The 56,884-nt window shown below is 60.2% G+C and carries 49 protein-coding genes (1 of these 49 cut by a window edge); 18 read left to right on the top strand and 31 right to left on the bottom strand.

Annotated elements, in window-relative coordinates; genetic code table 11:
- The 3 genes in view from ACQ4V8_RS20500 to ACQ4V8_RS20490 are tightly spaced (at most 57 nt apart) and all read right to left on the bottom strand, a layout consistent with a single transcriptional unit that may run on beyond the window.
- Positions 1-454: the 5' portion of a response regulator gene (locus ACQ4V8_RS20500; protein WP_070345810.1), read on the bottom strand. The gene continues 353 nt to the left of window position 1, outside the view; only the first 454 of its 807 coding nucleotides appear in the window; it begins with the start codon at positions 452-454; its stop codon lies off the left edge, out of view.
- A 28-nt stretch (positions 455-482) separates the two neighbouring features.
- Positions 483-2,726, bottom strand: a complete 2,244-nt coding sequence (locus ACQ4V8_RS20495) for a PAS domain S-box protein (RefSeq protein ID WP_010393338.1) — start codon at positions 2,724-2,726, stop codon at positions 483-485.
- A gap of 57 nt (positions 2,727-2,783) precedes the next feature.
- Entirely contained in the window at positions 2,784-3,524 is a 741-nt protein-coding gene (locus ACQ4V8_RS20490) for a Crp/Fnr family transcriptional regulator (RefSeq protein WP_010393337.1), read from the bottom strand.
- 237 nt (positions 3,525-3,761) lie between these two features.
- On the opposite strand from ACQ4V8_RS20490, the gene ACQ4V8_RS20485 reads away from it, so the two are divergent.
- On the top strand, positions 3,762-5,807 hold the full coding sequence (locus ACQ4V8_RS20485; protein WP_070345812.1) for a putative bifunctional diguanylate cyclase/phosphodiesterase: 2,046 nt from the start codon (positions 3,762-3,764) through the stop codon (positions 5,805-5,807).
- Here the strand turns inward: ACQ4V8_RS20485 and ACQ4V8_RS20480 are convergent.
- On the bottom strand, positions 5,804-6,856 hold the full coding sequence (locus ACQ4V8_RS20480; RefSeq protein WP_010393336.1) for a porin: 1,053 nt from the start codon (positions 6,854-6,856) through the stop codon (positions 5,804-5,806). The two genes, ACQ4V8_RS20485 and ACQ4V8_RS20480, sit on opposite strands and share 4 nt — an antisense overlap.
- A 491-nt stretch (positions 6,857-7,347) precedes the next feature.
- Between ACQ4V8_RS20480 and ACQ4V8_RS20475 the strand changes: the two genes are divergently transcribed.
- Together ACQ4V8_RS20475 and ACQ4V8_RS20470 are read left to right on the top strand one after the other, a co-directional pair.
- Positions 7,348-10,155: a valine--tRNA ligase gene (locus ACQ4V8_RS20475; RefSeq protein WP_010393334.1), complete on the top strand. Its 2,808-nt coding sequence runs from the start codon at positions 7,348-7,350 to the stop codon at positions 10,153-10,155.
- A gap of 113 nt (positions 10,156-10,268) precedes the next feature.
- Positions 10,269-10,736: a DUF2147 domain-containing protein gene (locus ACQ4V8_RS20470; RefSeq protein WP_010393332.1), complete on the top strand. Its 468-nt coding sequence runs from the start codon at positions 10,269-10,271 to the stop codon at positions 10,734-10,736.
- A 46-nt stretch (positions 10,737-10,782) separates the two neighbouring features.
- Here ACQ4V8_RS20470 and ACQ4V8_RS20465 read toward each other — a convergent pair whose 3' ends face one another.
- The 11 genes from ACQ4V8_RS20465 to tyrS all read right to left on the bottom strand — a co-directional run bounded on the left by ACQ4V8_RS20465 (position 10,783) and on the right by tyrS (position 19,973).
- On the bottom strand, positions 10,783-11,259 hold the full coding sequence (locus ACQ4V8_RS20465; RefSeq protein ID WP_043460334.1) for a YaiI/YqxD family protein: 477 nt from the start codon (positions 11,257-11,259) through the stop codon (positions 10,783-10,785).
- A gap of 41 nt (positions 11,260-11,300) precedes the next feature.
- Entirely contained in the window at positions 11,301-12,356 is a 1,056-nt protein-coding gene (ruvB, locus tag ACQ4V8_RS20460; RefSeq protein WP_436572095.1) for a Holliday junction branch migration DNA helicase RuvB, read from the bottom strand.
- Positions 12,357-12,368: 12 nt separating this feature from the next.
- Positions 12,369-12,947, bottom strand: coding sequence for a Holliday junction branch migration protein RuvA (gene ruvA, locus ACQ4V8_RS20455; RefSeq protein WP_010393324.1), 579 nt, complete (start codon positions 12,945-12,947; stop codon positions 12,369-12,371).
- Between the two features lie 42 nt (positions 12,948-12,989).
- A complete protein-coding gene (gene ruvC / locus ACQ4V8_RS20450; protein WP_010393321.1) occupies positions 12,990-13,529 on the bottom strand; it encodes a crossover junction endodeoxyribonuclease RuvC in 540 nt (179 codons plus the stop codon).
- Between the two features lie 134 nt (positions 13,530-13,663).
- A complete protein-coding gene (gene purH, locus ACQ4V8_RS20445) occupies positions 13,664-15,250 on the bottom strand; it encodes a bifunctional phosphoribosylaminoimidazolecarboxamide formyltransferase/IMP cyclohydrolase (protein ID WP_070345814.1) in 1,587 nt (528 codons plus the stop codon).
- Positions 15,251-15,352: 102 nt separating this feature from the next.
- Positions 15,353-15,586, bottom strand: a complete 234-nt coding sequence (locus ACQ4V8_RS20440) for a helix-turn-helix domain-containing protein (RefSeq protein WP_008445162.1) — start codon at positions 15,584-15,586, stop codon at positions 15,353-15,355.
- Positions 15,587-15,767: 181 nt separating this feature from the next.
- A complete protein-coding gene (dusB, locus tag ACQ4V8_RS20435) occupies positions 15,768-16,820 on the bottom strand; it encodes a tRNA dihydrouridine synthase DusB (RefSeq protein ID WP_080570545.1) in 1,053 nt (350 codons plus the stop codon).
- A gap of 117 nt (positions 16,821-16,937) precedes the next feature.
- Positions 16,938-17,582 carry a histidine phosphatase family protein gene (locus tag ACQ4V8_RS20430; RefSeq protein WP_010393307.1) on the bottom strand — a complete coding sequence of 215 codons (645 nt, stop codon included), beginning with the start codon at positions 17,580-17,582 and terminating at the stop codon, positions 16,938-16,940.
- A 3-nt stretch (positions 17,583-17,585) separates the two neighbouring features.
- The gene (locus ACQ4V8_RS20425) at positions 17,586-18,236 is read right to left on the bottom strand and encodes a YbhB/YbcL family Raf kinase inhibitor-like protein (RefSeq protein ID WP_436572094.1); all 651 of its coding nucleotides are present in this window, start codon (positions 18,234-18,236) and stop codon (positions 17,586-17,588) included.
- A gap of 25 nt (positions 18,237-18,261) precedes the next feature.
- On the bottom strand, positions 18,262-18,711 hold the full coding sequence (dtd, locus tag ACQ4V8_RS20420) for a D-aminoacyl-tRNA deacylase (protein ID WP_010393303.1): 450 nt from the start codon (positions 18,709-18,711) through the stop codon (positions 18,262-18,264).
- The gene (tyrS, locus tag ACQ4V8_RS20415) at positions 18,708-19,973 is read right to left on the bottom strand and encodes a tyrosine--tRNA ligase (protein ID WP_010393301.1); all 1,266 of its coding nucleotides are present in this window, start codon (positions 19,971-19,973) and stop codon (positions 18,708-18,710) included. The genes dtd and tyrS overlap by 4 nt, the downstream gene beginning before the upstream one ends.
- 154 nt (positions 19,974-20,127) lie before the next feature.
- On the opposite strand from tyrS, the gene ACQ4V8_RS20410 reads away from it, so the two are divergent.
- Together ACQ4V8_RS20410 and ACQ4V8_RS20405 are read left to right on the top strand one after the other, a co-directional pair.
- Positions 20,128-21,495 carry a M23 family metallopeptidase gene (locus tag ACQ4V8_RS20410; RefSeq protein ID WP_010393298.1) on the top strand — a complete coding sequence of 456 codons (1,368 nt, stop codon included), beginning with the start codon at positions 20,128-20,130 and terminating at the stop codon, positions 21,493-21,495.
- Between the two features lie 112 nt (positions 21,496-21,607).
- Entirely contained in the window at positions 21,608-22,726 is a 1,119-nt protein-coding gene (locus tag ACQ4V8_RS20405; RefSeq protein WP_261980778.1) for an anhydro-N-acetylmuramic acid kinase, read from the top strand.
- Between the two features lie 165 nt (positions 22,727-22,891).
- Here ACQ4V8_RS20405 and erpA read toward each other — a convergent pair whose 3' ends face one another.
- The 5 genes from erpA to rplM form a co-directional block, all read right to left on the bottom strand.
- Entirely contained in the window at positions 22,892-23,254 is a 363-nt protein-coding gene (erpA, locus tag ACQ4V8_RS20400) for an iron-sulfur cluster insertion protein ErpA (RefSeq protein WP_029496047.1), read from the bottom strand.
- A 129-nt stretch (positions 23,255-23,383) separates the two neighbouring features.
- Positions 23,384-23,773, bottom strand: a complete 390-nt coding sequence (locus ACQ4V8_RS20395; protein ID WP_010393290.1) for a bactofilin family protein — start codon at positions 23,771-23,773, stop codon at positions 23,384-23,386.
- Between the two features lie 90 nt (positions 23,774-23,863).
- Positions 23,864-24,901 carry an N-acetyl-gamma-glutamyl-phosphate reductase gene (argC, locus tag ACQ4V8_RS20390; protein ID WP_196856072.1) on the bottom strand — a complete coding sequence of 346 codons (1,038 nt, stop codon included), beginning with the start codon at positions 24,899-24,901 and terminating at the stop codon, positions 23,864-23,866.
- Positions 24,902-25,080: 179 nt separating this feature from the next.
- A complete protein-coding gene (rpsI, locus tag ACQ4V8_RS20385) occupies positions 25,081-25,473 on the bottom strand; it encodes a 30S ribosomal protein S9 (protein ID WP_010393285.1) in 393 nt (130 codons plus the stop codon).
- Positions 25,474-25,482: 9 nt separating this feature from the next.
- The gene (gene rplM / locus ACQ4V8_RS20380; protein WP_010393282.1) at positions 25,483-25,911 is read right to left on the bottom strand and encodes a 50S ribosomal protein L13; all 429 of its coding nucleotides are present in this window, start codon (positions 25,909-25,911) and stop codon (positions 25,483-25,485) included.
- 225 nt (positions 25,912-26,136) lie between these two features.
- Here rplM and ACQ4V8_RS20375 point away from each other — a divergent pair, with 225 nt between their 5' ends.
- Complete coding sequence (locus ACQ4V8_RS20375) at positions 26,137-26,559, top strand: OsmC family protein (protein WP_010393280.1); 423 nt, start codon at positions 26,137-26,139, stop codon at positions 26,557-26,559.
- 80 nt (positions 26,560-26,639) lie between these two features.
- Here the strand turns inward: ACQ4V8_RS20375 and coq7 are convergent, their stop codons facing one another.
- Together coq7 and ACQ4V8_RS20365 are read right to left on the bottom strand one after the other, a co-directional pair.
- Positions 26,640-27,287, bottom strand: coding sequence for a 2-polyprenyl-3-methyl-6-methoxy-1,4-benzoquinone monooxygenase (coq7, locus tag ACQ4V8_RS20370; protein WP_436572093.1), 648 nt, complete (start codon positions 27,285-27,287; stop codon positions 26,640-26,642).
- Between the two features lie 81 nt (positions 27,288-27,368).
- Entirely contained in the window at positions 27,369-27,800 is a 432-nt protein-coding gene (locus ACQ4V8_RS20365) for a hypothetical protein (RefSeq protein ID WP_070345818.1), read from the bottom strand.
- A gap of 148 nt (positions 27,801-27,948) precedes the next feature.
- On the opposite strand from ACQ4V8_RS20365, the gene ACQ4V8_RS20360 reads away from it, so the two are divergent.
- The 4 genes from ACQ4V8_RS20360 to ACQ4V8_RS20345 all read left to right on the top strand — a co-directional run bounded on the left by ACQ4V8_RS20360 (position 27,949) and on the right by ACQ4V8_RS20345 (position 34,582).
- Positions 27,949-28,728, top strand: coding sequence for an ABC transporter ATP-binding protein (locus ACQ4V8_RS20360; RefSeq protein WP_029496045.1), 780 nt, complete (start codon positions 27,949-27,951; stop codon positions 28,726-28,728).
- Positions 28,729-28,731: 3 nt separating this feature from the next.
- On the top strand, positions 28,732-29,928 hold the full coding sequence (locus tag ACQ4V8_RS20355; protein WP_010393270.1) for an ABC transporter permease: 1,197 nt from the start codon (positions 28,732-28,734) through the stop codon (positions 29,926-29,928).
- A gap of 171 nt (positions 29,929-30,099) precedes the next feature.
- Positions 30,100-30,993 (top strand): ABC transporter ATP-binding protein, encoded by an 894-nt coding sequence (locus tag ACQ4V8_RS20350; RefSeq protein WP_010393267.1) that lies wholly within the window; start codon positions 30,100-30,102, stop codon positions 30,991-30,993.
- Positions 30,994-31,003: 10 nt separating this feature from the next.
- A complete protein-coding gene (locus tag ACQ4V8_RS20345; RefSeq protein WP_436572092.1) occupies positions 31,004-34,582 on the top strand; it encodes an ABC transporter permease/M1 family aminopeptidase in 3,579 nt (1,192 codons plus the stop codon).
- Between the two features lie 51 nt (positions 34,583-34,633).
- On the opposite strand, the gene ACQ4V8_RS20340 is transcribed toward ACQ4V8_RS20345, so the two are convergent.
- The 3 genes from ACQ4V8_RS20340 to ACQ4V8_RS20330 form a co-directional block, all read right to left on the bottom strand.
- Complete coding sequence (locus ACQ4V8_RS20340) at positions 34,634-35,017, bottom strand: hypothetical protein (RefSeq protein WP_010393262.1); 384 nt, start codon at positions 35,015-35,017, stop codon at positions 34,634-34,636.
- A gap of 246 nt (positions 35,018-35,263) precedes the next feature.
- On the bottom strand, positions 35,264-35,920 hold the full coding sequence (locus tag ACQ4V8_RS20335) for a DsbA family protein (protein WP_436572091.1): 657 nt from the start codon (positions 35,918-35,920) through the stop codon (positions 35,264-35,266).
- A gap of 137 nt (positions 35,921-36,057) precedes the next feature.
- Complete coding sequence (locus ACQ4V8_RS20330; protein ID WP_196856080.1) at positions 36,058-36,927, bottom strand: MBL fold metallo-hydrolase; 870 nt, start codon at positions 36,925-36,927, stop codon at positions 36,058-36,060.
- Positions 36,928-37,282: 355 nt separating this feature from the next.
- Here ACQ4V8_RS20330 and ACQ4V8_RS20325 point away from each other — a divergent pair, with 355 nt between their 5' ends.
- From ACQ4V8_RS20325 to ACQ4V8_RS20315, 3 genes are all read left to right on the top strand, one after another.
- Positions 37,283-38,683, top strand: a complete 1,401-nt coding sequence (locus ACQ4V8_RS20325; protein WP_261980950.1) for an alkaline phosphatase — start codon at positions 37,283-37,285, stop codon at positions 38,681-38,683.
- A 29-nt stretch (positions 38,684-38,712) separates the two neighbouring features.
- Positions 38,713-40,134 carry an alkaline phosphatase gene (locus ACQ4V8_RS20320; protein WP_010393253.1) on the top strand — a complete coding sequence of 474 codons (1,422 nt, stop codon included), beginning with the start codon at positions 38,713-38,715 and terminating at the stop codon, positions 40,132-40,134.
- A 76-nt stretch (positions 40,135-40,210) separates the two neighbouring features.
- Positions 40,211-40,948: a hypothetical protein gene (locus ACQ4V8_RS20315; protein WP_082261021.1), complete on the top strand. Its 738-nt coding sequence runs from the start codon at positions 40,211-40,213 to the stop codon at positions 40,946-40,948.
- 152 nt (positions 40,949-41,100) lie between these two features.
- Here the strand turns inward: ACQ4V8_RS20315 and ACQ4V8_RS20310 are convergent, their stop codons facing one another.
- The 3 genes from ACQ4V8_RS20310 to dprA all read right to left on the bottom strand — a co-directional run bounded on the left by ACQ4V8_RS20310 (position 41,101) and on the right by dprA (position 45,808).
- Positions 41,101-43,779: a DNA topoisomerase III gene (locus tag ACQ4V8_RS20310; RefSeq protein ID WP_010393247.1), complete on the bottom strand. Its 2,679-nt coding sequence runs from the start codon at positions 43,777-43,779 to the stop codon at positions 41,101-41,103.
- Positions 43,780-44,136: 357 nt separating this feature from the next.
- Positions 44,137-44,601 (bottom strand): Smg family protein, encoded by a 465-nt coding sequence (locus ACQ4V8_RS20305; protein ID WP_010393245.1) that lies wholly within the window; start codon positions 44,599-44,601, stop codon positions 44,137-44,139.
- Positions 44,602-44,695: 94 nt separating this feature from the next.
- Entirely contained in the window at positions 44,696-45,808 is a 1,113-nt protein-coding gene (gene dprA / locus ACQ4V8_RS20300; protein ID WP_070345820.1) for a DNA-processing protein DprA, read from the bottom strand.
- 304 nt (positions 45,809-46,112) lie between these two features.
- Between dprA and def the strand changes: the two genes are divergently transcribed.
- From def to ACQ4V8_RS20285, 3 genes are all read left to right on the top strand, one after another.
- Entirely contained in the window at positions 46,113-46,655 is a 543-nt protein-coding gene (gene def, locus ACQ4V8_RS20295; RefSeq protein WP_010393240.1) for a peptide deformylase, read from the top strand.
- Between the two features lie 120 nt (positions 46,656-46,775).
- Positions 46,776-47,732, top strand: coding sequence for a methionyl-tRNA formyltransferase (fmt, locus tag ACQ4V8_RS20290; RefSeq protein ID WP_010393238.1), 957 nt, complete (start codon positions 46,776-46,778; stop codon positions 47,730-47,732).
- 34 nt (positions 47,733-47,766) lie between these two features.
- A complete protein-coding gene (locus ACQ4V8_RS20285; protein ID WP_010393236.1) occupies positions 47,767-48,669 on the top strand; it encodes a LysR family transcriptional regulator in 903 nt (300 codons plus the stop codon).
- Here the strand turns inward: ACQ4V8_RS20285 and ACQ4V8_RS20280 are convergent, their stop codons facing one another.
- The 3 genes from ACQ4V8_RS20280 to ACQ4V8_RS20270 all read right to left on the bottom strand — a co-directional run bounded on the left by ACQ4V8_RS20280 (position 48,670) and on the right by ACQ4V8_RS20270 (position 52,112).
- Positions 48,670-49,077, bottom strand: a complete 408-nt coding sequence (locus tag ACQ4V8_RS20280; RefSeq protein WP_070345821.1) for a tautomerase family protein — start codon at positions 49,075-49,077, stop codon at positions 48,670-48,672.
- A gap of 171 nt (positions 49,078-49,248) precedes the next feature.
- Positions 49,249-51,726: an IPT/TIG domain-containing protein gene (locus tag ACQ4V8_RS20275; protein WP_436572090.1), complete on the bottom strand. Its 2,478-nt coding sequence runs from the start codon at positions 51,724-51,726 to the stop codon at positions 49,249-49,251.
- A gap of 236 nt (positions 51,727-51,962) precedes the next feature.
- A complete protein-coding gene (locus tag ACQ4V8_RS20270; protein ID WP_157998690.1) occupies positions 51,963-52,112 on the bottom strand; it encodes a hypothetical protein in 150 nt (49 codons plus the stop codon).
- A gap of 299 nt (positions 52,113-52,411) precedes the next feature.
- Here ACQ4V8_RS20270 and metH point away from each other — a divergent pair, with 299 nt between their 5' ends.
- Together metH and ACQ4V8_RS20260 are read left to right on the top strand one after the other, a co-directional pair.
- Positions 52,412-56,182, top strand: coding sequence for a methionine synthase (gene metH / locus ACQ4V8_RS20265; RefSeq protein WP_436572096.1), 3,771 nt, complete (start codon positions 52,412-52,414; stop codon positions 56,180-56,182).
- Between the two features lie 123 nt (positions 56,183-56,305).
- Positions 56,306-56,677: an SPW repeat protein gene (locus ACQ4V8_RS20260; protein WP_196856090.1), complete on the top strand. Its 372-nt coding sequence runs from the start codon at positions 56,306-56,308 to the stop codon at positions 56,675-56,677.
- Positions 56,678-56,884 lie beyond the last annotated feature (207 nt).

The raw sequence follows: 56,884 nt of genomic DNA, 5'->3' as shown, positions 1-56,884 counted from the left end.
CGGCCGTGCGTTCTTCCACCAACTGTTCCAGCGACTTGTTGTATTCGGCCAGCTTCTGGTACAGCAAACGCACTTCCAGCATGTTGTGGATGCGCGTCTTCACCTCCACCAGGTCGAAGGGCTTGCTGACGAAGTCCTTGGCGCCGGCCTGTAGCGCGCGCAGCTTATGGCCGGGCTGGGCCGTAATCACCAGCACCGGCAGATAGCTGCCCGCCTCGATGTCGCGCAAGCCATCCATGACTTCGAAGCCATCCATTTCAGGCATCTGCAAGTCGAGCAAGATCAGATCGTAGCGGTGCTGCTGGTGCAGCGCGTGCACCGCTTGCGGGTCCATGGTGGACGTGATGCGCGTATAGCCGGCATTGCGCAACACCTGCTCGAGCAGCATGACGTTGGCCTCCTGGTCATCGACGATGAGGATGCTGGCGTTCAGGATCTCAGTGGCTTGAAGCATGGCGGTATTCCTAAAATGAAATGCAAAATTAGCGTGCTGCGTGCGTGTCGTCGGCCAAGCCGTGTGCGGCTGCATGGTGCAAGGCCACGTCGAGCGCATCCATGAATTCGACGACCTTGATGGGCTTGGTCAAATAGCGGAAGAAGCCCGCTTCCAGGCCTTTCTCGATATCGCGCGGCACGGCGTTGGCCGACAGGGCCATCACGGGGATATGGCTGGTCAGCGGATCGTCATGCAAGATGCGCAGGGCGCCATAGCCGCTGATGCCGGGCAGGTTGATATCCATCAAGATCACGTCCGGCTGATACGTGCGCGCCAGGTCGATGCCCAGGTGCGCATCGATGGCCGTCAGCAGCTTCAAGTCGCTGCGGCGGGCAATTAATTGCTCCACCAGCGCCAGGTTGGCGGGATTGTCTTCCACGTACAGCAAGGTGCGCTGGCTTTCCGGATCTTCCTGTACCGCGGGCAAGGCTACGCCCTCTTCCAGATGCAGCTCAGGCGCGCGCGAGGCCTGGAATTCCACCCAGAAGGTGGTGCCCATGCCCACCGTGCTGTCGACACCGATCTGGCCCCCCATCAGCTCGACCAGTTGCTTGGTGACGACCAGGCCGATACCCGTGCCCTCTTCCGTGCTGCTTTCCTGGCCCAGGCGATTGAAGGGTTGGAACAACTGACTCATTTGTTCGGCGTTCAGGCCAGCGCCGCTGTCCGTGACGCTGGCGCGCACGCGCTCGCCATGATGACGGCACTCGACTTTCACGCTGCCGCCGCTCTGGTTGTACTTGATGGCGTTCGACAGCAGGTTAATCATCACCTGTTTCACGCGCGTGCGGTCGGCATGCACATAGAAGGCCTTGCCGCAACGGGGGAAATGCATGCTGATGCCGCGTTTTTCGGCCTGTGGCGCGATCATCGCCTGGCAATCTTGCAACACGTCGAGCAAGGACATCGCCTCTTCCGACATGGTGACCTTGCCCGACTCGATCATGGCCAGGTCGAGGATTTCATTGATCAAACGCAAGAGATACCAGCCACCCTTGAGGATTTGGTCGATCGAGCGCTGCTGCGGCAAGCTCGGCGCCGGCGTCTCGGACGCCATCAACTGGGCAAAGCCCAGCACGGCGTTCAAGGGCGTGCGCAATTCATGGCTCATGCTCGACAAAAACTCGGACTTCGCCAGGTTCGCCTTTTCCGCCGCCTGGCGGGCTTTTTCCATTTCGATATTCGTGTCTTGCAAGGCCAATTCGAACTGCTTGCGTTCCGTCACGTCGCGCGCGGCGGCAAACACGCCCTGCAGCTTGCGGTTGCGGTCGTGGAAGGTCGAGGCGTTGTAGGAAACAACCGTCTGCTTGCCGTCGCGCGCCAAAGCCGTCAACTCGTAATTGGTCACTTTGCCCTCACGCAACACGCGCACAATGGCTTCCTCAGCGCGTTGCGGTTCTGTAAAGTAATTCTTGCATGGCGCACCGATCAATTCATCGCGCGTGCAGCCCGTCAGTGCTTCCATCTGCTGGTTGACGTCGCTGATAATGCCGCGCGGGTCCGTCATCATGATGGCATCGATATTTGATTCGATCAGCGAGCGCGTGTAGAACTGCTGCTCGCGCAAGCGCTGGTCCAGCAGCGCCTGCTCCGCCTCGACCTGCTTGCGCGCCGTGTTGTCGGTGCCGATCAGCAAGTAACCGATGACCTTGCTCTGTGCATCGCGCAGGGCCGTCACCGATACCATGGCGGGGAAACGGCTGCCATCCTTGCGAATGTAAGTCAGTTCATAAATGTCTTCGATGCCGCGCGAAGCCTTGAACACGAGCGCTTCCACGCCGGGCGTGATGACGGTGTCGAGCTCGGCACTGAGGGCGGCGGCGCGGACGATGATCTCTTGCGCGTCGGAAATACTGGCCGGCGTCAGTTTGTCGACGACGTCGCTCGCTTCATAGCCGAGCATGCGTTCGGCACCCACATTGAAAATCTGGATCACCCCCTGCGCATCGGTGGCGATGCAGGAGAAATTGGCGCTGTTGAAAATCGCATCCTGCAAGGCACCCGCTTTGAGCAACTGGCGTGGCAGACCGGCCGCCACCGTACGCCGGTACAGCGCCACGAGCAACATCAGCAGCAGCACTACCAGCGCGTCAATCACGCACGCCGTCTCGAACGGCGCGCGCCAAGCCAGCACGCCAACGGCAATCAGCCCGACGGCGCTGAACGAAAATGCCAGCGCCATGGGCCAACGCGACGGTGCGCGCGGGGGGGTGTTTTCGACAGATTGCATGATAAGCCTGGGCAATGACAACGATAAGAAACGGGCATGCGGTATTGAATGCTGTGTTCAGGGTGCCTGGCGCTGGCGCACGTCCGACAGCAGGCGCGCGAACTCCTTCTTCACCACGCCATAGCATTCGCACACATGGCCTTCCAGGCCAGCGCGGTCCAGCACCGAAATATGGCCGCGCCGGTAGCTGATGAAACCGCGCGCCTGCAAGCGCCCGGCCGCTTCGGTCACGCCTTCGCGGCGTACGCCCAGCATATTGGCAATGAGTTCCTGCGTCATGGTCAGCTCGCGGTCCGGCAGGCGGTCCATGGTCAGCAGCAGCCAGCGGCATAGCTGCTGCTCTACAGTATGGTGGCGGTTGCAGACGGCCGTCTGTGACATTTGCGTAATCAGCGCTTGGGTGTAGCGCAGCAGCAAGCGCATGACGGCGCCAGCGCGATCGAATTCTTCCATCAGCAAGTGCGCCTTCAGGCGATAGCCGACACCGCCCGTCTGCACCACGGCGCGGCTCGGTGTCGAGTTGCCACCCATAAACAACGACACGCCCACCACGCCTTCATTACCGACGCCGGCGATCTCGGACGAGCCGCCGTTTTCCAGCAGGTAATGAATGGAAACGATGGCCGTGGTGGGGAAATACACATGCTGCAGCTTGTCGCCAGAATCGTAGATCACGTCACCGAGCAACATGGACACTTGCTCCAGATGGGGCGCCAGGCGCGCGAAATCGGCGTCGAGCATGGCGGCGAGCAAATGGTTTTGATTCGGGTTGTGCGGCTGGGCATACGGACTCGACATAGGCAGGTTTCCTGGTTTCCAGTCGTCAGCTAGGGGAGAGATGAAAGACGTCCGAACGAGGGCAGCCATTTGCAGCAGCGTAACACAGCGTTTGCACAATGCGGCGAGTATATGTCTTGCTGACATCACTGTCCGTTCGCTAGCGAACAGACGGTGATTCGCTGCGCGCCCTACAGTCAGTCACTGCCAGGGTTGCCGGATCATGGATCGGCACGGGCGCAGCTCACGGACGCCATCATGCACGCTTTTTTCAAACGCCTCTCCATTTCTGCTTCCACTGCGGCCCTGCTCACCGTGGCGCTCGGGTTGTGCCTGACGGCCCTGTGCTACGCCTCTGCGCGCCAGATCGAATCGGAAAACATGCAGCTGCTGTTGCAGTACCACGCCGGCGGAACGGGTCTGACAGCGAGCCATCGCGCTTCGCTGTATGTGCTGCTGGGCGGACTGCTGTCGAGCCTGCTGGCAACGGCGTATGTGTTTCAGCTGATGTCGCGCAACGCCGTAATTGCCCGCATCGCGGGCGAACGCACGGCAGCGCTACAGTTTGCCAATGTGCGCCTGTCAGAAGACCTCGCCGCGCGCGTGCAGCAAGAAAAGTCGCTGCGTTTGCGCGAACGCATCATCGAAGTGTCGGCCAATGCCGTCATCCTGTGCAGCGCCGACGCACCAGGCTACCTGATCGAATACGTCAATCCCGCCTTCGAACGCATCACCGGCTATGCCGCTGGCGAAGTCATCGGCCAGCGCCTGGAACACTTGCAGGGGCCTGCGCAAGGACGGCAAGACATGCATGCCATTACGACGGCCATGCGCGAACAGCACGAAGGCAAGGCTATCGTGCGGCATTTCCGCAAAGATGGCAGCTGCTACTGGAGCGAGCTGTTCGTCGCCCCCGTGCACGACGATGGCAATGGCCACGTCAGCCACTTTGTCGTTGCGCAATACGACATCAGCACGGTCATGCGCTTCGAGCAAGAGCTGAAATTACAGTCGCGACACGATACTTTGACGGGCCTGGCCAACCGCCTGCTGCTGCGCGAGCGAATGGAACAGGCGATGGCCATGACGCGACGTAACGACCTGCCCCTGTGGGTGGTGTTCATCGACCTCGACCGCTTTAAGTTCGTCAACGATACCCTGGGCCACGATGCCGGCGACCTAGTGCTGAAAAACGTGGCCGAGCGCCTGCGCGACGCCACGCGCGAAGTCGACACGGTGGCGCGCCTGGGCGGCGACGAATTCGTGCTGCTGCTGCCACAGCATGGCAAGGGGGAACCAGGCACCGCCATCCTGCAGCGCATCCTCGATGCCGTGGCGCAGCCGCTGCAACTGGGCGAATATGAATTTTTGCTCAGCTGCTGCATGGGCGTGGCCGTGTATCCCGACGATGGTCAGGATGCCGATACGCTGATCAAGCATGCCGACATCGCCATGTATCGCGCCAAGGAACTGGGGCGCGGTCATTGGCGCTTCTATGCATCGAGCATGAATGCTGGCACGCTGGCGCGGCTGGGACTGGAGAGCGAGTTGCGCCATGCCCTGGAACGCAAACAATTCCATCTCGAATACCAGCCCCAGCTCGACTTGGCCAGCGGCAAAGTGGTGGGCATGGAAGCACTGCTGCGCTGGCAACATCCGCAACTGGGGCGCATTGCACCTATCAACTTCATCGGCCTGGCTGAAGAAATGGGCTTGATCATCCCTATCGGCGACTGGGTACTGCGCACGGCATGCGCCCAGGTGCGTGCCTGGCAAGTGGCCGGCCATGGCCCGCTGCGCCTGGCTGTCAACCTGTCGGCGCGGCAATTCAAACAAAGGAATCTGCTGCATGCGGTAGCGCAGGCACTGGCCGAAACAGGCCTCGATGCCGCCCATCTGGAGCTGGAATTGACGGAAAGCATGGTCATGCATGACGTGGAACAAGCCACGACCATCATGCGCAAGCTCAAGGCGCTGGGTGTGCAGTTGTCCATTGATGACTTCGGCACCGGCTATTCCAGCTTGGCCTACCTGCGCCACTTTCCCATCGACGTCTTAAAAATCGACAAGACCTTCGTCAGCGACATCACGCACGGCGACGATGCTGCCATCGTGCGCGCCATCATTTCACTGGCGCATAGCCTGCGTCTGAAAGTGATCGCCGAAGGCGTGGAAACGGCGCAGCAGTTGGCCTTCCTGCGCCAACACGGCTGCGACCAGATGCAGGGCTATCTGTTCAGCCGCCCGCTGACCGCGCCCGCCTTCGAAGAACTGCTATTGCAGAGAAAAGCGCTGCCCGCTTAAAACGCGTGCAGCAAGCCGAGGTTCAGCGCGCGGTTACCCGTGCCCGCTTCGGTGGCATTGCCCACCATGTAAGCGGCATCGTTGCGGTTGCGGATGTGTGCGTAAGCAAGATATACCTTGCTGCGTTTGGACAAGGCATACGTGGCGCCGATGGCCAGTTGCTGCGCATCGCGGTTGGCCGCATCGCGGTCATCCTTATGGATGAACGAGGCCAGCAGCGTCGTCGCGCCGAGCGGCACGGAGACGCCGACGATGGCGTCGCGGCTATCCGTGGACTGGGCCGGCGCCTGCGCCGCGCCATAGGGGTTTTCCGCCAAGAACAGGCTACTGCCATCGCCCGTGTTGCGGCCATAGCCGGCAAACGCCGTGGCCACGCCGAAGTTGTAGTTGCCAGCCAAGATAGTGTTATTCGCGTCGGCCTTGCCAAATTCGCCGCTCAGGCGCTGGCGCGCCAGGCGCAGGGTCAAGGGACCGTTGACATAGCCCAGGGACAGGCCCAGCGAGCGTTGATCTGCAGCAACACCCGTATGTTCGCCAAAGCCAAACATGACGGTGGCCGTGACGCCGCGCAGCTCGGGCGAGGTATAGCGCACGGTATTGTCGATGCGCGTGGCCGAATAGCCAGCCAGGTTGGTCGAGGCACCCGCCATGCCACCCTCGAACGGGTCAGCCACGTCGGTCAGCGCCTCGCTTTGCAAGTTGTACTGGCGGCCCGCAGTGAGCATGCCCAGCGGGCTATTGAGGCCGACAAAAGCCTGGCGGCCAAACAACTGCCCGGCCTGGTCGGAACGGCCCGTATCGAGCTGTACGCCCGCTTCCAGCGTAAACACGGCTTGCCAGCCGTCGCCCAAGGACTCCGTGCCGCGCAGGCCCAGACGCGAGCCGGCCGAGACACCGCTGGTGAGCTTGCTGATGCCGCCTTCCTGCACCAAGCCAGCGTCCATCAAGCCATACATGGTGACTGAAGACGCATCGATGGACGACTGGGCGTGGGCGGCGGGCAAGGTGCCCAGGGTGGCAAGTGCCAGGGCAATCGAGATTTTTTTCATATTGGTTTCCTTATTAAGGCAAAACCGGGAAAGCGCGCGGCCGTGGCACGGCCACAGGCAGCTAGGCGCTGCGGGACGTGCCGTATCGAAAAACGACAGGCCAGATAACAACCTTCCTGGCTAAGCGATGGCGGCGCGGCCGATAAAGACGAAGACGCGCGGTATTCCGCCGTGAATTGTGCACCGCTGGAGGTGCGCGTGGCTCAGGCGCACGTCCCGCAGGGAACGTGCTGAAAGTGGCTGGCATCGCTAATGCGCTGGCCTGGTGACGCGGACGGGAGTTCGATAAAACTGCGTCTGCTGGCGCTGTCCGCAAAGATGGGGCAGGAGGCGCCTGGGCGTAAATTATAACATCGACAGCACTTTTAGCCACGTTCTGTTGCGGCCAAACGCCCCGCCAAGCCGCCAAAACACTGAAAAGGCCGCTTGCCACGCTGCAGGCGATGCCGCGTCATCTATAATGGTTCCTTTTGCCAATCACACGCCAAATCATGGAATTAGCCAAGTCTTTCGAGCCCGCCGACATTGAACAATTCTGGCGCACCGAGTGGGAGCAGCGCGGTTACTTTACCGCCACCCTCGATGCCGGAAAACCTTCCTTCAGCATCCAGTTGCCGCCGCCGAACGTCACCGGCACCCTGCACATGGGCCATGCGTTCAACCAGACCATCATGGATGGCCTGACGCGCTACCACCGCATGCTCGGTCACAACACGGCCTGGATTCCCGGCACCGACCACGCCGGCATCGCCACGCAAATCGTCGTGCAGCGCCAGCTGGACGCGCAAAAGATTTCGCGCCATGACCTGGGACGCGAGAAATTCGTGGAAAAAGTGTGGGAATGGAAAGAAAAATCCGGTTCCATCATCACCGGGCAAATGCGCCGCCTGGGCGCCTCGGCCGACTGGCAGCGCGAATACTTCACGATGGATGAACCGCGCTCGAAAGTGGTCACCGACGTCTTCGTGCGCCTGTTCGAGCAAGGCCTGATCTACCGCGGCAAGCGCCTGGTCAACTGGGATCCCGTACTGGGCACGGCGGTGTCCGACCTGGAAGTGGTATCCGAGGAAGAAGACGGCTCCATGTGGTACATCAAGTACCCGCTGGCCGACGGCAGCGGTTTCCTGACGGTGGCCACGACGCGTCCTGAAACCATGCTGGGCGACGTGGCCGTGGCCGTCGATCCGACGGACGAGCGCTATTTGCCGCTGGTGGGCAAGATGCTGAAACTGCCTTTGAGCGATCGCGAAATCCCCATCATCGCCGACGAATACGTCGACAAGGAATTCGGCACCGGTTGCGTGAAGATTACGCCGGCGCACGACATGAACGATTACGCCGTGGGCCAGCGCCACAAACTGGCGCAAATCGTCATCCTGACGCTCGATGCCAAGATCACCGACGACGCGCCGGCAGCCTACCGCGGCATGGACCGCTTCGCCGCGCGCAAGCAGATCGTCGCCGACCTCGATGCGCAAGGCTTGCTCGAGCAAGTCAAGCCGCACAAGCTGATGGTGCCGCGCGGCGACCGCACCGGCGTCGTCATCGAGCCGATGCTGACGGACCAGTGGTTTGTCGCCATGAGCAAACCGGCCCCGGAAGGCACTTTCTTCCCCGGCAAATCGATCGCCGAAACCGCGCTGGACAAGGTCGCCAACGGCGACATCAAGTTCGTGCCGGAAAACTGGAGCACCACCTACAACCAATGGCTCAACAACATCCAGGATTGGTGCATCTCGCGCCAGCTGTGGTGGGGCCATCAAATCCCGGCCTGGTACGACGACAAGGGCAATATCTTTGTTGCCAAGACCGAAGCCGAGGCGCAAGCCAAGGCATTGGCCGCCGGTAGCACGGGCCCATTGAAGCGTGACGACGATGTGCTCGACACGTGGTTCTCGTCGGCCCTGGTGCCGTTCTCGACCATGGGCTGGCCCGAAGAAACGCCGGACATGAAAGCTTTCCTGCCATCGTCGGTGCTGGTGACGGGTTTCGACATCATCTTTTTCTGGGTCGCGCGCATGGTCATGATGACGGCGCACTTCACGGGCAAGGTGCCGTTTGACACCGTCTACGTGCACGGTCTGGTGCGCGACTCGACGGGACAGAAAATGTCCAAGTCGAAGGGCAATACGCTCGACCCGATCGACCTGATCGACGGCATCGACCTGGAAGGCTTGATCGTCAAGCGCACCACGGGACTGATGAACCCGCGCGACGCGGAAAAGATCACCAAGGCGACGCGCAAGGAATTTCCGGAAGGCATTTCCGCCTACGGCACCGACGCCGTGCGCTTCACCATGGCCAGCTATGCATCGCTGGGCCGCAATATCAACTTCGACCTGGGCCGCTGCGAAGGCTACCGCAACTTCTGCAACAAGATGTGGAATGCCACCCGTTTCGTCATGATGAATACGGAAGGCAAGGATTGCACTGCGAACGACGCCGATCTGTCGCAAGCGGACAAATGGATCATTTCCTTGCTGCAAAAAGCGGAACTGGACGTGGCCAAGGGCTTCGAAGACTTCCGTTTCGACAATATCGCCGCATCGATCTATAAATTCGTCTGGGACGAGTATTGCGACTGGTACCTGGAAGTGGCCAAGGTGCAAGTGCAGCAAGGTACGGAAGGCCAGCAGCGCGCCACCCGCCACACCCTGCTGCGCGTGCTGGAAGTGGTGCTGCGCCTGGCCCATCCGATCATCCCCTTCGTCACGGAAGCGCTGTGGCAGACGGTCGCGCCTTTGGCCGGCAAGACGCTCAAGCCAGAGGGCGATTCCATCATGATGCAGCCGTACCCGATCGCCAACACCGACAAGATTGATGAAGCGGCCGAAGCGTGGATGCAGCAGCTGAAAGCGTTGACGGATGCGACACGCAACCTGCGCGGCGAAATGCAGATTTCTCCTTCCGTGCGCGTGCCGCTGATCGTCGAAGCGGGCAATGCGACGGAAAAGGCAGCACTGGCCTCGTACGCGCCCTACATCCAGTCGCTGGGCAAGCTGGCCGAAGTGCAGATCGTCGATGCGCTGCCAGACTCGCCTGCCGCCGTCGCCATCGTCGGCACCACCAAGCTGATGCTGAAAGTGGAAATCGACGTGGCCGCCGAACGCGAACGCCTGGGCAAGGAAATCGCCCGCATCGAAGCGGAAATTGCCAAAGTAAATGGCAAATTAGGCAATGAGAGCTTTGTCGCGCGCGCCCCGGCCGCCATTGTTGCGCAAGAAAACGAGCGTCTGCTCAGTTTTTCGGCCACAATTGAAAAATTGCGCGAACAGTTTGCTAAACTAGCCAGCGCATAAGGCAAGTTTGGCAAGATTGCGCGGCGTCCTGCGTGACGCCGCGCAGCACTGCTGGTCTTGCCTTGGTATATAGAATGTTCGCGATCCGATCAAAAAAACATAGGAGACTAGCAATGCATAAAATATCCAAAGCAAGCGTCGCAGCAAGCATCATGATGGCCGCCCTGGCTATCGCCGGCAGCGCCGCCGCGCGCGACGGCAACAACACCGCGGTCGGCACGTGGAAAACCATCGACGACGCCACCGGCAAACCGAAATCGCTGGTCGTCATCACGGAAAGCAACGGCGTCTTGCAAGGCAAGATTGACAAGCTGTTCCGTAGCCCGAATGAAGATCCAAACCCCAAGTGCGACAAGTGCACGGGCGCCAACAAGGACCAGCCCATCATCGGCCTGGTGATCTTGTCCGGCCTGAAATATGACGGCAAGGAATGGGCGGGCGGCGAAATCACGGATCCGGCCAGCGGCAAGGTCTACAAGAGCAAGGCTGAACTGACGGAAGGCGGCAGCAAGCTGCAAGTGCGCGGCTATGTCGGTGTGCCGATGTTTGGCCGTTCGCAGACGTGGTTGCGCGAAGAATAAGCAGCGCACGCACGGCCCCGCTGAAGCCGGCCCTGCGCCGGCTTTTTTACGTCTGGCGCACGGCTGGCGCCGGCTTGCGGTGATGCTTGCTCAGATGCCGGTCCAGGCTGTTGGCGAACTGCTGCCGGTCGGACTGGCTGAAGGCGGCCGGGCCACCGGTGTCCACGCCGCCACTGCGCAATTCTTCCATGAAGGCGCGCATCGTCAATTGCTGGGCGATATTGTCCTTCGTGTAAAAATCGCCACGCGGATTGAGCGCAAAACCGCCCTTGGTCAGCACGTCGGCCGCCAGCGGAATATCGCCCGTGATGACGAGGTCGCCCGGATTCAACAGCCGCACGATTTCCTGGTCCGCCACATCGGCACCGGACGGCACTTGCACGGTGCGAATAAAACGCGACGGCGGCACGCGCAAGCCCTGGTTGGCTACCAGGATGAGCGGCAACTCCAGGCGCTCGGCCACGCGGTACAGGATTTCCTTGATGACCACGGGGCAGGCATCGGCGTCGATCCAGATTTGCATGCCCGGCAGGCTCGGCATACGCGGTTGACGCTCGTGCGCCATCACAGTTCCCACGCTTCACCACCGGGGCCGGTGCGCGGCGCGCTGACGCCGAAGTGCAGATAGGCCGCTGGCGTAGCGACCCTGCCACGCGGCGTGCGCTGCAAAAAGCCTTGCTGAATCAAATACGGTTCCAGTACGTCTTCGATGGTATCGGCCGCTTCGCCGATGGCGGCTGCCAGGTTGCCGATGCCGACGGGGCCGCCGCCGAACTTGAACAGCACCGCTTCGAGCAGCTTGCGGTCCATCACGTCAAAGCCCACGGAATCGACGTCGAGCATGGCCAGCGCGCGGTCGGCCACCACCTTGGTAATGTCGCCATTGCTTTTGACTTCCGCGAAATCGCGCACGCGGCGCAGCAAGCGGTTGGCGATGCGCGGCGTGCCACGCGCGCGCTGGGCGATCTCATGCGCACCTTCCGGGTCGATGGGCGCTTTCAGCAAGGCGGCGCTGCGCGTGACGATCTTCGTTAATTCGCCCGTGTTATAGAACTCCAGGCGCGCGACGATGCCAAAACGGTCGCGCAGTGGATTGGTCAGCATGCCGGCGCGCGTGGTGGCGCCGACCAGGGTAAACGGCTGCAAATCGAGCTTCACGGAACGCGCAGCCGGGCCTTCGCCAATCATGATATCGATTTGATAATCTTCGAGCGCCGGATACAGGATCTCTTCCACAACCGGTGACAGCCGGTGGATTTCATCGATGAACAGGACGTCGTTCGCTTCCAGGTTCGTCAAAATCGCCGCCAGGTCGCCCGGGCGTTCCAGCACGGGGCCCGAGGTCTGGCGCAGATTGACGCCCATTTCGCGCGCAATGATGTGCGCCAGGGTCGTCTTGCCCAGGCCAGGTGGCCCGAACAGCAAGGTATGGTCGAGCGCTTCCTTGCGCTGGCGCGCGGCCGTGATGAAAATTTCCAGCTGGCCACGGATCTTTTCCTGCCCCACGTACTCGTCGAGCTGCTTGGGGCGCAAGGCCCGTTCGATGGCCTCTTCGTTATGCGAGATGGGCGCCGCGTCGATGATGCGCTGCTCCGTGAAGATATCGGTCTGGATGCTCATGCAGTGTTCCCGTTAGCCTTTCGACAGCGCTTTCAGCGCCAGTTTGATGCCGTCCGACACGCCACTGCTGGCCGGCACGTTTTTCACGGCTGCCATTGCTTCCTTGTCCGAATAGCCCAGCGCCAGCAGGGCATTGAGGATATCGGACTGCGCATCGGGCGCAGCGTGTGCGCCTAGCGGGCCGAGATCCGCACCGATCTTGCCCTTCAATTCCAACAACAGGCGTTCGGCCGTCTTCTTGCCGATGCCAGGCACTCTGACCAGGCGGCCGGAATCTTGCAAGGTGATCGCTTGCGCCAGGTCGGCAATCGTCATGCCCGACAGGATGGACAAGGCCATGCGCGCGCCCACGCCCGTGATCTTGATCAACTGGCGAAACACGGCCCGCTCGGCCGCATTGCCGAAGCCAAACAGCAGGTGCGCATCTTCACGGATGGCTTGGTGCGTGAACAGCACGACTTTTTCGCCCACTTGGGGCAAGTTGTAGAACGTGCTCATCGGCACATCGACTTCATAGCCGACGCCCTGGCAATCGACCAGCAATTGTGGCGGATTCTTTTCAAGCAAAATACCGGAGAGACGACCTATCATCGCGTGTTCCTAATGTTGTGTATATATATGAGGGCCATGCGCCTATCCCACTAAACGGCCGCGCTTCATGCGCAAGCCTTGCAGTTGGGGCGCCACCGCGCCGAGCATGGCCAGCGCATCGATACTGTTGGCATGGCAAATGGCCACGCCCAGCGCATCGGCCGCATCCGTACCAGGCAAGCCGGGCAAGGACAGCAGTCGCGCCACCATCTCCTGCACCTGCTCCTTGGCCGCCTTGCCGTGGCCCGTGACGGCTTGTTTCACTTGCAGCGCCGTGTATTCGGCCACCGACAGGTCGGCATGCACGAGCGCGCAAATGGCCGCGCCGCGCGCCTGGCCCAGCAGCAGAGTCGATTGGGGATTGACGTTGACAAACACTTTTTCGATGGCCGCGCAGTCGGGCCGGTAAGTGCTGACGATTTCGCTCACGCCGTGCAAGATGATCTTCAGGCGCGGCGGCAATTGCTCTTCGGAACCGGTCTTGACGGTCCCCGAAGCGATATAGCGCAGCTTGTTGCCGTGTTTTTCAATGACCCCAAAGCCGGTCGTGCGCAGCCCAGGATCGATGCCAAGAATAATCATCGCCAGATTCTATAATGAATACGGCAGACACCGGTGAATAACCGGTGCCTGCCGTTCTATACATCGTCACCCCACAAGCAACATCCGGGGTCAGACCCGGCGGGTCTGACCCCAGCATTTGCCGTTGGGTTTAATTAATGACGGAAATGACGCGTGCCCGTGTAGAGCATGACCACGCCACGTTCGTCCGCCGCATCGATCACTTCCTGGTCGCGCATGGAGCCGCCCGGGTGGATCACGCAGGTCGCGCCCGCGTCGACGACGACGTCGAGGCCGTCGCGGAACGGGAAGAAGGCGTCCGACGCCACCACCGAGCCGGTCAGCGACAGGCCAGCGTTTTGCGCCTTGATCGATGCGATGCGGGCCGAGTCGATACGGCTCATCTGGCCAGCGCCCACGCCCAGGGTCATGTTATTGCCACAGAAGACGATGGCGTTCGACTTGACGAATTTCGCTACTTTCCAGGCGAACATCAGGTCGGACAATTGCTGCGGCGTTGGCTGCAGCTTGCTGACCACGCGCAAGTCGCCGACGCCGACGTTTTTCGCATCCGGCGATTGCACCAGCAAGCCGCCACCGACGCGCTTGAAGTCCATGGCGTTGACGCCGCTGCCCAGCGCGATTTCCAGCATGCGCACGTTTTGCTTGCTCGACAGAATCTGTTTCGCTTCGGCCGAGAACGATGGCGCGATCAGCACTTCGACGAACAGCTTGGCGATTTCGGCGGCGGTGGCGCCGTCGAGTTCCGTGTTGAAGGCGATGATGCCGCCAAACGCGGAAGTCGGGTCGGTCTGCAGGGCGCGCGCATAGGCTTGAGCCGCATTCTTGCCCAGCGCGACGCCGCACGGGTTGGCGTGCTTGACGATAACGCAGGCAGCGCTTTGCTCAAAGCCGCCCAGACTCTTCACGCACTCCCAGGCTGCATCGGCATCGGCGATGTTGTTGTACGACAATTCCTTGCCTTGCAACTGGCGGTAGTTGGCCAGCGCGCCATCGATCGTGATCAGATCGCGGTAAAAAGCGGCGCTCTGATGCGGATTTTCACCGTAACGCATGTCTTGCACTTTCTCAAATGCAACGTTCAACACTTGCGGGTAGGCGCCGCGCTCGGCGTGCACTTTCGTCGGCCCCAGGCTGGTCAGGTAGTTGGTGATGGCGCCATCGTATTGCGCCGTATGCGCAAAGACTTTTTTCGCCAGCATGAACTTGGTATCGTAGCTGACCGTGCCGGCCGTGCCGTCGGCCGAGCGCAATTCCGCCAGCACAGCGTCGTAGTCGGTCGGATCGCAGATGACGACGACGTCCTTGTGGTTTTTGGCTGCCGAACGCAACATGGTCGGGCCGCCGATATCGATGTTTTCGATCGCGTCTTCCAGCGTGCAATCGGCCTTGGCGACCGTGCCCTGGAATGGATACAGGTTGACCACCACCATGTCGATGGTCGGCATGTCGTGCTCGACCAGTTTCGACATATGCTCGGGGAAATCGCGGCGCGCCAGGATACCGCCGTGCACTTTCGGGTGCAAGGTCTTCACACGGCCATCGAGCATCTCCGGGAAACCCGTGTAATCGGCAACTTCCGTGACGGGAACACCGTTGTCTGCCAGTAATTTGGCGGTACCGCCGGTGGACAGGAGGTTGACGCCGAGGGCAGACAGGGCACGCGCGAATTCGAGAACGCCGGTCTTGTCGGAAACGGAAAGGAGAGCTTGTTTGATCATGGCTGTGGCTAGGTGGTTAAGTGTTCTTGGCGAATGGCGCCGCTCAGTCGTCTGGCTGCGGCGGCGGCGGATTCAAATCTTGGCGTCACTTGCATGCCGGCATTACAGCAAACCGTGCTCCTGCAATTTCTTGCGCAAGGTGTTGCGGTTGATGCCCAGCATCTGCGCGGCGTGCGACTGGTTGCCATCGGCGCGTGTCATCACGACCTCCAGGATGGGCTTTTCCACGGTCAGCACGACCATGTCATAGATATTCGATGCTTGTTGTTCGCCCAGGTCATTGAAGTAATCTTCTAGACTTTTCTGTACGACTTCCTGAATGCTTTCTTTACTCATTTGTATGCTTCAACCGGCTGAACACCAGGCAATCGGGTGCCGCGCCGCTCATGCGGTCCGCGTGCTGCCATCTTGCCCCGGTGTTGTAATTAATATTGCATGACGCTCTGTATAGGCGCTCGCCCTTGTATTACTGCTAACTTATCTACTGCTAACTTATTTTCCTGCTTGTGTTATCTGCTCATGCTGCCGTGGCCGTAGGTTTGATCACATCGATCAGGCCACTTTCACTCGATTCGGAGAGGCGGTATTGTAACCGCTCGCCAAATTTCCATTGCGACTCAAAAAATTGATCGACGGCCAGCAATTGCGCGTCCGTCGACTCCAGCAAGTTCATTTGCTGGCGGAACGCTTCGCCGCCTTCCAGGTCCTGCACATACCAACCGATGTGCTTGCGTGCTGTGCGCACACCGAGGAATTCGCCGTAAAACGCGTAATGGGCGCGCAAATGCTCATCCATCAAGGTGCGTACTTCGTCCACGTAGGGCGCCGGCAGCAAGGTGCCGGTACGCAAGAAATGGTCGATTTCGCGACAAATCCACGGCCGCCCCTGCGCCGCGCGGCCGATCATGACGGCATCGGCACCCGTTTGATCGAGCACGAAGCGGGCCTTCTGCGGGCTGGTGATGTCGCCATTGGCGACCACTGGAATGCCCACCGATGCTTTCACTGCGGCAATAGTTTCATATTCGGCATCACCTTTGTAGCCATCGGCGCGCGTGCGGCCGTGCAAGGTCAGCATCTGGATGCCGGCCTGCTCGGCGATGCGGGCGATGCGCAAGGCATTTTTGTTTTCGCGGTTCCAGCCCGTGCGAAACTTCAAGGTAACGGGCACATCAACGGCGTTGACGACGGCGTGCAAAATCCGTTCGACCAGGCTTTCGTTTTGCAGCAAGGCCGAACCGCACCAGCTGTTGCATACCTTCTTCACGGGGCAACCCATGTTGATGTCGATGATCTGCGCACCGCGGTCGACGTTGAACTTGGCGCAATCGGCCAGGTCTTGTGGATCGGCGCCGGCGATTTGCACGGCTTTCGGCTCCATTTCGCCTTCGTGATCCGTGCGACGCGTGCTTTTTTCCGTCGCCCACAGGCGCGGATTCGACGCCGCCATCTCCGACACGGCATAGCCGGCACCCAGTTGCTTGCACAACTGACGGAAAGGCCGGTCCGTCACGCCCGCCATGGGAGCGACGAAAACGTTGTTGCGCAGAATGTGAGGGCCGATTTGCACTGAAGAACCTGGAATGGACGGGGGAGCCTGCTATTTTAACCGATTCCCTGCCTAAATAATAAGCACTATTTTTTCGATCAGTGCGTCAGAGTGACTATGGGGCCGCGTAGAGGGCTGTTAGCCCAGCTCGTCCATCGCGGGCGCGCTCAGATGTTCGATATTTCCCCAGTGCACTAAATGCAGCTTGCCGTCGGCATACAAAAAACGGTTGACGCTGGCATTTTTCACCTGGAAGTCACGCGGGCTGTCGAGCGCCATGCCGAGCGCTTCGCGGTAGGCACACTCAAGCACGCCGCCGTGCGCCACGATGGCAATCGTCTGGCCCTCATACTGCTGGGCCCAGCGGGCGATGGCGCCATTGGCGCGCGCATAAAACTGGCGGAAACTCTCCGCCTCGCGCTCGCCGGACGGCATCACGGCATCGATCTGCCGCGATTGCCATTGCGCATACTCATGTGCATAGCGCGCCGCAATGTCGGCATACAGCAAGCCTTCGAAGGCGCCATAGCAGCGCTCGCGCAGCAAAGGATCTATTTGCACGGGCAAGTCTTGCACATCGGCCACGGCTTGCGCCGTCTGCTGCGCGCGTTGCAAATCGCTGGCAATGATGGCGGCCAGCGGTGCGTCCGCCAGCGCCTGCCCCAGCGCCCCCGCTTGCGCCAGGCCCGCCGCGTTCAAGGCGATATCGATATGGCCCTGCAGGCGGCGGCCCGCATTCCAGGCCGTTTCGCCATGGCGTATGAGTAAAATCGTGGTGCTCATGCTTTATTTCTTCAGGGTAAGTGCCAGCTCGGGGTTGAGCGAGTAGGCAACGACGAGCTGGGCTTCGTCGAGGATGTGGCCGTACAGAGCGGCGTGCGCTTGCTGCCCGGTAAAACGCTGGGGCAAGGCCAGTTGCGGCACGTCGAGCGCATACAGACGGAAAAGGTAATGGTGGATGCGCTCGTCATTCCATGGCGGACACGGTCCATCATAGCCGTAATAATCGCCGGCCATGGCGGCATCACCGGCAAACCAGCCCGTATAGTCATTCAGGCCCTGGCGCAATGGCAGCCCAGCACCAGTGCCAGTAGCGGCAGCCTTGCCGCGCGGCGTCATGCTGCTGGAAAATTCACCGGCGGCAATCGCGCGCATGGCGGGCGGCAAATCGAGCAAGCTCCAGTGATAAAAGTTGCTGCGCGGCGCCGTCAGCGGCAGCGATTGGTCGTTGCGGTTGGCCAGGCTGGCGTCTTGCGGCGCATCGGGGTCGATGCAGAACAGGGCCAGCGACTCGGTACCGTTAGGCACCTCGTCCCAGGCCAGATGGGGATTGCGGTTGCCGGCGAGGCGCACGCGGCTGGCTGGATCGATCTCGGCAAAAGCATACTCGGCCGGCATCAGCCCGCCATCACGAAACGTCTCGCTCCACAATTTCATCGCCTGCTCCCCTTTATCACTTCATTTATTGCTTTGCATTGACTTGCAGCCAGAAGGTGACGGGCCCGTCATTCGTCAGCGACACTTGCATGTCGGCACCGAACTGCCCCGTTTGCACGCCCGCATGGCGGCTGCGCGCCTGTTCCACGAAATGCGTGAACAGGCGCAAGCCATCGTGCGGTGCGGCCGCCGGCGTAAATGACGGGCGCGTGCCGGACTTGGTATCGGCGGCCAGGGTGAACTGGGGCACCAGCAGCAAGCCGCCTGCCACATCGGTCACGCTGCGGTTCATCTTGCCCGCCGCGTCAGCAAACACGCGATAGCCGAGCAATTTGGCCAGCAAGGCGTCCGCTTCCTTTTCCGTATCGCCGCGCTCCGCACACACCAGCACCATCAGGCCGGCGTCAATGGCGCCGATGGTGGCGCCGGCAACGTCGACCTTTGCCTGCGTCACTCTTTGCAGCAGCGCAATCATGGCGTCAAGGTGACGCGCGCGAAACTGCGCTTGCCAACTTGCAAGACGAACTCACCGGCCGCCACTTGCAGCGCCTTGTCGCTGATGACGGTGCCGTCGATGCGCACGCCGCCCTGGTCGATCTTGCGCATGGCTTCCGAGGTCGATGGGCACAGGCCCGCCTGCTTGAGCAATTGCGGAATGCCCAGCGGCGCGCCAGCCAGCGTCACCGCCGCGATATCGTCGGGAATGCCGCCCTTGGAGCGGTTGACGAAATCGGTCAGCGCATCTTGCGCTGCCTGCTGCGAGTGGAAACGGGCAACGATTTCTTGCGCCAGCGCAACCTTGGCATCGCGCGGGTTGCGTCCACCCTCGACTTCGCGCTTCAGCTGTCCCAGTTCGTCGATGGAACGCCACGACAGCAACTCGTAGTAACGCCACATCATGACGTCGGAAATGCTCATCAGCTTGGCGAACATGGTATTGCCCGGTTCGGTGATGCCGATGTAGTTATTCTTCGACTTGGACATTTTTTCCACGCCGTCGAGGCCCTCCAGCAGCGGCATGGTCAAGATACACTGCTGCTCCTGGCCATACTGCTTTTGCAGTTCGCGGCCCACCAGCAGGTTGAACTTCTGGTCCGTGCCGCCCAGTTCCAGGTCCGATTTCAGGGCCACCGAGTCGTAACCTTGCATCAGCGGGTACAGGAATTCATGCACGGAAATAGGAATGCCGCCCTGGAAGCGCTTGGTGAAGTCGTCGCGCTCGATCATGCGCGCCACCGTGTAGTGGGAAGCGAGCTTGATAATGCCGCGCGCGCCCAGCGGATCGCACCACTCGGAGTTATAGCGGATTTCGGTCTTGCTGGCGTCCAACACTAAAGATGCTTGCGCGAAATACGTCATCGCGTTAATCTCGATCTGTTCCTTGGTCAAAGGCGGGCGCGTGATGTTGCGTCCCGAAGGGTCGCCGATCATCGAAGTGAAGTCGCCAATGAGGAAAATGACTTGATGGCCGAGGTTTTGCAGCTGGCGCATTTTGTTCAGTACGACAGTATGGCCCAGGTGCAAGTCAGGTGCAGTCGGATCCAGGCCCAGCTTGATGCGCAGTGGAACACCGCTTTTCTCGGAGCGCGCTAATTTTTGCGCAAATTCGCTTTCGATCAAGAGTTCATCGACGCCACGCTTGGTAATGGCGAGGGCTTCTTGTACTCTGTCCGACAGCGGAAGTGCGGCCTGAGCGGCGTTAGCCTTGGCAGGCGATGCAGTGGTGTTGATTTCCATAAAATTTGACTGTAGATCTCAAAATGGTAGTAGGTTTTCGGAGTTTGCTATAATGCTCGATCCCATCAATCTTGCCGTATGAAAACGAACCAAAATAACAATAACAAAGAGCATTAGTTCAGGTCACGTTCAAGGGCAAATTTTAACTGATTGCATGAACCCTATACATAAAATCACAGGCTCACGCTTGTACACACAGCTGGCGGCGACACGCAAGGCACGCATTATCAGCGTGTCGGCAGTGCTGCTCGCCGTGGCCGCCTTCGGCGCGGTCGCTGTTTCTCCCATGGCGCCCGACGCATCCGACTTGCCAGTGACCTCGATCGCGCAAAATCTGGAAATGCCGGATCTGGCTTCGCAAATTTCCGCGATGGAACAGGTAGACCAGAATTTCACCCACGAAGAAAAAGTCCGCGCTGGCGATACCCTCGCCACCCTGCTGACCCGTCTCGGCGTGGATGATGCGGCCGCTGCCAATTTCATCAAAACCGACAAGATCGCGCGCGGCGTGATGTTGCTGAAATCAGGCAAGCGCGTGCAAGCGCAAACGTCCGAAAACGGCGAACTCAACTGGATGCGCGCCACCCTCGTCGATGGCAGCGACAAATCGGTCAAGAACATCATGATCACCCGCAAGGGCGACAAATTCGTGGCCACGGAAGTGGCAGCCCAACTGGAACGCCGCGTTGAAATGCATGCGCGCAAGATTACCTCCACCCTGTTCGCCGCCACCGACTCCAGCCTGGACGGTACGCGCCTGCCAGACTCGATTTCCGCACAAATCGTGGAAATGTTCTCCACCAATATCGACTTCCGCTCCGACCTGAAACGCGGCGACTCGTTTAATGTCGTCTACGAAACTTTCTGGCAAGATGGCGAATTCGTCCGAGCGGGCCGCATCCTGGCCGGTGAATTCACCAACCGCGGCACGACTTACCAGTCCGTTTGGTTCGAAGACCCAGCCAGCAAGCAAGGCGGCGGTTACTACAGTTTCGACGGCAAGTCCCTCAAAAAAGCCTTCCTGAAATCTCCCCTCGAATTCTCGCGCATCTCGTCCGGTTTCTCCATGCGCGTGCACCCGATTTCGGGTAACTGGAAAGCGCACAAGGGTATCGATTTTGCTGCAGCAACGGGCACGCCTATCCGCGCCTCGGGCGACGCCGTGGTCGAGTCCGTTGGCACTCAAAACGGCTATGGCAATGTGGTTGTTCTGAAGCATTGGGCCAACTACAGCACCGCCTATGCCCACATGAGCCGCTTCGCTTCAGGCTTGAAAAAAGGTCAAAAAGTGAGCCAGGGCGACGTGATCGGTTATGTTGGCAGCACCGGCTGGTCGACAGGCGCGCATTTGCACTATGAATTTCGCGTCGGCGGCGTGGCACAAGATCCAAGCAAGCTGAACGTACAAGCCCAGGCGCCGCTGACGGCTGCCGAGCTGAGCCGCTTCCGCACGGTATCGGCTGACATGATGCACCGCTTCACCCTGCTGCGTCCGAACGACAGGGCACTGGCGTCGCGCTAAACGACACTGCAACATTGCGATGCTGCCTTCGGGCATCAGACAAAGGCACCGCCCATGCAAATGGCCGGTGTCTTTGTTTTATGCGCGCAGGAAAATGCGGCACAATGCAGCCATGACTGACGCACTCAAGGAAACACCCATGCTGTATATCGGTTTGATGTCGGGCACCAGCCTGGACGGCGTCGACGGCGCGCTGGTCGACTTTTCCGACCAGGGCACGCGCAGCCTGGGCGACGCCTATATTGCCTTTCCCGCCAGCCTGCGCGCCGACCTGATGGCATTGCAAAGTGCGGGCCAGAATGAAATCGAACGCGAAGCGCTGGCGGCCAATCAACTCGTGCGCCATTACGCCGACTGCGTCGCCATGCTCTTGAGCAAGGCGGGCATAGGCGCCGATGCCATCACCGCCATCGGCGCACACGGCCAGACTATACGCCACCGCCCCGAACTGGGCTTTACGCGCCAGTTGAATAATCCAGCCCTGCTGGCCGAACTGACGGGCATCGACGTCGTCGCCGACTTGCGCAGCCGCGACGTGGCGGCCGGCGGTCAGGGCGCGCCACTGGTGCCGGCCTTCCATCAAGCCATTTTCAATCAGCCCGGCCACACACGCGTGCTGGCCAATATCGGCGGCATCAGCAACATCAGCGTGCTGCATGCGGATGGCAAGGTGAGCGGCTACGACACGGGTCCGGGCAATGCGTTGATGGATGGCTGGGTCTTGCAGCACCAGGGCCAGCCGTATGACGCCAACGGCGCCTGGGCCGCCACGGGGCAGGTCATCCCTGCCCTGTTGACAGACTTGCTCAATGAAGCGTATTTTGATTTGCCGGCGCCGAAAAGCACGGGCCGCGATCTGTTCCATGCCGACTGGCTGCAATCCAAGCTGGCCGGGTATCCCTCTGCCCTGCCGGCCGACGTACAAGCGACCCTGACACAGCTGACAGCCGTCAGCCTGGCGCAGGCCATCGCGCGCGACGGCGCGCAGGCGGAAAACGTGTATGTGTGTGGCGGCGGCGCGCAGAACGCCAGCCTGATGGCAGCGCTGGCCGCTCAATTGCCGGGCATGGCGGTGGCATCGACGCAAGCGCTGGGCGTGGCGCCGAGCCAGGTCGAGGCGCTGGCATTTGCCTGGCTGGCATGGCGTTTTACACAGCGTCAGCCCGGCAACTTGCCTGCCGTGACCGGCGCGATGGGTGTGCGGGTGCTCGGCGCGCTATATCCGCGTTGAGCAGACGCACAAACACGAATAGCGGATCAATGATCCGCTATTTTCATGCTGCGTATGCAAACCGGTGTGCCTGAAAAGCGTTCAGGGCAAGGCGCATTGCCAAAGACAGTACAAATAGTACGGCGAGGCAATGCAACGCCGCCATGGACGTTTTCTCAGGTGTGCTTATACCGAGAACGAAGAACCGCAACCGCAGGTGGAGGTGGCGGTCGGATTCTTGATCACGAACTGCGCGCCTTCCAGGTCATCCTTGTAATCGATTTCCGCGCCGACCAGATACTGGTAGCTCATGGAATCGATCAACAGCTGGACGCCGTTCTTGACCATGGTGGTGTCATCTTCATTGACGATTTCGTCGAAGGTAAAACCGTACTGGAAGCCGGAACAGCCGCCACCCTGCACGAAAACGCGCAATTTCAGGTCGGGATTACCTTCTTCTTCGATCAGCTGCGCGACTTTTTCGGCGGCGCTATCGGTAAAGATAATAGGTGAAGGGATCACATCTTGCATTTCAGCGACGGCATTCATAACGGACACTCCTACTAGAAAACGTTAACTCATTATAGACTGTTGGCGCAACTCGCGCTGCGCACCACCTTTAAAACCTGCTGCGCGTCGCGCTTTGCCTGGTAGCCTGCAAAACAGTGTTGTTCCTGCTCACACTTCCGACACGGCCAGGTGCAGCACCGGGTCGGCGCTGTCGTGGCGACTCAGCTTGCCCTGCACCAATGCGCCACTGTGCATTTCCAGCACCTTGTAGTAGACCTCGCCGAGAATGCGGGCTTTGGGCTGGATTTCAAGCATTTCAGACACATACACGGGGCCATTGATCTCGCCGCTGACGACCAGGCTGGAGCAGCGCACTTCGCCATCGATGCGCCCCGCCTCGCCCAGCACGACATAGGTGGGCGCACCCGGCTCGCCCCTGACATTGCCGCGCACCTGGCCATCGATGCGCAGGCCGCCGCAAAACAGGACGTCACCCTCGATCCGCGTGGTAGCGCCGATCAGGGTATCGATGGGGGTTTTCGCATTGCGCTCGAACATGAACGTCATCCTGTCGGGGTCGATAGCAACTCAATTTATCACAGGTCCGGCAAAATGACGCCGGACCTGCGCAAGCACGACTGCCGATTTTTATGGCATCAGGGCAATGTGTTGCAAACCGGCCGTTTCTTGCAAGCCGAACATCAAGTTCATGCACTGTACGGCCTGACCCGATGCGCCCTTGACCAGATTATCCTGCACCACCAGCACGATGACGGTGTTGCCGCCCTCGGGACGGTGCAAGGCCAGGCGCAGCATGTTCGAGCCGCGCGTGGAACGCGTTTCCGGATGCGAGCCGAATGGCATCACGTCGACGAAAGGCTCATCCTTGTATTGCTCCTCGAACAAGGCTTGCAATGCTTCATTGCTGACGTCCTTGTTCAGCTGCGCGTACAGGGTCGAATGCATGCCGCGTATCATCGGCACCAGGTGCGGCGTAAAGGTCAGCGCCACTTTCTCATCCGTGAAACGCTGCAATTGCGCCGTCGTTTCCGGCAAGTGACGGTGACCGGCCACGCCGTAAGCTTTAAAGCTGTCACTGCTTTCCGAGAACAGGATGCCGATTTCCGCCTTGCGGCCAGCGCCGGACACGCCCGACTTGCAGTCGGCGATCAAGCCGCCCGCATGCACCAAGCCAGCCTTGAGCAGCGGGTAAAAGCCCAACTGCATGGTGGTCGGATAACAACCGGGGTTGGCGATCAGCTTGGCTTGCTTGATATCTTCGCGGTTCAGTTCCGGCAAGCCGTACACGGCCTGTTCGATCAACTCGGGCGCCGTGTGGGCGATCTTGTACCACTGCTCGAACTTGGCCTGGTCTTTCAGGCGGAAGTCGGCGGCCAGGTCGATGACTTTCACGCCGGCAGCCAGCAGCGCTGGTGCTTGCGCCATGGCAACACCATGTGGCGTGGCAAAGAAGACCACGTCACACTGCTCCAGATTGGCTTTGTCCGGCGCGGAAAACGCCAGTTTCACATGACCACGCAGGGAAGGATACATGTCAGCAACGGGCAAGCCATCTTCCTTGCGCGAGGTAATCGCCGTCAACTCGACATCAGGATGAGTTGCCAGCAAGCGCAGCAATTCCACGCCCGTGTATCCAGTGCCGCCGACGATGCCAACTTTAATCATGTTCTTTCCTTGTGTTTAGAGTGCATAAGATTGCATAAAGATGAGCAGAAACGCCGCCCATGCGCGTTTTGCGCGTATTTTACAGCGCAACGACGCATTGCGCTGAAATGCAAAAAAGCCGCAGGACCGAAGTCCAGCGGCTTTTCGACCAGCACCATAAAGATGCTGTAGCGTAAAAATTAACGCTTCGAGAATTGCTTTGCGCGACGTGCTTTGCGCAGACCAACTTTTTTACGCTCGACTTCACGTGCATCGCGGGTAACGAAGCCAGCTTTTGCCAGTTCCGGTTTCAACGCTGCATCGTAGTCGATCAGAGCGCGGGTGATGCCGTGACGAACTGCACCAGCCTGGCCCGACTCACCGCCGCCATGGACGTTGACTTTGATGTCGAAACGCTCGACATTGCCGGTCAGTTCCAGTGGTTGACGGATGACCATCAGACCCGTTTCGCGCGAAAAGTATTCGTTTGCTGGTTTGCCGTTAACAACGATCAAGCCTGTGCCAACTTTGATAAAAACCCGAGCCACTGCACTTTTGCGACGGCCGGTTCCATAATTGTAATTACCGATCATGTCAGTTCCTTAGAGAACAAGTGCTTTAGGTTGCTGAGCAGCGTGCGGATGGGAACCTTCCGCGTACACTTTCAGCTTCTTGATCATTGCGTAGCCGAGTGGGCCTTTAGGCAACATGCCTTTGACCGCTTTCTCAAGCGCGCGACCTGGAAAACGCTGTTGCATTTTCTGGAAGTTGGTTTCGTAGATGCCGCCTGGATAGCCAGAGTGACGGTAGTAAATTTTCTCAGTAGCTTTGGTACCGGTCACACGCAGTTTGCCTGCGTTGATGACGACGATAAAGTCGCCGGTATCGACGTGAGGAGTAAATTCTGGTTTGTGTTTGCCGCGCAGTCGGAGTGCCACTTCGCTGGCAACACGTCCGAGGACTTTGTCCGTCGCGTCAACCACGAACCAATCGCGCTGGACTTCATGTCCTTTAGCGGAAAATGTTTTCATGTTGACTTCCTAATAGATTACACGCTCAAATGGTGGTTCCGCCGAAGCTGCCGTGCGGACTCTGCCTTATTTACTTTTCCTGAGCGAACGGAAAGCCGACAAGTATAAGCGGCTTTGCCTTGCCGCGTCAAGCGACGATGCAGACCCGCTGCGCCCTGGCGAGCTGCACATGGACCGGCCTTCCTCTATTACAATACCCAACGCTTACAATTTTCGGAGAGTACGATGGAATGCAAAGTCAGTTGGAATGGCCCTTCGGGCATGAGTTTTCGGGCAGAAACCGGTTCCGGCCACCTGGTGAGCATGGATGGCGCGCCCGATGGCGGCGGCCACAACTTGGCGCCACGCCCCATGGAAATGGTCTTGCTGGGCACGGGCGGCTGCACCGCCTATGACGTGGTGCTGATCCTGAAACGCGGGCGCGAAGCCGTCAGTGGCTGCGAAGTGAGCCTGAAGGCCGAGCGCGCCGACACCGATCCGAAGGTGTTTACCAAGATCCACTTCCACTTCACCGTGCGAGGCAAGGCCCTGAAACCGGCGGCCGTGGAACGGGCCGTTTCGTTGTCGCACGACAAATATTGCTCGGCGTCTATCATGCTCGCCAAAACGGCCGAGATCACGCATTCCTTCGAGATTATTGAAGAATAATTCTTGACCCCAACAGCGAAATGCCGGGGTCGGACCCGAGGGTCCGACCCCAGTTTTTGCGTCTGGGGTAAAAGTAACGTTTATAAGTAATACGCCGTCTTGGTCATGACCTTGCCCATGATGCCCATCAATGCCTTGACGGGCGCCGGCGTCTCGATGGCGCCTAATCGCTGGGCGGCGGCGCCGTGTTCGATCTCGTCGATGGCCATCTGCTTGACGATGGCGCGCGACTTGGCGTCCTGCGGCGGCAATTCTTGCAAGTGGCTGGCCAGGTGCGCCTCCACCTGGCGCTCTGTTTCCACCACAAAACCCAGGCTGCGGCCGTCGCCCATGCGCGCGGCGATGGTGCCCAACGCAAAGGAACCCGCATACCACAGAGGATTGAGCAGGCTCAAACGCGAACCGAGCTCTGTCAGGCGCTGCGCCGTCCAGGCCAGGTGATCTTCCTCTTCGCGCCCCGCTTCATCAAACTGGGCGCGGATGGCCGGGCTGCGCGCATAGCGCGCCTGCGAGTTGTACAAGGCTTGGGCGCACACTTCGCCCACGTGGTTAACGCGCATCAAGCCGGCGCTGTGGCGCTGCTCGGGCGCACTCAGCTGCGCATCGGGCGCGTGCGCAGCCGGCGAGGGGCGCGAGGCCGAAGCTACGCCAGCGATGACGCGCAGGGCCTTGTCGGCGCCAACAATCAAACGATCCAGGGGGTCAAGATATCGGTTCGCGGTCATCATGGCTATTCATGTAGGAGAAAACATGATTATAGGCCGATCAGGGACAGACGTATCCACGCCGCGCGCAGGGTGAAAAGGGCTTTATTGACTTGTGCGCGCTTTTTCCTGCTCGATCCAATCGACCACGGGGCCAACGGCGTCCAGGCCGGACAGGCTTTTCGCCACGCCCAGGTTGAGTGAAACCAGGAAAGAAATGCTGTCGACGGGGATGTCCGGGCAATGCTCGGCAAACGCGGCAAGAAACCGCTCTGACTGCAGCACGCGCAAGACTTTCTCACCGCTCATGAATTGCAACACGCTGGCGATGCTGTGCCCGCCACCAATCGAGTGATAAATAAAACGGTTGTACTGCGCGTCGATCTGCTTGAAGTCGAGGGTTTCTTGCGTCATCAAGCTGGCCAGATAGTACAAACCCAGGCTGACGCGGAAGAAACCAATGGCTTCGGCGCTCGTCATGCCGGCGCGCGCCACAGCGAGTACCTTGTCCTGCATTGCCTGATCGATCGTTTGCATTGCGCTCTCCCGCGCCGTCCGCCGGCGCCCACCGGGCCAGCTTGCATGAAGATGCTGTTTTTTTCAATAGACCATACGATATTTCCACCTTGCAAGTTACATTTTTTGCATGCTACTCTCGCTCTTCACCGTTGAATGGATGGCATACATGATTGAGGTCAAACACCTGGCAAAACGTTTTCGCATGCCCCCCCACAAAGGCAAGGGCGCACACGTCAGCGATCCGCGCGAACATGCGGGCTGGTTTCACGCCGTGCGCGACGTCAGTTTCAGCTGCGCCGCGGGCGAAGTGCTGGGCCTGCTGGGGCCGAATGGGGCCGGCAAGACCACCACGTTGCGCCTGCTGTCGACGGCCTTGCAAGCGGACGCGGGTAGCGCCCTCGTCAATGGCGTCGATGTGCTGCAGCAACCGCTGGTAGCGCGCCAGAGCATCGGCTTTCTGTCCGGTTCGACAGGGCTATATGGCCGCCTGACGGCGCGCGAGAACGTCGAGTACTTTGGCCGTCTGCATGGCATGCCGGCCGATAAACTCAAGCGCCGCTGCGACGAGCTGTTTGCGCTGCTGCAGATGGAGGACTACGGCGGCAAGCGGGCCGATCAGTTGTCAACCGGCATGCAACAGAAGTGCGCGATCGCCCGCACCGTCGTGCATGAGCCGCAAGTGGTGATCCTCGACGAGCCGACCACGGGCCTCGATGTGATGTCGGCCAAGATCCTGCTCGACTTCATCGCCAGCTACAAGGCGCTGCGCGTGCCGCTGATCTTTTCCACGCACCATTTGCACGAAGTGGAAAAGCTGTGCGACCGCGTTTGCATCATCAACCGCGGCACTACCGCCTTCAATGGCACGGTCAATGAACTGCGCCACCTGGGCGGCAGTGCCGATCTATACGACGCTTTCGTCAGCGTCATCAAGCAGGGAAGCTGAGCCATGTGGACCATTTATCTGAAAGAGTTGCTGGAACTCACGCGCGACCGCAAGACGCTGATCTTCACCATCCTCATCCCCATCTTTGCCATGCCGCTGATTTTTGGCGGCTTCGCCTACGTCTCGAACAATATGTTCAAGAATGCCAAGACGGCGGAAATGCGCTACACCCTGTTCGGCAAAGAACATTCACCGGGCCTGAGCGCGCGTTTTGCGCAACAGTACAACTTGCGCGAAGTAGCGCTGGCCAGCGAGGCCGACATCGGCCGCGCCATCGGCGACGACAGCATCAAGTTTGCCGTCGTCATTGCGCCCCACTTTGAAGAAACGCTGGCGCAACAACGGCAAGCCAAGGTGACCCTGCATTACAACAGCGCCAGCACGGTCGACGTGACCCAGCAGCGGGTGCGCGAAATCATCGAGGCATATAACGCCAGCCTGCGCGAAGGGGCGCTGTCGGCCCTGAACCTGAGTCCGGCCCAGCTCGCTTTTGCCCTGCACCCCATCGTGCTCGACAAGCAATCGACGGCCAACGAGCGCGAGCAGATGGGCGCCATCATCGGCGGTCTGCTGCCCTATCTACTGCTGATGGTGTGCCTGACGGCGGCCATGTATCCCGCCATCGACCTGGGCGCCGGGGAAAAGGAGCGCGGCACCCTGGAAACCCTGCTGCTGGCGCCCGTGCCGCGCAGCGCCATCGTGCTGGCCAAGTTTCTCGTGCTGTTTACCGTCGGCATGACGTCGGCGGTGCTGATGGTCGGCAGCATGGGCGCCCTGCTGGCCATCTTCGGCAGCTCGCTCGAAGGCCACATGGCTGTCCTGGTGCGCAGCATCGGCTGGCTCGATCTGGCCATGGTGACGCTGATGCTGGTGCCGACGGCGGCCATTTTCGCCTCGCTGCTGCTGTCGATCTCGATCTATGCAAAAAGCTACAAGGAAGCGACCGGCATGATCACACCCTTGATGATGTTTGTCATCCTGCCCACCGTGGCGGCCATGCTACCCGGCGTCGAACTGAACTGGATGTGGGCCATGGTGCCGCTGACGAATGTCTCGCTGGCCATGAAGGAGCTGGTAAAAGGCACCATGGATTACCGCATGTTCGGCGTGATCCTGGCCTCGACCACGCTGATCGCGGGTGCGCTGCTGATGCTGTGCCGCTGGTGGTTTAACCGCGAATCGGTGCTCTTTCGCAATTAGACGCAGTCAAAAGGCTGATGCGCAGGGGCCATCCACTCCGCGCATCTGCACTCTGGGCACGCGAAAAGACCGTGCATCGCATGCAACTGCCCAGTACGTCTTAAATTCAATACAATGCCTGCATACAGAAGCCCTGCAGCATCGGGCTGTAACGCATGAGTTAGGAGTTGTATGGAATTGCAGATCAGGAAATTGTCGAAGACCTACGCGAATGGCGTGGTGGCGCTCGATCAGGTATCGCTGACGATACCGCCCGGCATGTTTGGCTTGCTGGGCCCGAACGGCGCCGGCAAGTCGACCCTGATGCGCACCCTGGCCACTCTGCAGGAATGCGACTCCGGCGCCATTTTCTTCGGCGAGTACGACGTGCTCGACGATAAGGACGAGATCCGCCGCATGCTGGGCTACCTGCCACAAGACTTCGGCCTATACCCGAAAGTGACGGCGTACGAGCTGCTCGACCACTTCGCCATGCTGAAAGGACTGTCGCAGCGGGCGCGCCGGCGCGAAGTCGTCGATGGCCTGTTACAACAAACCAATCTGTTCGACGTGCGCCACCAGCGCCTGGGCAGCTTTTCCGGCGGCATGCGCCAGCGCTTCGGCATCGCCCAGGCCTTGCTGGGCGATCCGAAACTGATCATCGTCGACGAACCGACGGCTGGCCTCGACCCGCAGGAACGCGTGCGCTTCCATAATTTGCTGTCCGACATCGGCGAAGACAAGACGGTGATACTGTCGACCCACATCGTGTCCGACGTGGCCGACCTGTGCGCCAACATGGCCATCATCAACAAGGGACATTTGCTGCTGTGCGGCAAGACCCAGGAACTCATCGATGAAGTCAGCTGCAAGATCTGGGCACGCTTTGTCGACAAGAAAGAACTGGCCAGCTTCCAGCAGCGCCACGCCGTCATTTCCACGCGCTTGCTGTCGGGCCGCACCCTGATCCACGTCTACAGCGACGACGATCCGGGCGACGGCTTCGAAGAAGCCATCGGCGACCTGGAAGACCTGTATTTCGCCACCATTGCCGGGCGCCACCGCGTCGCCCCGCAGTGCGACTGAGGGGACGGCCATGTTTGCCATCGCTCGCTTTGAAGCGCGACAGCGGCTCAAGCTGCTGTCCACCTGGGTGTATTTCGCCATGTTCCTGGCCTTGTCCATGCTGTGGATGGCCGCCGCCGGCGGCGTCTTCAAGGAAGCGAGCATCAGTTTTGGCGGCAAGTTCCTGATCAATGCGCCGCGCTCGCTGGCATTCACCTGCAGCGTGCTGGGCTGTTTCGGCGCCGTGGTGGTGGCCGCCATGATGGGCCGCTCGGTACAGCAGGATTTCGAATACGGCATGCAGCATTTCTTCTTCAGCGCGCCGATCAAAAAATACCGGTATGTCTTTGGCCGCTTCCTCGGTGCCTACCTGGTGCTGGCTGCAGTGTTTTCCAGCATCGTGATCGGTGCGTGGCTGGGCACCTGGCTGCCCGGCATCGACCCGGAACGGCTGGGGCCGCAACGCGCGCTGGCCTACCTGATGCCGTACGTATTTACGCTGCTGCCGAACCTGTTCATCTTCGGCGCCATCTTCTTCGTCATCGCCGCCCTGACGCGGCGCATGCTGCCCGTCTACATCAGCTCGGTAGTCATGCTGATCGGCTACCTGGTGGCGCCCTCGCTGGCGCGCGACCTCGACTACAAGACCCTGGCCGCCCTGATCGACCCCTTCGGCACCACGGCGCTGATACGCCTGACGGAATACTGGCCGAATGCGCAGCGCAACACGCGCCTGGTGACCCTGGAAGGCGTATACCTGCTGAACCGCGCCATCTGGTCCGGCTTCGCCCTGGTGACCTTGCTGCTCGGTTACTGGCGCTTCCAGCTACACGCCACGACGGACGCCGGTGCCAGCAAGCGCCGCAGCGACGGCGACGTCCCGCTGCGCCTGTCGAAAGCGTCACTGTCGACGCAGCAAGCGCCTGATTTTGCGCAGCGCAAGCTGGCGTCCCTGCTGCTCAAGATGAGCTGGCTGAACCTGCGCGAAACCATCAAGAACATCTATTTTGTCGTCATCGTGCTGGCAGGCGTCCTGACCATGTATGGCGGCGCGCTCGACATGGGCTCGCTCTACGGCACGAATACCTATCCGACAACGGAAAAGGTGCTACAAATGGTCAGCGCCTCGTTCGCCCTGTTCATGTTGATCATTACCACCTTCTATGCGGGCGAACTGGTGTGGCGCGAACGCGAGACGGGCACGCACTTGATGCTCGACGCCCTGCCCGTGCCAAACTGGCTGCCGCTGCTGTCAAAGCTGTTTGCGCTGATCGGCCTGCAAGCACTACTCAGCCTGGTCATCATGTTGTGCGGCATGTCGATCCAGATCTTCAAGGGGTATTACCGCCTCGACCCCGGCCTGTACCTGGAATCGCTGTTCCTGTCGCACCTGCCGTCTTATGCGCTGATCGCCGTGCTGGCCATCTTTTTGCAGGTACTGATCAATCACAAGTATCTGGCATATTTCGCCATGATTGTGTACCACATCGCCAGCATCAGCTTTGCCTCGCTGGGCCTGGGCGACCCGCTGCTGCTATACGGCAGCACGCCGGACTTCGTGTATTCGGCCATGAACGGGGCCGGCCACTATGTCTTGCGTGAACGCTGGTACTTGCTGTACTGGAGCGGCGCGGCCATCATGCTGACGCTGCTGTCGCTGCTGTTCTGGCCGCGCGGCGCGCAAGACAGCTGGCGCATCCGATTGCGCCTGGCGCGCCACGGCCTGACGCACGGTGTGCTGGCCAGCTTTGCCGGCGGCGCCCTGCTATTTCTCGGGACCGGCAGCGTGCTGTTCTACGTCTTCCACGTGGCCAACGATGACAAGTCCGAATTTGGCCGCGATGCGGACCGCGCCAGTATCGAGCGCCAGTACCGCAAGTTTGCCGCCACGGCGCAGCCGAAAATCACCGACGTGAAACTCGACGTGGCAATCTACCCGGCGCAGCGCACCCTGGCCGTCACGGGCCGCTATATGCTGCAAAACAAGACCAGCCTGCCGATCCGCCACATTTTTGTGCAACAAGATCCCACGTCTACCATGCGCCTGCGTTTCGATGCGCGCGTGCATCCCGGTCTCGATGACGCCAAGCTGGGCTTTTACAGCTACCGTCTGTCCGCCCCGCTGGCGCCGGGCGCCAGCCTGGGCCTCGATTTCGACATTTCCTATGCGCCGCGCGGCCTCTTCGGCCTGGGCCAGGACACGCCCGTAGTGGCTAACGGTACCTTCTTCACGAATGCCGTGCTGCCGCGCATCGGCTACCAGCCGCAGCAGGAATTGACAGATCCGCGCGACCGCAAGAAACATGGCTTGCCCGCGCGCGAACAGGTCTTGCCACGTGACGATGCACGCGGGCTGGCCGACAATTACGTCAGCAACGACGCTGACCGCATCAACTTTGACGCCACCGTCAGCACCGTCGATGGCCAGACAGCCATCGCACCGGGCACGCTGAACAAGGACTGGATCGCCAAGGGCCGCCATTACTTCCATTACACCATGGACCAGCCTATCGTCAATTTCTACGCCTTCCAGTCGGCCCGCTACGCCGTCAGGCACGAGCGCTGGCAGGATGTGGGCATCGACGTGTATTACCATCCTGGCCATGAGTACAACCTCGAACGTTTCGTGCGCGGCAGCAAGGAAGCGCTCGATTACTACACGAAAAACTTCGGCCCTTACCAGCACAAGGTCTTGCGTATCGTCGAATTCCCCCGCTACGCCACCTTTGCACAGTCGTTCCCGAATACCATTGCATATTCGGAAGGCCTGGGCTTTATCGCCAAGGTCGATGACAAGAACCCGAAAGATATCGACTATCCGTTCTACGTCACGGCGCATGAAGTGGCGCACCAGTGGTGGGCGCATCAATTGGTGGGCGGTAACACGCGCGGCGCCACCGTCCTCAGTGAAACACTGGCCGAATATTCGGCCCTGATGGTGATGCAGAAAACCGTGGGGCCGGCGAAGATGCGCCGTTTCCTGCGCTATGACTTGAATCAATACCTGATAGGACGCAGTACCGAGCGCAAAAAAGAACTGCCGTTGGCCGAGACTGAAAACCAGGCTTACATCCATTACCACAAGGGCAGCCTGGCCATGTACTTGCTACAAGACATGATCGGCGCAGACAAAGTCAATGGCGTACTACGCGCGCTGCTCAAGACGCATGGCCAAAAAGGTCCGCCGTACGCCAGCGTGACGGCCCTGGTCCAGGGCTTGCGCCAGGTGACGCCGCCCGAGCATGCTTACCTGATCGATGATCTGTTCGAGAAAATCGTGTTGTTCGACAACCGTGCCCTGTCGGCCACGGCTACCAAGCGCAGCGACGGCAAGTACGCTGTCACCCTCAAGGTGCAGGCGAGCAAATTGACGGCTGGCGAACAGGGCGAGGAACACGACGCGCCCCTGCATGACTGGATCGAGATTGGCGTCGACGATGCGTATGGCCATCCGCTGTTGCGCGAGCGCCTGCGCATGACGGCGCGTGAAGCGCGCTATACCGTCATCGTCAATAGCCGGCCAGGCAAGGCAGGCATCGATCCCGACAACAAGTTGATCGACCGCAAGCCCGATGACAATATGCTCACTGTCGAGCTGGAAGAAACGTGACGAACAGTGGCCGTCTTTTTGGACGGCTGCTTGTTCAGTGTTGCGCGGGTATCAGGCGGCGGCGCCACGCGTCACCAGGCTCAGGCTAATGCCCATCTCCGTCAGTTGCTGCATGTCGGACAGGGTCAGCTCCAGCGAGGCATCGAGCGTATCGTCGCCATTCAACTCCAATTGCAGCTCGGCGACGATGCATGACATGCTGAACGTGACGCCGCGCGAGCGGCATTCGGCCAGGTAGCTGCGTATGCGCGAGGGCAGCACTTGGGATTTGGACGCCTGCGCGATGATCACTTCGAAGCCGGAATCGAGATGCATTCGACCCGCGCCTTTCTCCTCACCCTTGCGCCATTGCCGTTCAGGATCACTGGGCAAGACTTCAAGAATCGATTTGAGCGTGGGGTCGTCCCCATGCACCGACAGCTTCACCATATTCATATCGTACGACTTTCTAGTCAGGATTGCGCCAGGAAGATGGCGCAATCATCAGAACGACAAGTCTACGCATGGAAGACGGATATGTCCACGTGGCAATATTTAATTGCAGCCACTACTTTGTGCTGCGTCAACAGCAGGCGCCCCAGTGTTGTTACGCCGGCAAGGCATCCGTGCTTGCCTATTGGTGGCAGAGTAGCGAAGTCAACAACAAAAGAAGACAATTGATTTGATTGCTTCTCTATGTATTTACAATGAACAACCGTGGGCGTCGCACACGCCGCCCAATTGCGCCTGCAACTTCGCCGGCTGTCCCAGAAAGTCCCCGATATCGATCACGGACAGCTTGCCGCTGCCATCGTCGAGCACAAACGTGGGAAAGCCCTGCCCGCCCACCTGCGCCAGCAACGTGCGGCTGGCATCGATGTGCTGCTGCGTGGCAGCGCCCGCCTGCTGCACATATGCGCGCTCGAAGGCAGTGCCATCGAGGCCCAGTTCTTGCGCCAGCGCCACCAGCACAGGCAAGTCGGCGATGCGCAAGCCGTCCAGGTAATGGGCGCGCTGCACACACTGCAGCATGTCCAGGCCCTTGCCGGCCAGCATTTCCGCAGCCAGGATGGCCGTGATCGGCGGTTCGGAATCGAGCATGACCGTGGTGTCGTTGAGCAAGCCGTTGACATAGGCGTCGCCAAATGGCTGGCCGGATAGCTGCTCGATGCGCCGGTCATGCGGCAAGACGTAACCGCGCCAGGCGGGAGTGATCTGACGGCGATTGCTGCCCGTCATCATGCCGCCGCCATGGAACGCCAGCGCCAGCCCTGGCACGGCGCGCGCCGCCTCGACCAGCGGCGCGGCGCCGTAGCACCAGCCGCACAAGGGATCGAAAATATAATGCAGTGTGGGCATGACCCTATCCTTTATAAAAGACGTGAAAAACCGTCGCGAACGACGCTAGTTCTGGCCAAGAAGCGCAACCGTGTCAGGCACGGGGCCGCCGAGGCAGTGAGCATCGCAGGCCGGAAATCGCGTCGCGCAATAGGTTTTTACCATTTCATTTCGCCTTTGGCCACTTTCGCACTGGTCTCCAGGGCACCATCGAGGCCCAGGCTCGGGTAGTGCTGTTTCATGGCCTTGATCAGGGCCGCCGAATTGGCGGCCTTGGCCGTTTCCGCTTCGAACGTCACCAGATAGTCGCGCGTAAAGCCGATACTGTCGGGCGTCAGGCTGGCACCGACCTGGAAGTGGCCGGGCACGACGGTAACAGGTTTCAGTGCGGCGATGCCATCGAGCGTCTTGAGCCAGTCCTGGCGCGATGCCAGACTTTGCGTATCGGCCGTCCACACGTGCAAATTGCCAAACAGCGCCACGCCGCCAACGACGGCCTTGATCGATGGAATCCACACATAGGTGCGCGATGGGGTCGGGCCCGAGATGCTCAGCGACTGGCCTTCGAGCGTAATGCTCTGGCCTTGCAAGGCGTCGGGAATGACGATGCTGTGCGGCGCATTGTCTTTCAGGATAGGGCCCCAGTAGGCGACCTTGGCATCGGCCTTGCGACGGATTTCGGCCACGGTTTCCGGCGTGGCGAGGATTTTTGCTTGCGGGAACGCTGCCTTGATCACATCGAGGCCAAAGTAAAAATCGGGATCGCTGTGGCTGATGTACACGGCCGTCAGCTTCTTGCCGCTGGCGTGTATCTTTTGCACCAGCTTTTGCGCTTCGGCGCGCGAAAACTGCGCATCGATCAGCACTGCATCATGCTGGCCCGCGACCAGCACGGAAGCGACGGGGAAAATGGCCGCTTCGCCCGGATTGAACACGTCCAAGGTCAAGGGAGCGCTGCTGGCTGCCGAGGCGGCGCCAGCGGCAAACACGGTGGCGACAAGAACGCTGCTGATGGATTTGGAGAACATGATGTACCTTCAGGAAATGATTGGGATGCCTGCATATTACGTTGCTTAATCCGGTAGAAAAACCGAGTAAATAGCAATTGTTTGTTGCGCATTTCGGCGCAATCATCGCTGCAATCAGCCCATGGCCAGCACGGGCGGGCAGCAGCGCCAGTGCGATACGCTGTTTTTTTACAGTCATGGTGTGCGCAAAAACGACACCAACGACGTCGGCGTCGCAGCGTTACAGAAGGTGTCACAACGTCATGAGGATGTCACATTAGCTTGCTATCTTGCTAGCTCTTTCAAACCAAGCCGGATGAACCACATGACACGCAGAAAAATTTCCGTCGCTGGCTGCAGCGTCGCCATTACCCTGATGCTGGCCGCCTGTGGCAGCGATGCCAAAAAAGAAGACGTGGCACCCGAAGTCCCACCGAAAAACGTCATCTTCTTCCTCGGCGATGGCATGGGCCTGACCACCATGACGGCAGCGCGCATCTACTCGGTGGGCGAAGACGGTGACCTGACCATGGACACGCTGCCAGAAACGGCCTTCGTCAAGACGTTCTCGAACGATGCACAAGTCACCGACAGCGCGCCCTCGATGGCCGCCTACATGACGGGCGTGAAGATGAACAATGAAGTCATTTCCATGTCGGCCAACACGCTCGCCATCGATCCGGGCAAGGATGCCAACGGCAACAAGCTGGTCAACAACTGCGGCACCAACAACGGCACGCCAGCGACTACCTTGATCGAACTGGCCAAGGCCAAAGGCTACGCGGCCGGCGTCGTCAGTACGGCGCGCGTGACGCACGCCACACCGGCAACCACCTACGCGCACATCTGCCACCGCGACCTGGAAAACGATATCGCTGCGGCCCTCGTGCCAGGCGGCGCGGGCTATAACAACGCCCTGGGCAGCACGGGCCTGGAAGTGGTGCTCGGCGGCGGCGCGCAATTCTTTACGCCATTCAAGAACGGCGGCAAGCGTTCCGACGATCGCGACTTGGTGGCCGAACTGAAAGCGAAGAGCTACACCATCGCCAACAACGCCACCGACTTCAAGGCCGTCGATGCTGCCAAGACGGACCGCCTGTTCGGCGTATTCACTTCCAGCCACATGAGCTACGACCTGGACCGCGATGCGACCAAAGAACCTAGCCTGGCAGAAATGACCACCAAGGCCATGGATGTATTGGCCAAGAACAAGAAGGGTTATTTCCTGATGGTCGAAGGTGGTCGCATCGACCATGCGCTGCACGAAACGACGGCCAAGAAGGCCCTGCAAGACACCGTCGCGTTCGATAACGCCATCAAGGCCGCCATCGAAAAAGCCAAGCTCACCGATCCGACCCTGGCCAATACCCTGATCGTCGTCACGGCCGACCATGACCACACCCTGGTGCTGAACGGCTACGCCAAGCGCACGGGCAAGACCGCTGCCGGCAACGCGGGCGTGCTGGGCGTGGTGAAGAACTACGTCACCGGCGCGGTCGAGAAAGACCTGGACGGCGCACCGTACTCGATCATCGGCTTCGGCAATGGCGAAAAACGCACGCAATCGAGCCGCGCCGCCATGGCCAGCCTGGACGATAGCGTCACCAGCGCCAACACCTACCATCAGGAAGCGGCGATACGCACTGCGGTCGGCAATGAAACCCACGGCGGTACCGACGTCTTCCTGGGCGCCATCGGCAAAGGTTCGGAAACCTTCCTGGGCACCATCGACAACACCACCGTATTCGGCCTGGTCAAGACCGCCGGCGGTCTGTAATCCCCAAGACACAAGAATTGGACAAGCACATGAAACTTGCATCGAAACCCGCCGCACTGAAATCGGCCCTGAAACTCTCCTTGCTCACTACGCTCGTGGCCGCCAGCGTCGCCAGCGCCTACGCCGCCGACGCCAAGAACGTCATCTTCTTCCTCGGCGACGGCATGGGCCCTTCCGTCGTGACGGCGGCGCGCATCTTCAAGTACAAGGAAGAGGGCAGCCTGAACATGGACAAGCTGGAACGCACGGCGCGCATCAAGACGTTCTCGAACGATGCGCAAACGACGGACAGCGCCCCATCGATGGCCGCCTACATGACCGGCGTCAAGATGAACAATGAAGTCATCTCGATGGCGAAGGAAACCATCGCCGTTGATCCGGGCCGCGACACTAACGGCAACCTGGGCGTGGACAACTGCCCGACAAGCGGCAAGAGCGTGCCGACCATCCTGGAACTGGCGAAAGCCAAGGGCAAGGCTGTGGGTGCCATCACCACCACGGAATTGACGCACGCCACGCCGGCTGCGACCTTCTCGCACATCTGCAACCGCAATGCGCAATACGCCATCGCCGCGCAAACGGCGCCGGGCGGCGCCGGCTACAACGCGGCCCTCGGTGACGGCGTCGACGTGCTGATGGGTGGCGGACGCAATCACTTCACGCCTTGGTCGGCCAGCAACAAGGGCGGCCGCGTCGACGGCCGCAACCTGTTGACGGAATTCGCGGCCAAGGGCTACACCGTGGCCGCGACGAAAGCGGAAATGCTAGCGGCGCCAAGCGGCAAGAAGTTCATCGGCCTGTACAGCGCAAAGAGCCACCTCGACTATGAACTGGACCGCACGACCAAGCCATCGGCCGACGGTGCCAACCAGCCTAGCCTGTCGGAAATGACGCTGAAAGCCATCGACCTGCTGTCGAAAAACAGCACTGGCTACTTCCTGATGGTCGAAGGTGGCCGCATCGACCACGCCTTGCACGGCATCAATGCCAAGCGCGCGCTGACGGACACCATCGCCTTCGACGACGCCATCAAGGCGGCCATCGACAAGGTCAAGGAAACTGATCCGAAGCTGGAAAATACCCTGATCGTCGTCACGGCTGACCACGACCACACGCTGGCGTTCAACGGCTATGGCAAGCGCGGCAATCCTATCCTCGACATCAACCGTGGCTACAAGGATAACCAGCCTAGCAAGGATGAAGACGGCAATACCTACACCACGCTGGTGTTTGGCAACGGCCCGAACCGCCCTGACCTGCGCACCAACATCGACAGCGCCACGGCCCTGTCCGACAACTACCTGCAAGAAACAGGTGTGCGTCTGGCCAGCGAAACCCACGGCGGCGGCGACGTCAAGCTGCTGGCCACGGGCGCCGGTGCCAAGGCCTTCAAGGGCACGCTGGACAACACCAAGGTATTTGACTTGCTGAAGGCGGCATTCGGCCTCTGATCTGCCTCAATACGGTAACCCCACAGGGGCGGATGGCATATGCCCTCCGCCCCGTTTGCACGATAAAGGCAACACCATGAAATCGACCCTGATCGCCGTCCTCCTCGCCGCCGGCTTCGCTGCTGGCGCGCAGGCGGCCGCCCCTGCCGCTCCCGCCGACCTGGACCTGGCCATCACCTATTACAGCCGCGTGCTGACGCCGGAAGGCGTGACACGCGAAAGCCGCTACGAAGAAAAAATGCTGCGCCGCCCCGGCCATGTCTGGGTTGAGCGCGTACTGGCGCCGTCGACCGACGCGCATGCAGGCCACAGCCACGGCGAGAACAAGAAAGTCGCCTTGAAAACCTCGGTCACGGCCACGGCCACGCAGCATGAACACAAGCATTTCAATCCCGTGCTGATACCGCGCCATGTGATGCTGGAAAAGAATACCGTACGCGTGGAATACATCGATGCGCACGACAAGATCGTCGTCTCCGTCCCCAAGGCCGAGTACGAAAACGTCAATTTTGACGGTTCCTGGGAAAACAGTTTTTATCTGCTGGACCCGAAACTGGTGAACGCCATGCCGCTGTCGAAACAGACATCGAACGTGCCGGGCGCACGCTGGCGCGAAGTGGAAAAAAATGGCGTGTTCCAGCGTATCCTGTGGGATGAGCAAAAGCAGATTCCCCTGCTCATCGAAAGCGGCGACCGCGCCAATACCTTCTATCGCCGGGTCGACGTCAAGCTGCAGCCGAGCGTCAGCAAGGCCCAGCCGTGGGCCAATTTGCAAAACTACGCGCAGCGCGAATACTCGGACTACCTCGACTAAGCACAAGACGCCACGCCGCGCCTGAAGTGCTCAAGGAAATACGACTGCTGACACCGGCCACAGTGCCAGACTGCCACACTGCGTCTTGAGGCACAGCTTCAGGACGTAAAAAAAGCCAGGGAAACCCTGGCTTTTTGCTCGCTGGCGGCGCCTTACTGCGCCGCTGCCGCTTTCTTCGCCGGCGCCTTCTTGGCGGCCGGCTTTTTCACTGCCGTTGCCTTCTTCGCCGGTGCCTTCTTCACGGCTGCCGCTTTCTTGACGGCCGTTTTCTTCGCTGGCACTGCGCCTGCTTCGCCTTCCGCCTCGGTCGCTGCCGCCTTGCTCTTGGCTGCCGGCTTGGCGCCCGGCTTGGCCTTGCGCTCTTCAAACTCGAAGCTCACCTTGCCATCCTTGCCGCGCACGAGGAAGGCCTTGAACGGGCGACGGGTACGCTGCGAAACAAAGCCCGGCAACAAGTCTGTCTTGCCATCGTTGAGCAGTTTCATCATTTGTTCAGGCAAAATTTCCTGCTGCAAAATGATGCGGCCGCTGCGGAAATCGCAAGTCTTCGGTTTGGCGACGCTGTGTTCGCACACATAGGCCAGGCCCATCTCGTACACACCAGCGTTGCACTTGGGGCAAGGTCCCACAGGCGTCTGGCCCGTGAAATCGACGCCTTCGCCATCTTCGCCTTCGTCATTCTGGCCGAAATCGAATTCCAGCTTGCTATTCTTGATCTCTTCATCGCGCACGATACGCAGGATGGCGGCGAACGGACGGCCCATCTTCGAGCGGAAGCCTTGCAGCGGGCCGATGGTACGGTCCTTCAGCAATTGCTCCACTTCGGCGATTTCGAACTGGCGCGAACCGGGCGTCTTGCTCATCGAGAATTCGCACTTGGTGCAGGCGAAACGACGGTAGTTCTCCTTCACCAGGCCACTGCAATTCGGGCATGGCGTTACCAAAGTGGCATAGTCGCCCGGGATGGTGTCGTTATCGTATTCCTTGGCACGCTTGACGATGATTTGCGTCATCTGTGCGATTTCACGCATGAATTCTTCACGCGAAATCTTGCCTTTTTCCATCTGCGACAGCTTGTATTCCCACTCGCCCGTCAGCTCCGGCGCCGTCAATTCATTGACGCCCAAGCCTTTGAGCAAGGTCATCAGCTGCGAAGCCTTGGCCGTTGGAATCAGTTCGCGGCCTTCGCGGATCAGATAGCGTTCCGTCAACAAGCCCTCGATGGTGGCGGCGCGCGTCGCTGGCGTGCCGAGCCCCTTGCCGGCCATCGCATCGCGCAGCTCGTCGTCGTCGATCAGCTTGCCTGCGCCCTCCATGGCCGACAGCAAGGTCGCCTCAGTGTAGCGCGCTGGCGGTTTGGTTACCAGGCCGTTGGCGCTGACGCTTTCCGTCTGCACTGTCTCGCCCTTGGCCACCGGCACCAGGTTGCCATTGCCATTGCTTTCCTTGTCAGCATCGGTCGACGCTTCCTTGCCGTAGATAGCCAGCCAGCCCGGATTGGTCATGACCTTGCCTTCAGTCTTGAACTGATGACCGGACACTTCCGTGTAGCGCGTGGTGACCTGGAATTCCGCAGGCGGGAAAAACACCGCCATGAAGCGGCGCGTGACCAGGTCATACAGCTTCTGTTCCGGCTCGGACAGATTTTTCGGCGCGATCGTCGTCGGGATGATCGCGAAGTGATCCGAAATCTTGGTATTGTCGAAGATGCGCTTGTTCGGTTTGACCCAGCCCTTGTCGATGATCTGCTTGGCGAACTGATGGTAGTTGCTATTGTCCTTGACCGTTTCCAGCGCCTGCAGCACGGTCGGCATGTAGTCTTCCGGCAAGTGGCGCGAATCGGTACGCGGATACGTCAATACCTTGTGCTTTTCATACAATGCCTGGGCCAGGCCCAGGGTGTTCTTGGCTGAAAAGCCGAAACGCGAGTTCGCTTCGCGCTGCAAACTGGTCAGGTCGAACAGGCCCGGCGCCATCGAAGTGGTCGGCTTCGACTCTTCCGTGACGTTGCCTTGGCGACCGCGGCAAGCGGTGGCGATCGAATCGGCAGCCGTCTTGCTCCACAGGCGCTCGGCGCGCTTCTCAGGGTCGTTCTCGTCCTTCTTGAACTTCGTGTCGAGCCAGCGGCCTTCATAGATGCCGGCCGCACAGACGAATTCGGCGCGCACTTCCCAGAAGTCGCGCGGCACGAATTTTTTAATTTTGTCTTCGCGTTCGACCACGATAGAGAGCGTCGGCGTCTGCACGCGCCCCACTGTGGTCAGATAAAAACCGCCTTCTTTCGAATTGAACGCGGTCATGGCACGCGTGCCATTGATACCGATCAACCAATCGGCTTCCGAGCGGCAGCGCGCCGCGTCTGCCAGCGGCAGCATTTCTTCATCGCTGCGCAGGTGCGAAAAACCGTCGCGGATGGCGCCCGGCGTCATCGACTGCAGCCACAGGCGCTTGACCGGTTGCTTGGCCTTGGCATTTTGCGCGATCAGGCGGAAAATCAGCTCGCCTTCGCGCCCCGCATCGCATGCGTTGATGAGGGTGGTAACATCTTTGCGTTTAATCAGCTTGTTTAATACTTTGAGGCGCGCTTCCGTCTTGGCGATCGGGTTCAGCGCGAAATACGGTGGAATCATCGGCAGGTGCGCGAAACTCCATTTGCCGCGCTTCACGTCGAATTCTTCCGGTACGGCGATCTCCAGCAAGTGGCCGACCGCCGACGACAGGACGTATTCATCCGATTCAAAGTACTCATCGTGCTTGGTGAAGCCGCCAAGCGTCTTCGCGATATCGTTCGCGACAGAAGGCTTCTCGGCGATGATGAGGGTTTTTGTCATATTTTTTAGTCTCGAAAAATGCTCTAGGATAGTTTCAGCATGCGCATCATACAGTGCATTGCCAGGCGCCGACGCTTTTGTCTGCGCAAGGCCTGGTGACTTGTAGTCTTGTCAAGCGACCAATGATAAGCGCCTATTGAAGAATTCGGCAAGTTATCTGCAAGCAGGAATGCACAGACGCAAACACCATCGCTTAGCGTGCCCGCTGCTGCCGCACATCGTCAAGGGGTGGCGCTGCAGCGGCGTCAGGGTCAAGGTCAGTCTGGCAATTGTGCGCAAGACAGCGCAGGCAGCATAGCCAGGTTCAGCACACAAGATTCAGGGCAAGGAAGCGCCACGCTGCGATGGACGTTTCTATTAGTGTAGCAGGCGGGGAGGCAGGTCTTCGTCGTCGACGAACAAGTCATCGAACATCAGGGCATCCGGTTCCTTGCCCTGGCTCCACAGCAGCATCAGCACGATGACTTTCAGCTTGCCCAGCGAAACGGGAGCCTCGTCAAGCGCGAGCGCGCGCTCGATGACGATTTCACGCTGCAGCGGCGAAAGCACCTTGGCGCTTTCCAGGAACTGGATGAAGCCGATGGCGGCCGTGCCCAACACCTCGCTTTCCTGCTGCACGTAGAAGCGCGTGCCGGTGCAGCTGGCAGTGAGGGTTTGCTCGACGCCGGCCATGGCGTTCAAGTCCGTCAGCCAGACGAGCGCTTCGGAAATCTCCACGTCGTCGAAACCGACGGCCGACAGCTTGCGCGCCAGGACAGCCGGCTCGGGGCAGGCGTCGGGGCGATAGTAAGTCTCGTAGAGGTACACCAGGATATCGAACATGACGCTACTTTATCAGCTAAGTTCGCATCGGCACAAGGGTGTGCGCCGACAAAGCGCCGCCGCGCGGCAAGCCCGCCACACCAGTGACAAGTTGTCATTTACAGCGTTGAAACAGGCCTCCCGGCAGGCGTTCAAGCAAGCCTGCCAGCTCCAGCGCCAGCAATTCACCCATCAGCGCGCCCATGGCCAGGCCGCTGCGCGCGGCCAGGGTATCGGCATCGAGGGGATCATGGCCCAGTGCGGCCAGTAGCGGCGTCTCTTCTTGCACCGCTGGCCGCACGCTAGGGACGCCGGGAACGCAGCCCAGCCAGCGCAACTCTTGCAACACGTCATCGGTCGACTCGACCAGCTTGGCGCCCTGCTTGATGAGCGCATGGCAACCCTTGGCCAGGGTGGCATGAATGGAGCCGGGCAAGGCAAACACATCGCGCCCCTGCTCGCCGGCCAGGCGCGCCGTGATCAGTGAACCCGAGTGTGCGGCCGCCTCGATCACCAGCACGCCGCGCGCCAGGCCGCTGATCAAGCGGTTTCGGCGCGGAAAATTAGCGGGCATGGCCGGCAAGCCCAACGCATATTCGCTGACGATGCAGCCCTGCTCGGCAATTCTTTGCGCCAGATCAAAGTTGCGGCGCGGATACACCAAATCGGCGCCCGTACCGATCACGGCCACGGTAGCGCCCACGCCACGCAAGCCGCCCTCGTGCGCATGCGTATCGATGCCCAGCGCCAGCCCGGAAATGATGCTCAAGCCTGCCGCGCTGAGGGCGTGGGCAAAGGCGGCCGCATTCTGCATGCCTTGCGCGCTGGCATTGCGACTGCCGATGATGGCCACGCTGGGACGCGACAGCAGTTCCACCCGCCCGCGTACATATAATAGTGGCGGCGGATCGGCGATTTCCAGCAGCAGGGGCGGATACGCGGCATCGGCCAGGGTCAGCACGGCATTGCCGGGTTGCTGCAGCCACTGCAAGGTGAGCGCCAACTGGCTGTTGGCCACCGGTTTGGGCGGCTGCACGATGGCACGCGCCACGCTGGCTGGCACCACCTCGCGCAAGGCATCGAACGGGGCGGCAAAGATCTGCGGCGGCAAGCCGAAGCGGGCTAGCAAGGCGCGCGCCGCCACCGGCCCCACGCCGGGCAGATGCTGCAGGCGCAGCCAGCCGGCCAATTCCGTGGCCGTGTCTGCCGTCGTTGACATTGCATGCATGACAACCTCACTGTGTGCTATAGCATCCCATGCTAGCGCCGTGGCGCACGCGCGATACCGACACGCGCAAGGATGCGTGCCATGGCGCGGCAAAACGGCCCTTCATGCACAGCGTCATGGGCGTCTGTGATAAAATTTCTCTTTGCAGCAAACGAATAGCGCACTGGCAAACGCATCTGCCGCGCCGTTGCGCCACACGCGCCTTACCGTAGCGTACTCAAAACAAATAGCCTTGCCATCGTCCGCATGGCCCTGGCATGAATAATCTGGCGCACCGGCGCCCACCTTAACCAGTCGAATCCGTATGTCCATATTAAATATCCTGCGTTACCCCGATCCTCGCCTGCACACGATCGCCAAGCCTGTCACCGAATTTGACGAGCGCCTGCAAACCTTGATCGACGACATGGCAGAAACCATGTACGAAGCCCCCGGCGTCGGCCTGGCCGCGTCGCAAGTGGATGAGCATATCCAGATGATGGTGATCGACATCACCGAAGAGAAAAACCAGCTGCAAGTACTGATCAACCCGGAAATCACCTGGGCCAGCGAAGAAAAGCAGATCTACGACGAAGGCTGTCTGTCCGTGCCTGGCGTCTACGATGGCGTCGAGCGCCCGGCCCGCATCAAGGTGCGCGCGCTGGACCGCCACGGCAAGCAGTTCGAGCAAGAAGCCGACGGCTTGCTGGCCGTCTGCATCCAGCATGAGATGGATCATATGCTGGGCAAGGTATTCGTCGAATACCTGTCGCCGCTCAAGCGCAACCGCATCAAGACCAAGATGGTCAAGGAACTCCGTGGTCTCGAACGCGAAGCGAGCCTGCGCGCACAAAATCGCCGTTTCTGAAAACACATTGTCCGCCGCTTTTGCGGCACTGCTGATAGACTAAGCAGCAACAGTAGTCGTTATACCACGCCAGCCTGGCGCCTCCGGCACTGGCCTGCGCACCTCACGTCAAGGATGCATATGAAAGTGATCTTCGCAGGCACGCCTGAATTCGCCGCCACGGCACTGAAAGACTTGCACGAAGCGGGATTCGATATCCCGCTGGTGCTGACCCAGCCCGACCGCCCTGCAGGACGCGGCATGCAATTGCATGCCTCGGCCGTCAAGCAATACGCGCAGCAGCATGGCATCGAAGTGCTGCAACCGTTGTCGCTGCGTATGGACAGCAAGGACCCGCAGCGCGCCGCCGAGGCAACAGCGGCCCACGCGCGCCTGCTGTCGCTTGACTACGATGTGATGGTCGTGGCGGCCTACGGCTTGATCTTGCCGCGCAGCACGCTCGACATCAAACCCTGCATCAATATTCACGCTTCATTGCTGCCACGCTGGCGCGGTGCTGCGCCTATCCACCGCGCCATCGAGACCGGCGACGATGAAACAGGCGTGACCATCATGCAGATGGAAGAAGGCCTCGATACGGGCCCCATGCTGGCCATCGGGCGCATGCCCATCGAAGCGGGCGATTCGACCGCCAGCCTGCACGACAAGTTGGCCATGCTGGGCGGCAAGATGATCGTCGAGACACTGCGCAAGATGCAGCAGCAGCCGTTGGAAGCCGTACCTCAGCCGGAAGCGGGCGTGACCTACGCCGCAAAAATCGCCAAGGACGAGGCCGCGCTCGACTTCAGCCAGCCGGCGCTGGAACTGGGCCTGAAAATTCGCGCCTTCAACCCCTTCCCCGGCGCCTGCGGCCAGGTCGATGGCGTGACCATCAAGATCTGGGCCGCCGACGTGCTCGAAGCGGACAGCAAGGAAGCGCCAGGCCAGGTACTCGCGGCCGACGCCCAGCACGGCATCGTCGTGGCCTGCGGCAATGGCTCACTGCGCCTGACGGAACTGCAAAAACCGGGCGGCAAGCGCCTGCCGGCAGCCGAATTCATCAAGGGCTTCCCGCTCGAAGGCAAACGTTTCGTTTAATTCAGCCCCCAACTAGCCCGGCGGCCGGCACTGCATGGACCAGCTGACTACCCTGCGCGCCTTGCGCCGCGTCGTGGAACTGGGCAGTTTCACGGCTGCCGGCGCCGCGCTGGGCATCTCGCATTCCATTGTGTCTCGCCAGATCCGCCAGCTGGAAAGCCAGTTGGGTGCCCAGTTACTCAATCGCACGACACGCCGCTTCGCCCTGACGGCCGCCGGCCGGGAATACTATCTGGCCAGCCGCGACATCCTGGACGCGCTCGATGCGGCCGACCGCGCCGTCGCCATGCACCAGGCGCAGCCGTCCGGCTGCCTGCGCATCAATGCACCGACGGCCTTCGGCACGCTGGAACTGGCCGCCTGGCTGCCTGCCTTCACCCGGCAATACCCACACATACAGATCGACCTCGTCTGTAATGACCGCATCGTCGACCTGCTCGACGATGGCTTCGATGTGGCGCTGCGCCTGGCGCGCGGCTTGCCCGATTCCACTCTGGTAGCGCGCCAGCTGACCAGCAGCCGCACGCTGGCAGTTGCCTCGCCCGCCTACCTGGCCCGCCATGGCCATCCGGCCACGCCGCAAGACCTGGCGCAGCACAATTGCTTGATGTACACAGCCGGCGACAAGCCGGCAGAATGGCTGTTCACCGACGCCGGCGGCAGCGTGCACAAGGTTGCCGTACGCGGCAGCCTGCAAGCCAATACCAGCATCGCCCTGCGCGAGGCCGCCGTGGGCGGCATGGGTATCGCCGGCGCAGCCGCCTTCATCGTGCGCGATGCGCTGCGCAGCGGCAAGCTGCTGGAGGTATTGCCCGGCTACACCTTGCGTCCACGAACCCTGTACGCACTGTACCCGCACAGCCGTCAGTTGTCGCCCAAGGTCAGGGCCTTCGTCGATTTTGCCGTGCAGCACTATCAGGATCGCTACTGGGATTGATCAAGGCTGCAGCAGCGCCTTGCGCATGGCGCGAAACTGCTGCGTCAAGCCGGCATAACCCCAGGCCGCCTGACGCGCGTCATGCACGTGGATATAGCTGACGTCATGCAATTCGCCCAGACACTCCTGCATGGCCGCGAACACGGCGGCGATATACGCGGCCTTTTCCGCTGCCGTATTGGTTTCATCGCTGATCAGGATATCGAGGAAAAAACTCGTCTTGCCCTGCGCCTGCAGCGACGGCCCGCCGACAAACCAGTGCGCCGCATCGGCATGGCTGATTGCCACCGACGTCAATTCGGGTGCCTTGTGCAGCAACTGCGCCGTCAAGGCGCTCAGGGTCGCGGCGATGGCCGCGGACTGGCGCGCATCAGGCGCGCTGGATAAAAGCAGGTTCAGGATGGGCATGGGAAGCTCCGCAAGTTGATGAAGACCCATTCTAGGCAGGCGCGATGGAAAGTGGCAGCCTGCGCCAGGCACAGGATCTGTGCAGTATGTGCACCAATGCCTGCGCCTATAAAAAATGAAATAAAAAAAGGGCTTGCCGCGGCAAGCCCTTTTTGCATTCAGCGCCCTTGCCTAGCGGCGCTGCACCTGCATCAAACGTCCGCCCACGGACGACGACAGGCTGACCTCGTAACGTCCACCGGCCGGCAAGGCGCTCACGTCAACACTGGCTTTGCCGCCCGTCAACTCACTGGCGACCAAAGTCTTGCGGCCATCGACACCTACGTGCAGCACGGCTGCGTATGGCTCCAAGTCGGCATTCCAGGCCAGCGCCAGCTTGCCGCCGCTTTGGGTCGCCTCAAACGTCGCCTCGTTGGCGGCGGCCTTGCTGCGGCGCGCGGGACGCTCCAGCTTGGCCAAAGCCTTGCCATTTTCCAGCACTTCCACGTCACTGATGTCTCCCGGATTGGCGAAGCTGACGCGGAAATGGCGCATGGCAGTGCCGCCATGGTCGGCCACGGACACGCCATCGAAAGGCAAATCAATCGTCTGCCCTGACGCTGTCAACACCCGCAAGGTATATGCATGGCCACTGCCGCTGGCAGCGCTACCGATGCGCGCCGAGGAGGCAACGGCAGGACGCAGCCCCACGCCGGCGGAAGTGATGCGACCGGAAATGGTCAGATAGCCATGCTCGGGCTCGGACATGCTGGCGGCAAGTACATTGCTGCCTGTCATCAGCGTGCTGCGCTTTTCCAGGAATTGCTGTATCCGCGCATAGCTATAGTCCGAGAACCAGGCACCGCTGCAATAACTCATTACGTCCTTCATCGCCGTGCTGCCATAGACTGCCTTGCTCAGCTGGCCAATGCTGCCCGCATAGTCGCTGTTGTACAGCGGTTGCGGTCCCAGCTCGCCATTGGTATACGGGTAGAAGATATCCGCATTCGCAGGACTGCCGCAGGCAACGTGTTCCAGCGAGTGATTGTGGCCCAGCTCATGCACCAGCGTGGTCAGCCATTGAGGCCAGCTATTGGCGAAGGGATCGACAGCGGCATTGTTGTTGAACCTGGCGTCCAGGCCGATAGCCGCCGTGAAATCGCCGCTGCTGCCGGTGCGCTTGTTGATGTAGGCCAGGCCGGCGACGCGGGTGGACGACATTTTCGGCAAAAAACCATAATAGTAGGCGCCACTATCTTCCTGAGCACGCTTATTGTTCAGGGTTTCCAGCGTCGTGTTCCACCAACTGTCGGCCGTGCTGCTACCCGGTATGCTCAGTGGGGCAAGCGTAGTAATGCTGATATTTTCTGCTGCATACGGATAGACACGAGTCAGTGCAGTACGAATCACCTCGGCGTCAGGCAGTTGTGCCAAGCCATCATCGGTGCTCAAGGGCACGAGTACCAGGCGGATGCGCGCCGCGCTGGACACGGTCGGCGCCGCTTCCTGACTGACCTGCGTGCCATCATTGCCCACGGCAGTCACGCGCACGCGCACGCCGGGGAAGATCCAGCCTGCCGGCAAAACGGCACTGAAATTGCCGTTGAAACTGTAATCGCTTTTCGTCGTCGGCAACACCGACGGGCCACTCATGTTGATGCTGCCGAGGTTGCTGCCATCGGCAGCCGTGGCGTTCAGGGTCACGGCCGGGCTGCTGCGGCCCGCCTGGGTGCCGAGCACGGACACGCGCACGGCGGCCGATTTACCGCGCGTCAGGCGCAAGGCTCCATTACTGGCGTTCAGGTTCAGTACCTGCGCGAAATCAATGCTGCTCAGGGTGAAGGCCGACACCGTGCCCGCATTCACGGCTATGCGCGAAGTGGCAGACAGCATCACGTTACCCGTTGCTGAAGCTGGTGCGGACAACACCAATAGGCTGGCACTGGCGCTGACGATGGTCGCGGGCGTACTGCCGACGGAAGCGCTGCTAACCTGGTCGAGGTTGCTGCCCTGCACAGTCACCGACAAGGTGGCGCCGTTGACGAACGTGCTGATCGACGTCACTGCCACGCTCGGCAAGACCGTGTAGCTGTCGCTGCTGATGACATTATTGTACGGACCGCTCACCGTCAGCGTTCCCGTTGCCGCGCCCGCAGGCACCAGCACGGTCATGCTGCTGGCGGTCTGGCTTTGCGGCTTCACCGACGCACCAGTGCCAAACTTCACATCCGTCACGGCTCCCATGCCGGTACCCGTGATCGTCACGCTGGAACCGACTTCGCCTGCCAATGGCGCGACACTGCCCACGCTTAATGGCAGGTACACATTGACGTTATAGCTGGTGGCCGCCGTGCCGCTGGCGCTGACCAGGCTCAAGGCGCCCGTGACGGGCAGGCCCGGCATGGCCAAGGTCACGCTGCTGTCGCTGGCGGCGCCGATGACAAGCGTCACGCCGCCCACCTGGAAGGCCGTCACACGGCTCAGATTCGTGCCCGTCACCACCAGGCTGCCACCAACGGCAACATTCGTCGCCGAGACGGCCGTCACGGCAGGAATCACCACCGGATTACCGGCGGTGGTCGACACCACGCTATCGCCTCCACCCCCGCCTCCGCCGCAAGCGGACAGGCCCAGCATGAGAAACAATGCAATAAGAAAATGGTTTTTCATGGCTGGGATCCATATTGATGCTGCGCAATACAGGGAATCGCAAAAGTAAAATGTAACATATTGGTGATTTTTAGTGAGAATTTAATTTCCAGGAATGACTATTATCAGCCAATTCGATTCCATAAGGCAACTATTGATACTTTTAATTTAATCGGTTTCGATAATAACTAAAAATCTGCTTGGCAAATTACATTCAGAGAATCATTTCATTCACTCTGTATTAGATTCATTGAAACTTATTTTCCTTTATCGCGATTGCCATTCAATTCATTAAAAATAGGCAGAGACGGCACGCGCAATGGAAGCATTTCTGCACCGCCCGGACAAGATATTTTCCTGATAACCCTGGTGGAAAAATTAAGGTTTTTGCCTGGATTTTCAGGCATGTCATTGTCAGCGGGGACGCCCGCTTGCCGCCACGGCACTGGCCATGGCGCCGTTGTGTTGCGCGAACCACGGCGAACTGAGCTGCGAGCGCTTTTGCTGAAAACTAAAGCAGCCTGATGCCGTATAATTTTAGACCCGGTGAGATCCGGCGATTGCCACCTCCTGCCCGCCCTACCCGGCAGGCAATCTGCGTCAGCCGATCAGGCTGACCCGCAACCGCCTCGTCACTGTCTTGTCGCCGCGCCACCGCCCGTTTGCCTATTGAAAGCATGAAATGAACGATACCGTGATCCCCGCCATGTCCCCGACCGAAGCCACCTTGCGCGCCATTCTTGCGCGACGGATCATGATTCTCGACGGCGCCATGGGCACGATCATCCAGCAATACAAGCTCGACGAACAAGCATACCGTGGCGGCCCCGCTGGCCGCTTCATCGATTTCGCCGCGCCAGCCGACAGTGGTGCGCGTGAACTGTTCGTCAAGGGCAACAATGAGCTGCTGACCCTGACGCAGCCGCACATCATCCAGGAAATCCACGAGCGCTATTTGGCCGCCGGCGCCGACCTGATCGAAACGAATACTTTCGGCGCCACGACGATCGCGCAAGACGATTACCACATGGCCCACCTGGCCTATGAAATGAACGTTCAGGCAGCCAAGCTGGCACGCGCCGCCTGCGATAAATATTCCACCCCCGACAAACCGCGCTTCGTTGCCGGCGCCTTGGGGCCCACGCCGAAGACGGCATCGATCTCGCCCGACGTGAACGACCCTGCCGCGCGCAACGTCACTTTCGACCAACTGGTGGCGGCCTACCTGCAGCAGACGCAGGGCCTGGTGGAAGGCGGCGCCGACGTGCTGCTGGTGGAAACCGTTTTCGATACCTTGAACTGCAAGGCGGCGCTGTTCGCCATCGACCTGTTCTACGAGCAAAATCCAACCGTCGCACGCCTGCCGCTGATGATTTCGGGCACCGTCACGGACGCCTCGGGGCGCATCCTGTCAGGCCAGACCGTGCCGGCCTTCTGGAATTCCGTGCGTCACGCGAAACCGCTGACCATCGGCCTGAACTGCGCGCTGGGCGCCGCCCTGATGCGTCCGTACGCGCAAGAGCTGGCCAAGATCGCCGACACCTTCGTGTGTATCTACCCGAACGCGGGCTTGCCCAATCCCATGAGCGACACGGGTTTCGACGAGTTGCCAGCCGACACGTCCGCCCTGCTGCGCGAATTCGCCGATGCGGGCTTCTTGAACATGGCCGGCGGCTGCTGCGGCACCACGCCTGAACACATCGCTGCCATCGGCGAGTTGCTGTCGAAAAACACACCGCGCAGCGTGCCGGCGCCATCGCACGACTTGCGCCTGGCCGGTCTGGAACCGTTCGTCGTCAACGAGGAATCACTGTTCGTCAATGTGGGCGAGCGCACCAACGTCACGGGCTCAAAGGCCTTCGCGCGCATGATTCTCAACGAGCAATACGACGAAGCCTTGTCCGTGGCGCGTCAGCAAGTGGAAAATGGCGCGCAAGTGATCGATATCAACATGGACGAGGCGATGCTCGACTCGCTGGCGGCCATGACGCGCTTTTTGAACCTGATCGCCTCGGAACCCGATATTTCGCGCGTACCTATCATGGTCGACTCGTCGAAATGGTCGGTCATCGAAGCTGGCTTGAAATGCGTGCAGGGCAAGGCCATCGTCAATTCCATCTCGATGAAGGAAGGCGAGGAAGAATTCCTGCGCCAGGCGAAACTGTGCCGCCGCTACGGCGCCGCCGTGATCGTCATGGCCTTCGATGAAAAGGGGCAAGCCGACACCTTCGAGCGCAAGATTGAAATTTGCGCGCGCGCCTATCACTTATTGATCGATGCGCTCGACTTCCCACCGGAAGACATCATTTTTGATCCGAATATTTTTGCCGTCGCCACCGGCATCGAAGAGCACAACAATTACGCCGTCGACTTCATCAACGCCACCCGCTGGATCAAGGAAAACTTGCCGCACGCGAAAATTTCGGGCGGCGTGTCGAACGTGTCGTTCAGTTTCCGCGGCAATGATCCAGCCCGCGAAGCCATCCATACCGTCTTCCTGTACCACGCCATCAAGGCCGGCATGACGATGGGTATCGTCAACGCCGGCATGGTGGGCGTGTACGACAACCTGGACCCGGAATTGCGCGAGCGCGTGGAAGACGTGGTGCTGAACCGGCGCGAAGACTCGACCGAACGCATGATCGAGTTTGCCGGCACACTGAAGGCGGGCGGCAAGGCCGAGGCACAAACCCTGGCCTGGCGCGAAGGCACGGTGCAGGCGCGCCTGTCGCACGCGCTGGTGCACGGCATCACGCAATTCATCGTCGAAGATACGGAAGAAGCACGCCTGGAACTGCTACACAATGGCGGACGCCCGATCCACGTGATCGAGGGCCCCTTGATGGCGGGCATGGATGTGGTTGGCGACCTGTTTGGCCAGGGAAAAATGTTCCTGCCGCAAGTGGTGAAATCGGCGCGCGTCATGAAGCAAGCGGTGGCCCATCTGATTCCGTACATCGAGGAAGAAAAACTGCTGGAAGAAAAGCGCACGGGCATCGTCGCCAAGCCCAAGGGCAAGATCATCATGGCGACCGTCAAAGGCGACGTGCATGACATCGGCAAGAATATCGTCACCGTCGTTCTTCAGTGCAACAACTTCGAAGTGGTGAACATGGGCGTGATGGTGCCGTGCTCGGAAATCCTGGCGCGTGCCAAAGTGGAAAACGCCGATATCATCGGACTGTCGGGCTTGATCACGCCGTCACTGGAAGAAATGGCGTATGTCGCCAAGGAAATGCAGCGCGACGATCATTTCCGCATGCTCAAGATTCCCCTCTTGATCGGCGGTGCCACCACCAGCCGCGCCCACACGGCGGTGAAAATTGCGCACAATTACGATGGCCCCGTGATTTACGTACCGGACGCTTCGCGTTCCGTTTCGGTGGCGCAATCCCTGCTGACGCCGGAACAGCGCGACAAATACGTGCAAGACATCGAACTCGATTACGCGCGCATCCGCGAGCAGCACGCCAACAAGAAGGCGCTGCCCACCCTGCCTTTGGCGCAGGCGCGTGCCAACAAGATGCTCGTGCCCTTCGACGGCCCGTGCACGCCGGTGAAACCGAAGTTCATCGGCCGCCGCGTCTTTAAAAATGTCGACCTGGCCGCCCTGGTCAACTATATCGACTGGGGTCCGTTCTTCCAGACCTGGGACCTGGCCGGCCCCTTCCCGGCCATCTTGACCGATGAAGTAGTCGGTGACGCGGCCACCAAGGTGTACGCAGAAGGCCAGGCCTTGCTGAAAAAACTCATCGATGGGCGCTGGCTGACGGCCAATGGCGTGGTGTCCTTGCTGCCAGCGAACAGCGTCAATGACGACGACATCGAGATATATACCGACGATACGCGCAGTACCGTGGCGTTTACGTATTACGGCATGCGCCAGCAGGGCGTCAAACCCGTGGTCGATGGCGTGCAGCGCCCGAACCAGTGCCTGGCCGACTTCATCGCGCCGAAGGCCTCGGGCGTGAAGGATTACCTCGGCATGTTTGCCGTCACGTCCGGGCTGGGCATCGAGAAATACGAGAAACGCTTCGAGGATGCGCATGACGATTACTCGTCCATCATGCTCAAGTCTCTGGCAGACCGCCTGGCCGAAGCGTTTGCCGAGTACCTGCATGAGCGCGTGCGCAAGGATTTATGGGGCTATGTGCCAGACGAGCAGCTGAGCAACGACGACATGATCGGCGAACACTATGTCGGCATCCGCCCCGCGCCCGGCTACCCCGCCTGCCCCGAGCATACCGTCAAGAAACAGATGTTCGACGTCATGCAGGCAGAGGAAATCGGCATGATGTTGACAGAATCATATGCCATGTTCCCGGGCGCGGCCGTCTCCGGCTTCTATTTCGCCCACCCGGAGTCGAAATACTTCGTGGTCGGCAAGATCGGCATGGACCAGGTAGAAGACATGGCCAAGCGCCGCGGTGCCAAGATAGAGGACGTGGAACGCTGGCTGGCACCGAATCTGTCATGATATGTACAAGGCGCGCGGAACTTATCGCGCGCCGCAGCGCACTAACGCAGTATGCCGGTCGGCATGCTGCATGCCCGCTCCGGCCCGTTTCCTGACTGCTCAGGATCAACCAAGGGAGGTAATATGGCAAGCAATTTCAAACTGAAACGCTGGCAAGATCAATTGATCCTGTTGCTGGGCCTGTGGCTGCTCGTCTCGCCCTGGGCTTTTTCCTATCCCGAAGGCTCGCCGCAGATGCTCAATGCCTTGGTTTCGGGCCTGGTGATCGCCGTGCTGGCCGCCTTCGACCTGTACAAGACGTATTTCTGGGCCGTCGTCGTCAACCTGCTGGTGGGCGTCTGGGTCGCCACATCGCCGTGGATCTTGCGGCTGGCCGAACAGCGCGTCGTCCTGTGGAACGAGTTGCTCGTCGGCATTGCCGTCGTCGTGCTGGCCCTGTGGGAACTGCGCACCGACCCCGAGCTGCACAAGCACTGGCCCGGTGCGGCAGCGTAGCGGCGCAAAAAAGCCCTGTCACGGCATCGCCGTGCAGGGCTTTTGAAGAACGCGCCAACAATGTTGTCGGATTACGCGTGGCCTAACGGCCGCGCTAATCCGACCTTGTATTATTCCCTTCATGCCGTTCGTGATATTGCGAACGGTATCGACCGCTGTCAAAATCTTGGTAGGCATATCAAGACCGGGTAACTGGATGCTGTATCC

It is taken from the genome of Janthinobacterium paucivorans (assembly GCF_051380805.1).
GTDB lineage: Bacteria > Pseudomonadota > Gammaproteobacteria > Burkholderiales > Burkholderiaceae_D > Janthinobacterium > Janthinobacterium lividum_D.
The sequence above is the reverse complement of the archived record's forward strand: the minus strand, read 5'-3'. Positions and strand labels throughout refer to the sequence as shown.

What these genes read in the sequence shown, in the direction of transcription:
- ACQ4V8_RS20495 (WP_010393338.1), bottom strand. Translation starts at nt 2,726, where the DNA reads ATGCAATCTGTCGAAAACACCCCCCCGCGCGCACCGTCGCGTTGGCCC.
- ACQ4V8_RS20490 (WP_010393337.1), bottom strand. Translation starts at nt 3,524, where the DNA reads ATGTCGAGTCCGTATGCCCAGCCGCACAACCCGAATCAAAACCATTTG.
- ACQ4V8_RS20485 (WP_070345812.1), top strand. Translation starts at nt 3,762, where the DNA reads ATGCACGCTTTTTTCAAACGCCTCTCCATTTCTGCTTCCACTGCGGCC.
- ACQ4V8_RS20480 (WP_010393336.1), bottom strand. Translation starts at nt 6,856, where the DNA reads ATGAAAAAAATCTCGATTGCCCTGGCACTTGCCACCCTGGGCACCTTG.
- ACQ4V8_RS20475 (WP_010393334.1), top strand. Translation starts at nt 7,348, where the DNA reads ATGGAATTAGCCAAGTCTTTCGAGCCCGCCGACATTGAACAATTCTGG.
- ACQ4V8_RS20470 (WP_010393332.1), top strand. Translation starts at nt 10,269, where the DNA reads ATGCATAAAATATCCAAAGCAAGCGTCGCAGCAAGCATCATGATGGCC.
- ACQ4V8_RS20465 (WP_043460334.1), bottom strand. Translation starts at nt 11,259, where the DNA reads ATGCAAATCTGGATCGACGCCGATGCCTGCCCCGTGGTCATCAAGGAA.
- ruvB (WP_436572095.1), bottom strand. Translation starts at nt 12,356, where the DNA reads ATGAGCATCCAGACCGATATCTTCACGGAGCAGCGCATCATCGACGCG.
- ruvA (WP_010393324.1), bottom strand. Translation starts at nt 12,947, where the DNA reads ATGATAGGTCGTCTCTCCGGTATTTTGCTTGAAAAGAATCCGCCACAA.
- ruvC (WP_010393321.1), bottom strand. Translation starts at nt 13,529, where the DNA reads ATGATTATTCTTGGCATCGATCCTGGGCTGCGCACGACCGGCTTTGGG.
- purH (WP_070345814.1), bottom strand. Translation starts at nt 15,250, where the DNA reads ATGATCAAACAAGCTCTCCTTTCCGTTTCCGACAAGACCGGCGTTCTC.
- ACQ4V8_RS20440 (WP_008445162.1), bottom strand. Translation starts at nt 15,586, where the DNA reads ATGAGTAAAGAAAGCATTCAGGAAGTCGTACAGAAAAGTCTAGAAGAT.
- ACQ4V8_RS20430 (WP_010393307.1), bottom strand. Translation starts at nt 17,582, where the DNA reads ATGAGCACCACGATTTTACTCATACGCCATGGCGAAACGGCCTGGAAT.
- ACQ4V8_RS20425 (WP_436572094.1), bottom strand. Translation starts at nt 18,236, where the DNA reads ATGAAATTGTGGAGCGAGACGTTTCGTGATGGCGGGCTGATGCCGGCC.
- dtd (WP_010393303.1), bottom strand. Translation starts at nt 18,711, where the DNA reads ATGATTGCGCTGCTGCAAAGAGTGACGCAGGCAAAGGTCGACGTTGCC.
- tyrS (WP_010393301.1), bottom strand. Translation starts at nt 19,973, where the DNA reads ATGGAAATCAACACCACTGCATCGCCTGCCAAGGCTAACGCCGCTCAG.
- ACQ4V8_RS20410 (WP_010393298.1), top strand. Translation starts at nt 20,128, where the DNA reads ATGAACCCTATACATAAAATCACAGGCTCACGCTTGTACACACAGCTG.
- ACQ4V8_RS20405 (WP_261980778.1), top strand. Translation starts at nt 21,608, where the DNA reads ATGACTGACGCACTCAAGGAAACACCCATGCTGTATATCGGTTTGATG.
- erpA (WP_029496047.1), bottom strand. Translation starts at nt 23,254, where the DNA reads ATGAATGCCGTCGCTGAAATGCAAGATGTGATCCCTTCACCTATTATC.
- ACQ4V8_RS20395 (WP_010393290.1), bottom strand. Translation starts at nt 23,773, where the DNA reads ATGTTCGAGCGCAATGCGAAAACCCCCATCGATACCCTGATCGGCGCT.
- argC (WP_196856072.1), bottom strand. Translation starts at nt 24,901, where the DNA reads ATGATTAAAGTTGGCATCGTCGGCGGCACTGGATACACGGGCGTGGAA.
- rpsI (WP_010393285.1), bottom strand. Translation starts at nt 25,473, where the DNA reads ATGATCGGTAATTACAATTATGGAACCGGCCGTCGCAAAAGTGCAGTG.
- rplM (WP_010393282.1), bottom strand. Translation starts at nt 25,911, where the DNA reads ATGAAAACATTTTCCGCTAAAGGACATGAAGTCCAGCGCGATTGGTTC.
- ACQ4V8_RS20375 (WP_010393280.1), top strand. Translation starts at nt 26,137, where the DNA reads ATGGAATGCAAAGTCAGTTGGAATGGCCCTTCGGGCATGAGTTTTCGG.
- coq7 (WP_436572093.1), bottom strand. Translation starts at nt 27,287, where the DNA reads ATGATGACCGCGAACCGATATCTTGACCCCCTGGATCGTTTGATTGTT.
- ACQ4V8_RS20365 (WP_070345818.1), bottom strand. Translation starts at nt 27,800, where the DNA reads ATGCAAACGATCGATCAGGCAATGCAGGACAAGGTACTCGCTGTGGCG.
- ACQ4V8_RS20360 (WP_029496045.1), top strand. Translation starts at nt 27,949, where the DNA reads ATGATTGAGGTCAAACACCTGGCAAAACGTTTTCGCATGCCCCCCCAC.
- ACQ4V8_RS20355 (WP_010393270.1), top strand. Translation starts at nt 28,732, where the DNA reads ATGTGGACCATTTATCTGAAAGAGTTGCTGGAACTCACGCGCGACCGC.
- ACQ4V8_RS20350 (WP_010393267.1), top strand. Translation starts at nt 30,100, where the DNA reads ATGGAATTGCAGATCAGGAAATTGTCGAAGACCTACGCGAATGGCGTG.
- ACQ4V8_RS20345 (WP_436572092.1), top strand. Translation starts at nt 31,004, where the DNA reads ATGTTTGCCATCGCTCGCTTTGAAGCGCGACAGCGGCTCAAGCTGCTG.
- ACQ4V8_RS20340 (WP_010393262.1), bottom strand. Translation starts at nt 35,017, where the DNA reads ATGAATATGGTGAAGCTGTCGGTGCATGGGGACGACCCCACGCTCAAA.
- ACQ4V8_RS20335 (WP_436572091.1), bottom strand. Translation starts at nt 35,920, where the DNA reads ATGCCCACACTGCATTATATTTTCGATCCCTTGTGCGGCTGGTGCTAC.
- ACQ4V8_RS20330 (WP_196856080.1), bottom strand. Translation starts at nt 36,927, where the DNA reads ATGTTCTCCAAATCCATCAGCAGCGTTCTTGTCGCCACCGTGTTTGCC.
- ACQ4V8_RS20325 (WP_261980950.1), top strand. Translation starts at nt 37,283, where the DNA reads ATGCTGGCCGCCTGTGGCAGCGATGCCAAAAAAGAAGACGTGGCACCC.
- ACQ4V8_RS20320 (WP_010393253.1), top strand. Translation starts at nt 38,713, where the DNA reads ATGAAACTTGCATCGAAACCCGCCGCACTGAAATCGGCCCTGAAACTC.
- ACQ4V8_RS20315 (WP_082261021.1), top strand. Translation starts at nt 40,211, where the DNA reads ATGAAATCGACCCTGATCGCCGTCCTCCTCGCCGCCGGCTTCGCTGCT.
- ACQ4V8_RS20310 (WP_010393247.1), bottom strand. Translation starts at nt 43,779, where the DNA reads ATGACAAAAACCCTCATCATCGCCGAGAAGCCTTCTGTCGCGAACGAT.
- ACQ4V8_RS20305 (WP_010393245.1), bottom strand. Translation starts at nt 44,601, where the DNA reads ATGTTCGATATCCTGGTGTACCTCTACGAGACTTACTATCGCCCCGAC.
- dprA (WP_070345820.1), bottom strand. Translation starts at nt 45,808, where the DNA reads ATGCATGCAATGTCAACGACGGCAGACACGGCCACGGAATTGGCCGGC.
- def (WP_010393240.1), top strand. Translation starts at nt 46,113, where the DNA reads ATGTCCATATTAAATATCCTGCGTTACCCCGATCCTCGCCTGCACACG.
- fmt (WP_010393238.1), top strand. Translation starts at nt 46,776, where the DNA reads ATGAAAGTGATCTTCGCAGGCACGCCTGAATTCGCCGCCACGGCACTG.
- ACQ4V8_RS20285 (WP_010393236.1), top strand. Translation starts at nt 47,767, where the DNA reads ATGGACCAGCTGACTACCCTGCGCGCCTTGCGCCGCGTCGTGGAACTG.
- ACQ4V8_RS20280 (WP_070345821.1), bottom strand. Translation starts at nt 49,077, where the DNA reads ATGCCCATCCTGAACCTGCTTTTATCCAGCGCGCCTGATGCGCGCCAG.
- ACQ4V8_RS20275 (WP_436572090.1), bottom strand. Translation starts at nt 51,726, where the DNA reads ATGAAAAACCATTTTCTTATTGCATTGTTTCTCATGCTGGGCCTGTCC.
- ACQ4V8_RS20270 (WP_157998690.1), bottom strand. Translation starts at nt 52,112, where the DNA reads ATGCCTGAAAATCCAGGCAAAAACCTTAATTTTTCCACCAGGGTTATC.
- metH (WP_436572096.1), top strand. Translation starts at nt 52,412, where the DNA reads ATGTCCCCGACCGAAGCCACCTTGCGCGCCATTCTTGCGCGACGGATC.
- ACQ4V8_RS20260 (WP_196856090.1), top strand. Translation starts at nt 56,306, where the DNA reads ATGGCAAGCAATTTCAAACTGAAACGCTGGCAAGATCAATTGATCCTG.